Source organism: Sporomusa intestinalis (assembly GCF_055383785.1).
In genome coordinates, this window is the sequence record NZ_AP042390.1 from 517,672 (window position 1) to 573,164 (window position 55,493).

71 protein-coding genes and 5 tRNA genes (2 of these 76 only partly in view) are annotated in these 55,493 nt (G+C 50.5%); 74 read left to right on the forward strand and 2 right to left on the reverse strand.

Annotated elements, in window-relative coordinates; all coding sequences use genetic code 11:
• From ACZ481_RS02410 to ACZ481_RS02720, 63 genes are all read left to right on the forward strand, one after another.
• On the forward strand, positions 1-144 hold the 3' end of the coding sequence (locus tag ACZ481_RS02410; protein WP_464768600.1) for a chemotaxis protein CheX. The gene continues 318 nt to the left of window position 1, outside the view; only the last 144 of its 462 coding nucleotides appear in the window; the start codon falls outside the window, past its left edge; the stop codon is at positions 142-144.
• 115 nt (positions 145-259) lie between these two features.
• Positions 260-335: transfer RNA gene (locus tag ACZ481_RS02415), tRNA-Thr, on the forward strand.
• Positions 336-343: 8 nt separating this feature from the next.
• Positions 344-428, forward strand: a tRNA-Tyr gene (locus ACZ481_RS02420).
• A gap of 10 nt (positions 429-438) precedes the next feature.
• A tRNA-Met gene (locus ACZ481_RS02425) sits at positions 439-514 on the forward strand.
• A gap of 271 nt (positions 515-785) precedes the next feature.
• Positions 786-861 (forward strand) — tRNA-Thr (locus tag ACZ481_RS02430).
• A 9-nt stretch (positions 862-870) separates the two neighbouring features.
• Positions 871-947 (forward strand) — tRNA-Met (locus ACZ481_RS02435).
• A gap of 177 nt (positions 948-1,124) precedes the next feature.
• Positions 1,125-2,327: an elongation factor Tu gene (tuf, locus tag ACZ481_RS02440; RefSeq protein WP_464768601.1), complete on the forward strand. Its 1,203-nt coding sequence runs from the start codon at positions 1,125-1,127 to the stop codon at positions 2,325-2,327.
• A gap of 219 nt (positions 2,328-2,546) precedes the next feature.
• Complete coding sequence (gene rpmG / locus ACZ481_RS02445) at positions 2,547-2,696, forward strand: 50S ribosomal protein L33 (protein WP_075752794.1); 150 nt, start codon at positions 2,547-2,549, stop codon at positions 2,694-2,696.
• A 127-nt stretch (positions 2,697-2,823) separates the two neighbouring features.
• Positions 2,824-3,039, forward strand: coding sequence for a preprotein translocase subunit SecE (gene secE, locus ACZ481_RS02450; protein ID WP_464768602.1), 216 nt, complete (start codon positions 2,824-2,826; stop codon positions 3,037-3,039).
• 39 nt (positions 3,040-3,078) lie between these two features.
• The gene (nusG, locus tag ACZ481_RS02455; protein WP_464768603.1) at positions 3,079-3,621 is read left to right on the forward strand and encodes a transcription termination/antitermination protein NusG; all 543 of its coding nucleotides are present in this window, start codon (positions 3,079-3,081) and stop codon (positions 3,619-3,621) included.
• A gap of 14 nt (positions 3,622-3,635) precedes the next feature.
• Positions 3,636-4,061, forward strand: a complete 426-nt coding sequence (gene rplK, locus ACZ481_RS02460; RefSeq protein ID WP_464768604.1) for a 50S ribosomal protein L11 — start codon at positions 3,636-3,638, stop codon at positions 4,059-4,061.
• Between the two features lie 63 nt (positions 4,062-4,124).
• Positions 4,125-4,829: a 50S ribosomal protein L1 gene (rplA, locus tag ACZ481_RS02465; protein WP_464768605.1), complete on the forward strand. Its 705-nt coding sequence runs from the start codon at positions 4,125-4,127 to the stop codon at positions 4,827-4,829.
• 184 nt (positions 4,830-5,013) lie between these two features.
• Entirely contained in the window at positions 5,014-5,544 is a 531-nt protein-coding gene (gene rplJ, locus ACZ481_RS02470) for a 50S ribosomal protein L10 (RefSeq protein WP_464768606.1), read from the forward strand.
• Between the two features lie 52 nt (positions 5,545-5,596).
• Positions 5,597-5,965 carry a 50S ribosomal protein L7/L12 gene (rplL, locus tag ACZ481_RS02475; protein WP_464768607.1) on the forward strand — a complete coding sequence of 123 codons (369 nt, stop codon included), beginning with the start codon at positions 5,597-5,599 and terminating at the stop codon, positions 5,963-5,965.
• A 399-nt stretch (positions 5,966-6,364) separates the two neighbouring features.
• Positions 6,365-10,177, forward strand: coding sequence for a DNA-directed RNA polymerase subunit beta (rpoB, locus tag ACZ481_RS02480; RefSeq protein WP_464768608.1), 3,813 nt, complete (start codon positions 6,365-6,367; stop codon positions 10,175-10,177).
• Between the two features lie 21 nt (positions 10,178-10,198).
• The gene (gene rpoC, locus ACZ481_RS02485; protein WP_464768609.1) at positions 10,199-14,170 is read left to right on the forward strand and encodes a DNA-directed RNA polymerase subunit beta'; all 3,972 of its coding nucleotides are present in this window, start codon (positions 10,199-10,201) and stop codon (positions 14,168-14,170) included.
• A gap of 231 nt (positions 14,171-14,401) precedes the next feature.
• Positions 14,402-14,575 carry a hypothetical protein gene (locus tag ACZ481_RS02490; protein WP_464768610.1) on the forward strand — a complete coding sequence of 58 codons (174 nt, stop codon included), beginning with the start codon at positions 14,402-14,404 and terminating at the stop codon, positions 14,573-14,575.
• Between the two features lie 263 nt (positions 14,576-14,838).
• Positions 14,839-15,093, forward strand: a complete 255-nt coding sequence (locus ACZ481_RS02495) for a L7Ae/L30e/S12e/Gadd45 family ribosomal protein (protein ID WP_464768611.1) — start codon at positions 14,839-14,841, stop codon at positions 15,091-15,093.
• A gap of 101 nt (positions 15,094-15,194) precedes the next feature.
• A complete protein-coding gene (gene rpsL / locus ACZ481_RS02500) occupies positions 15,195-15,575 on the forward strand; it encodes a 30S ribosomal protein S12 (RefSeq protein WP_464768612.1) in 381 nt (126 codons plus the stop codon).
• 42 nt (positions 15,576-15,617) lie between these two features.
• Complete coding sequence (gene rpsG / locus ACZ481_RS02505) at positions 15,618-16,088, forward strand: 30S ribosomal protein S7 (protein ID WP_464768613.1); 471 nt, start codon at positions 15,618-15,620, stop codon at positions 16,086-16,088.
• A gap of 116 nt (positions 16,089-16,204) precedes the next feature.
• The gene (fusA, locus tag ACZ481_RS02510; RefSeq protein WP_464768614.1) at positions 16,205-18,283 is read left to right on the forward strand and encodes an elongation factor G; all 2,079 of its coding nucleotides are present in this window, start codon (positions 16,205-16,207) and stop codon (positions 18,281-18,283) included.
• Positions 18,284-18,344: 61 nt separating this feature from the next.
• Positions 18,345-19,547 (forward strand): elongation factor Tu, encoded by a 1,203-nt coding sequence (gene tuf, locus ACZ481_RS02515; protein WP_464768601.1) that lies wholly within the window; start codon positions 18,345-18,347, stop codon positions 19,545-19,547.
• A 153-nt stretch (positions 19,548-19,700) separates the two neighbouring features.
• Positions 19,701-20,012 carry a 30S ribosomal protein S10 gene (gene rpsJ, locus ACZ481_RS02520; protein WP_021168692.1) on the forward strand — a complete coding sequence of 104 codons (312 nt, stop codon included), beginning with the start codon at positions 19,701-19,703 and terminating at the stop codon, positions 20,010-20,012.
• Between the two features lie 15 nt (positions 20,013-20,027).
• Positions 20,028-20,669 carry a 50S ribosomal protein L3 gene (gene rplC / locus ACZ481_RS02525; RefSeq protein ID WP_464768615.1) on the forward strand — a complete coding sequence of 214 codons (642 nt, stop codon included), beginning with the start codon at positions 20,028-20,030 and terminating at the stop codon, positions 20,667-20,669.
• A gap of 67 nt (positions 20,670-20,736) precedes the next feature.
• Positions 20,737-21,363, forward strand: a complete 627-nt coding sequence (rplD, locus tag ACZ481_RS02530) for a 50S ribosomal protein L4 (RefSeq protein WP_464768616.1) — start codon at positions 20,737-20,739, stop codon at positions 21,361-21,363.
• Positions 21,363-21,650 (forward strand): 50S ribosomal protein L23, encoded by a 288-nt coding sequence (gene rplW, locus ACZ481_RS02535; RefSeq protein ID WP_464768617.1) that lies wholly within the window; start codon positions 21,363-21,365, stop codon positions 21,648-21,650. Before rplD ends, rplW begins: the two co-directional genes overlap by 1 nt.
• A 29-nt stretch (positions 21,651-21,679) precedes the next feature.
• A complete protein-coding gene (gene rplB / locus ACZ481_RS02540; RefSeq protein ID WP_464768618.1) occupies positions 21,680-22,504 on the forward strand; it encodes a 50S ribosomal protein L2 in 825 nt (274 codons plus the stop codon).
• 99 nt (positions 22,505-22,603) lie between these two features.
• Positions 22,604-22,885 carry a 30S ribosomal protein S19 gene (gene rpsS / locus ACZ481_RS02545; RefSeq protein ID WP_464768619.1) on the forward strand — a complete coding sequence of 94 codons (282 nt, stop codon included), beginning with the start codon at positions 22,604-22,606 and terminating at the stop codon, positions 22,883-22,885.
• 53 nt (positions 22,886-22,938) lie between these two features.
• Positions 22,939-23,271 carry a 50S ribosomal protein L22 gene (gene rplV / locus ACZ481_RS02550; protein WP_464768620.1) on the forward strand — a complete coding sequence of 111 codons (333 nt, stop codon included), beginning with the start codon at positions 22,939-22,941 and terminating at the stop codon, positions 23,269-23,271.
• Between the two features lie 24 nt (positions 23,272-23,295).
• Positions 23,296-23,973, forward strand: coding sequence for a 30S ribosomal protein S3 (rpsC, locus tag ACZ481_RS02555; protein ID WP_464768621.1), 678 nt, complete (start codon positions 23,296-23,298; stop codon positions 23,971-23,973).
• Positions 23,973-24,449, forward strand: a complete 477-nt coding sequence (gene rplP / locus ACZ481_RS02560; protein ID WP_464768622.1) for a 50S ribosomal protein L16 — start codon at positions 23,973-23,975, stop codon at positions 24,447-24,449. Before rpsC ends, rplP begins: the two co-directional genes overlap by 1 nt.
• Entirely contained in the window at positions 24,439-24,636 is a 198-nt protein-coding gene (gene rpmC, locus ACZ481_RS02565) for a 50S ribosomal protein L29 (protein ID WP_144348538.1), read from the forward strand. The genes rplP and rpmC overlap by 11 nt, the downstream gene beginning before the upstream one ends.
• 40 nt (positions 24,637-24,676) lie before the next feature.
• Positions 24,677-24,937 (forward strand): 30S ribosomal protein S17, encoded by a 261-nt coding sequence (gene rpsQ, locus ACZ481_RS02570; protein WP_464768623.1) that lies wholly within the window; start codon positions 24,677-24,679, stop codon positions 24,935-24,937.
• An 83-nt stretch (positions 24,938-25,020) separates the two neighbouring features.
• Entirely contained in the window at positions 25,021-25,389 is a 369-nt protein-coding gene (gene rplN / locus ACZ481_RS02575; protein ID WP_464768624.1) for a 50S ribosomal protein L14, read from the forward strand.
• A gap of 18 nt (positions 25,390-25,407) precedes the next feature.
• Positions 25,408-25,746, forward strand: a complete 339-nt coding sequence (gene rplX / locus ACZ481_RS02580; RefSeq protein WP_464768625.1) for a 50S ribosomal protein L24 — start codon at positions 25,408-25,410, stop codon at positions 25,744-25,746.
• 29 nt (positions 25,747-25,775) lie between these two features.
• Entirely contained in the window at positions 25,776-26,318 is a 543-nt protein-coding gene (gene rplE / locus ACZ481_RS02585; protein ID WP_464768626.1) for a 50S ribosomal protein L5, read from the forward strand.
• 125 nt (positions 26,319-26,443) lie between these two features.
• Entirely contained in the window at positions 26,444-26,629 is a 186-nt protein-coding gene (locus ACZ481_RS02590; protein ID WP_464768627.1) for a type Z 30S ribosomal protein S14, read from the forward strand.
• Positions 26,630-26,660: 31 nt separating this feature from the next.
• The gene (gene rpsH / locus ACZ481_RS02595; protein WP_464768628.1) at positions 26,661-27,059 is read left to right on the forward strand and encodes a 30S ribosomal protein S8; all 399 of its coding nucleotides are present in this window, start codon (positions 26,661-26,663) and stop codon (positions 27,057-27,059) included.
• Positions 27,060-27,190: 131 nt separating this feature from the next.
• A complete protein-coding gene (gene rplF / locus ACZ481_RS02600) occupies positions 27,191-27,742 on the forward strand; it encodes a 50S ribosomal protein L6 (protein WP_464768629.1) in 552 nt (183 codons plus the stop codon).
• 38 nt (positions 27,743-27,780) lie between these two features.
• The gene (rplR, locus tag ACZ481_RS02605; RefSeq protein WP_464768630.1) at positions 27,781-28,143 is read left to right on the forward strand and encodes a 50S ribosomal protein L18; all 363 of its coding nucleotides are present in this window, start codon (positions 27,781-27,783) and stop codon (positions 28,141-28,143) included.
• 17 nt (positions 28,144-28,160) lie between these two features.
• Positions 28,161-28,661: a 30S ribosomal protein S5 gene (gene rpsE / locus ACZ481_RS02610; protein ID WP_144348546.1), complete on the forward strand. Its 501-nt coding sequence runs from the start codon at positions 28,161-28,163 to the stop codon at positions 28,659-28,661.
• 12 nt (positions 28,662-28,673) lie between these two features.
• Entirely contained in the window at positions 28,674-28,859 is a 186-nt protein-coding gene (gene rpmD / locus ACZ481_RS02615) for a 50S ribosomal protein L30 (RefSeq protein ID WP_464768631.1), read from the forward strand.
• 45 nt (positions 28,860-28,904) lie between these two features.
• Complete coding sequence (gene rplO, locus ACZ481_RS02620; RefSeq protein ID WP_464768632.1) at positions 28,905-29,345, forward strand: 50S ribosomal protein L15; 441 nt, start codon at positions 28,905-28,907, stop codon at positions 29,343-29,345.
• Positions 29,346-30,602, forward strand: a complete 1,257-nt coding sequence (gene secY / locus ACZ481_RS02625) for a preprotein translocase subunit SecY (RefSeq protein ID WP_464768633.1) — start codon at positions 29,346-29,348, stop codon at positions 30,600-30,602. It abuts the gene before it with no gap.
• A 12-nt stretch (positions 30,603-30,614) separates the two neighbouring features.
• Entirely contained in the window at positions 30,615-31,268 is a 654-nt protein-coding gene (locus ACZ481_RS02630) for an adenylate kinase (protein WP_464768634.1), read from the forward strand.
• Positions 31,265-32,011, forward strand: a complete 747-nt coding sequence (map, locus tag ACZ481_RS02635; protein WP_464768635.1) for a type I methionyl aminopeptidase — start codon at positions 31,265-31,267, stop codon at positions 32,009-32,011. Before ACZ481_RS02630 ends, map begins: the two co-directional genes overlap by 4 nt.
• Before the next feature lie 205 nt (positions 32,012-32,216).
• Positions 32,217-32,339 carry a hypothetical protein gene (locus ACZ481_RS02640; protein ID WP_464768636.1) on the forward strand — a complete coding sequence of 41 codons (123 nt, stop codon included), beginning with the start codon at positions 32,217-32,219 and terminating at the stop codon, positions 32,337-32,339.
• Positions 32,332-32,550 (forward strand): translation initiation factor IF-1, encoded by a 219-nt coding sequence (gene infA, locus ACZ481_RS02645; RefSeq protein ID WP_084577080.1) that lies wholly within the window; start codon positions 32,332-32,334, stop codon positions 32,548-32,550. The genes ACZ481_RS02640 and infA overlap by 8 nt, the downstream gene beginning before the upstream one ends.
• A gap of 90 nt (positions 32,551-32,640) precedes the next feature.
• On the forward strand, positions 32,641-32,754 hold the full coding sequence (rpmJ, locus tag ACZ481_RS02650; RefSeq protein WP_094607412.1) for a 50S ribosomal protein L36: 114 nt from the start codon (positions 32,641-32,643) through the stop codon (positions 32,752-32,754).
• A gap of 26 nt (positions 32,755-32,780) precedes the next feature.
• Entirely contained in the window at positions 32,781-33,152 is a 372-nt protein-coding gene (gene rpsM, locus ACZ481_RS02655; protein ID WP_464768637.1) for a 30S ribosomal protein S13, read from the forward strand.
• 14 nt (positions 33,153-33,166) lie between these two features.
• Positions 33,167-33,559 carry a 30S ribosomal protein S11 gene (rpsK, locus tag ACZ481_RS02660; RefSeq protein WP_144348554.1) on the forward strand — a complete coding sequence of 131 codons (393 nt, stop codon included), beginning with the start codon at positions 33,167-33,169 and terminating at the stop codon, positions 33,557-33,559.
• Positions 33,560-33,583: 24 nt separating this feature from the next.
• Entirely contained in the window at positions 33,584-34,216 is a 633-nt protein-coding gene (gene rpsD, locus ACZ481_RS02665; protein WP_464768638.1) for a 30S ribosomal protein S4, read from the forward strand.
• A 64-nt stretch (positions 34,217-34,280) separates the two neighbouring features.
• Entirely contained in the window at positions 34,281-35,240 is a 960-nt protein-coding gene (locus ACZ481_RS02670) for a DNA-directed RNA polymerase subunit alpha (protein WP_464768639.1), read from the forward strand.
• A 15-nt stretch (positions 35,241-35,255) separates the two neighbouring features.
• Complete coding sequence (gene rplQ / locus ACZ481_RS02675) at positions 35,256-35,594, forward strand: 50S ribosomal protein L17 (RefSeq protein ID WP_144348557.1); 339 nt, start codon at positions 35,256-35,258, stop codon at positions 35,592-35,594.
• Positions 35,595-35,682: 88 nt separating this feature from the next.
• Complete coding sequence (locus ACZ481_RS02680) at positions 35,683-36,513, forward strand: energy-coupling factor transporter ATPase (RefSeq protein ID WP_464768640.1); 831 nt, start codon at positions 35,683-35,685, stop codon at positions 36,511-36,513.
• A complete protein-coding gene (locus ACZ481_RS02685; RefSeq protein WP_464768641.1) occupies positions 36,504-37,373 on the forward strand; it encodes an energy-coupling factor transporter ATPase in 870 nt (289 codons plus the stop codon). The genes ACZ481_RS02680 and ACZ481_RS02685 overlap by 10 nt, the downstream gene beginning before the upstream one ends.
• Complete coding sequence (locus ACZ481_RS02690) at positions 37,363-38,172, forward strand: energy-coupling factor transporter transmembrane component T family protein (RefSeq protein WP_464768642.1); 810 nt, start codon at positions 37,363-37,365, stop codon at positions 38,170-38,172. The genes ACZ481_RS02685 and ACZ481_RS02690 overlap by 11 nt, the downstream gene beginning before the upstream one ends.
• The gene (truA, locus tag ACZ481_RS02695) at positions 38,169-38,909 is read left to right on the forward strand and encodes a tRNA pseudouridine(38-40) synthase TruA (RefSeq protein ID WP_464768643.1); all 741 of its coding nucleotides are present in this window, start codon (positions 38,169-38,171) and stop codon (positions 38,907-38,909) included. Before ACZ481_RS02690 ends, truA begins: the two co-directional genes overlap by 4 nt.
• A 180-nt stretch (positions 38,910-39,089) precedes the next feature.
• Positions 39,090-39,527, forward strand: coding sequence for a 50S ribosomal protein L13 (rplM, locus tag ACZ481_RS02700; RefSeq protein WP_464768644.1), 438 nt, complete (start codon positions 39,090-39,092; stop codon positions 39,525-39,527).
• Between the two features lie 23 nt (positions 39,528-39,550).
• On the forward strand, positions 39,551-39,943 hold the full coding sequence (rpsI, locus tag ACZ481_RS02705; RefSeq protein ID WP_144348563.1) for a 30S ribosomal protein S9: 393 nt from the start codon (positions 39,551-39,553) through the stop codon (positions 39,941-39,943).
• A gap of 537 nt (positions 39,944-40,480) precedes the next feature.
• Complete coding sequence (locus ACZ481_RS02710; protein WP_464770565.1) at positions 40,481-41,440, forward strand: Bug family tripartite tricarboxylate transporter substrate binding protein; 960 nt, start codon at positions 40,481-40,483, stop codon at positions 41,438-41,440.
• 62 nt (positions 41,441-41,502) lie between these two features.
• On the forward strand, positions 41,503-42,087 hold the full coding sequence (locus tag ACZ481_RS02715) for a cupin domain-containing protein (protein WP_464768645.1): 585 nt from the start codon (positions 41,503-41,505) through the stop codon (positions 42,085-42,087).
• A gap of 131 nt (positions 42,088-42,218) precedes the next feature.
• The gene (locus ACZ481_RS02720; protein WP_464768646.1) at positions 42,219-42,854 is read left to right on the forward strand and encodes a hypothetical protein; all 636 of its coding nucleotides are present in this window, start codon (positions 42,219-42,221) and stop codon (positions 42,852-42,854) included.
• 242 nt (positions 42,855-43,096) lie between these two features.
• Here ACZ481_RS02720 and ACZ481_RS02725 read toward each other — a convergent pair whose 3' ends face one another.
• Entirely contained in the window at positions 43,097-43,891 is a 795-nt protein-coding gene (locus tag ACZ481_RS02725; RefSeq protein WP_464768647.1) for a transglycosylase domain-containing protein, read from the reverse strand.
• A 104-nt stretch (positions 43,892-43,995) separates the two neighbouring features.
• Between ACZ481_RS02725 and ACZ481_RS02730 the strand changes: the two genes are divergently transcribed.
• The 4 genes from ACZ481_RS02730 (at position 43,996) to amrS (ending at position 47,171) form a co-directional block, all read left to right on the forward strand.
• Entirely contained in the window at positions 43,996-44,712 is a 717-nt protein-coding gene (locus tag ACZ481_RS02730) for an N-acetylmuramoyl-L-alanine amidase family protein (RefSeq protein ID WP_464768648.1), read from the forward strand.
• Between the two features lie 90 nt (positions 44,713-44,802).
• Entirely contained in the window at positions 44,803-45,636 is an 834-nt protein-coding gene (gene amrB, locus ACZ481_RS02735) for an AmmeMemoRadiSam system protein B (RefSeq protein ID WP_464768649.1), read from the forward strand.
• Between the two features lie 10 nt (positions 45,637-45,646).
• Positions 45,647-46,162, forward strand: coding sequence for an AmmeMemoRadiSam system protein A (amrA, locus tag ACZ481_RS02740; RefSeq protein ID WP_464768650.1), 516 nt, complete (start codon positions 45,647-45,649; stop codon positions 46,160-46,162).
• Positions 46,163-46,172: 10 nt separating this feature from the next.
• The gene (amrS, locus tag ACZ481_RS02745) at positions 46,173-47,171 is read left to right on the forward strand and encodes an AmmeMemoRadiSam system radical SAM enzyme (RefSeq protein WP_464768651.1); all 999 of its coding nucleotides are present in this window, start codon (positions 46,173-46,175) and stop codon (positions 47,169-47,171) included.
• Between the two features lie 10 nt (positions 47,172-47,181).
• Here amrS and ACZ481_RS02750 read toward each other — a convergent pair whose 3' ends face one another.
• Positions 47,182-47,838, reverse strand: a complete 657-nt coding sequence (locus ACZ481_RS02750; RefSeq protein WP_464768652.1) for a DedA family protein — start codon at positions 47,836-47,838, stop codon at positions 47,182-47,184.
• Between the two features lie 68 nt (positions 47,839-47,906).
• Here ACZ481_RS02750 and argC point away from each other — a divergent pair, with 68 nt between their 5' ends.
• From argC to argH, 7 genes are all read left to right on the forward strand, one after another.
• On the forward strand, positions 47,907-48,947 hold the full coding sequence (gene argC, locus ACZ481_RS02755; protein ID WP_464768653.1) for an N-acetyl-gamma-glutamyl-phosphate reductase: 1,041 nt from the start codon (positions 47,907-47,909) through the stop codon (positions 48,945-48,947).
• A gap of 12 nt (positions 48,948-48,959) precedes the next feature.
• A complete protein-coding gene (argJ, locus tag ACZ481_RS02760) occupies positions 48,960-50,171 on the forward strand; it encodes a bifunctional glutamate N-acetyltransferase/amino-acid acetyltransferase ArgJ (protein WP_464768654.1) in 1,212 nt (403 codons plus the stop codon).
• Positions 50,172-50,280: 109 nt separating this feature from the next.
• On the forward strand, positions 50,281-51,186 hold the full coding sequence (gene argB, locus ACZ481_RS02765) for an acetylglutamate kinase (RefSeq protein WP_464768655.1): 906 nt from the start codon (positions 50,281-50,283) through the stop codon (positions 51,184-51,186).
• Positions 51,179-52,375 carry an acetylornithine transaminase gene (locus ACZ481_RS02770; protein ID WP_464768656.1) on the forward strand — a complete coding sequence of 399 codons (1,197 nt, stop codon included), beginning with the start codon at positions 51,179-51,181 and terminating at the stop codon, positions 52,373-52,375. The genes argB and ACZ481_RS02770 overlap by 8 nt, the downstream gene beginning before the upstream one ends.
• Before the next feature lie 21 nt (positions 52,376-52,396).
• On the forward strand, positions 52,397-53,329 hold the full coding sequence (gene argF / locus ACZ481_RS02775; protein WP_464768657.1) for an ornithine carbamoyltransferase: 933 nt from the start codon (positions 52,397-52,399) through the stop codon (positions 53,327-53,329).
• Positions 53,330-53,667: 338 nt separating this feature from the next.
• Positions 53,668-54,891 carry an argininosuccinate synthase gene (locus ACZ481_RS02780; protein WP_464768658.1) on the forward strand — a complete coding sequence of 408 codons (1,224 nt, stop codon included), beginning with the start codon at positions 53,668-53,670 and terminating at the stop codon, positions 54,889-54,891.
• Positions 54,884-55,493: the start of an argininosuccinate lyase gene (argH, locus tag ACZ481_RS02785; protein ID WP_464768659.1), read on the forward strand. 806 nt of this gene lie beyond the right edge of the window; only the first 610 of its 1,416 coding nucleotides appear in the window; its start codon is at positions 54,884-54,886; its stop codon lies beyond the right edge, outside the window. The genes ACZ481_RS02780 and argH overlap by 8 nt, the downstream gene beginning before the upstream one ends.

Here is a 55,493-nt window from a genome sequence, read left to right on the forward strand (position 1 = left end):
CAGGGCCTGGCTGTGGATATTTCTCCTCCCAGTATTGTTGTTGGCACTGAGTATACCGTGCGGGTAAGCAATAATAAATATTTGGTGCTTAGTTTGCTGGTCGACTCCGAACCTATTGAAGTTAATGTCGGCCTTGGCGCATAGCTAACCAAAATCGGCTCAGCAGCATGCAAAAATTACTAGTAAAAAAATATTGACACAGCAGCATGGGTATTATATAATAAGTTTTGTCACTAGACAGGGACTTCAAAAAAAAGATGCTGGCGTAGCTCAATTGGTAGAGCAGCTGACTTGTAATCAGCAGGTTGGGGGTTCAATTCCTCTCGCCAGCTCCATCTAGCCTGGAGGGATTCCCGAGTGGCTAAAGGGAGCAGACTGTAAATCTGCCGTCTTTGACTTCGGTGGTTCGAATCCACCTCCCTCCACCATTTATCACATCGCGGGGTGGAGCAGTTGGTAGCTCGTCGGGCTCATAACCCGAAGGTCACAGGTTCAAGTCCTGTCCCCGCAACCAAGTAATTTACGTGCTTTATGAATTCAAGCCTGAACCCAAGCCTGAACCCAAGCCTGAATTTATAAAGCACAGCTTTATAAAGAAACGAACTCCATTACCCCCACCATCTGCGACAAGCCAACTATCTGTCACTCAGCCGCAAACGGCTTAGTAGTGTCCAGATGCGAGGCGCACCGGAAAAGCGTGCCGCGCGGCGCACTGGGAAGTGCGTAAGCAAACGCTTTGAGGAGCAACGAAGCAGATGGGCGCTAATAAGTCGTTTGCGCTATTTGCTGGTGTAGCTCAGTCGGTAGAGCGTATCCTTGGTAAGGATAAGGCCACCGGTTCAATCCCGGTCACTAGCTCCATCTTAATATGGCGGCGTAGCTCAGTTGGCTAGAGCATTCGGTTCATACCCGAAGTGTCCGGGGTTCAAATCCCTGCGCCGCCACCAGGTAAATATAAAAACCCTGCAGATATTTGCAGGGTTTTTATATTTATTGCTGGCGGCAGCAGGAATTTCGCTTATTAAATAGAATAATCTAGTTTGGTAAAATGATGTATACCGCTGATTATTTGTGTTAATACATAATATGATAAAGTTATAATTAAGGGGAGGTAACACTCGAAAATGGCTAAGAAAAAGTTTGAAAGAAACAAACCCCACGTAAACATTGGAACAATCGGTCACGTCGACCATGGTAAAACCTCGCTGACAGCCGCCATTACCATGACACTGGCCAAACACGGCGGAGCCGAGTTCATGGCCTATGATCAAATCGATAAAGCGCCGGAAGAAAGAGAACGGGGCATTACCATCAACACAGCCCATGTGGAATATGAAACACCGGCCCGCCACTACGCCCACGTTGACTGCCCGGGCCATGCCGACTATGTTAAAAACATGATCACCGGCGCAGCCCAGATGGACGGTGCCATCCTGGTCGTATCGGCCGCTGACGGCCCGATGCCGCAAACGCGTGAACACATCCTGCTGTCCCGCCAAGTGGGCGTACCGGCCATGGTAGTATTCCTGAACAAAGCAGATCTGGTTGATGATGCCGAGCTGATGGAACTGGTAGAAATGGAAGTGCGTGAGCTGCTTTCCAGCTACGAATTCCCGGGCGACGACATTCCGGTAGTCAGCGGTTCGGCTGTAAAAGTGCTTAACTGCGGCTGCGCCAAGCGCGAATGCGAATGGTGCGGCAAAATCCATGAACTGATGGACAAAGTTGACGAATATATCCCGACGCCGGAACGGGCCACAGATAAACCGTTCCTGATGCCAGTGGAGGACGTGTTCACCATTACCGGCCGTGGTACAGTAGCCACCGGCCGTGTAGAGCGCGGTGTGGTAAAAGTAAGTGATACCATCGAAATCGTTGGTATGACGGAAAAACCGAAATCAACCGTAGTAACCGGGGTGGAAATGTTCCGGAAGCTGCTGGATTCGGCCGTGGCCGGCGACAACATCGGCGCCCTGCTGCGGGGCGTGGACCGCAAAGAAATCGAACGGGGCCAGGTACTGGCTAAACCGGGCTCGATTAAGCCGCACACCAAATTCAAATCAGAAGTATATGTCCTGTCCAAAGAAGAGGGCGGCCGTCATACCCCGTTTTTTAACGGCTACCGTCCCCAGTTCTACTTCCGGACAACCGACGTAACCGGTGTTGTTACCCTGCCGGAAGGTGTGGAAATGGTAATGCCTGGCGACAACATTCAAATGGACATTGCCCTGATTACCCCGATTGCTATTGAAGAAGGCCTGCGTTTTGCTATCCGCGAAGGCGGCCGCACGGTTGGCGCCGGCGTCGTAACTGCAGTGGTTGAATAGTTAAAATATGTTATTTCATAGAAAAACTGTATATTTAAAGATTTATATGATATAATAAATAGGCAGGGAAAATTCCCTGCCTTATTTATTGACATGCCCGAGCCTGTGGGCTATTGACATGCCGATATAATTATGATAAATTGTATTAGTGACATTTAAAGAAAAACGATAAATTATAGACACACGGTGCTATATTTACTGGTAAGAGAGGTGTACAGGATGCGCAACGCGGTAACATTGGCCTGCACAGAATGCAAACAACGCAATTATCAGACCAATAAAAACAAGAAAAATGACCCGGATAGATTGGAGTTTAACAAATACTGCAAGTTTTGCAAAAAACAAACTCCACATAAAGAAACAAAATAACAGTAACAATTGCTTAAGTTGCCACTATAAGTAGTGGTGGTCGATTGGTAGAGTAGCAATCTCTCAATCCCCTGCGGGGCTTAAGCATTGTTGCCTCTATCAAAATGCACGCACAGGATGTGAGAGAATGGCCGCCCAGGAAACAGCTGTCCAGACGAATACATCGCGCTGGAAGAAATTTTTGCGGGAAGTAAAAGCTGAATTAAAAAAGGTAACGTGGCCGGGTAAATCAGAACTTATTTCCTACACGGGAATCGTGTTTGTGACGGTTATTGTTGTTGCTGCGCTGATATGGGTAATTGATGCTGCGTTTACTCAAGTGTTAAAGGCGATCATGAAGTAGACTAGGGGGGTGGGGGACGTATTACCGTCCCTTGAGGCTATGGAATCCGAAAAACTCGAAAAACACTGGTATGTCATCCATACATATTCCGGTTATGAAAACAAAGTAAAAGCCAATTTGGAGAAAAAAGTCCATTCTATGGCAATGGAAAACGAAGTCTTCCGTGTGCTTGTGCCAATGGAAGATGAAGTGGAAATAAAAGATGGCAAGAAAAAAATTGCCAAAAAGAAAGTTTTCCCCGGATATGTTCTGGTAGAAATGATTGTGACAGACCGCTCCTGGTATGTTGTGCGCAATACGCCGGGGGTTACCGGTTTTGTCGGTTCTGGAACCAAGCCGATTCCTTTGAGCGAAAGTGAAGTCAAACATATCCTCAAGTCAATGGGGATGGAAGAGGCTAAGCCCAAAATAAATGTTGAACTCAATCAGTTAGTGCGAATTACTTCTGGTGCCTTTGAAAATTGGACAGCCACGGTAATGGATATTAATCCTGATCGGGGCAAGCTTAAAGTGCTTGTCAACATGTTTGGTCGGGAAACACCTGTGGAACTTGATTTTACTCAGGTCACGAAAGTTGATTAAGGAGGTGTAATATAATGGCTAAAAAGGTTGTAAAGCTTGTAAAACTGCAAGTTCCCGCTGGTAAAGCCACCCCGGCTCCTCCCGTAGGTCCGGCACTTGGTCAGGCTGGCGTCAATATCATGGCTTTTGTTAAGGAATTTAATGAAAGAACAGCCAAGCAAGCGGGTCTTATTATTCCGGTTGAAATTACGGTATTTGAAGATAGATCATTTACCTTTATCACCAAAACCCCACCAGCTGCTATTCTTTTGAAAAAAGCCGCCGGTATTGAAACAGCTTCCGGCGAACCTAATAAAAAGAAGGTCGCGAAAGTGAAGCGGGATAAGGTGCGGGAAATTGCCGAATCCAAAATGCAAGATCTCAATGCTGCCAGCGTAGAAGCTGCTGTGCGGATGATTGAGGGGACTGCCCGCAGCATGGGCATTGACGTCGTCGATTAACAGCGGCGCCGTAAGTGGGAGGACTAAGTACTTCCGTTACTACCACGAAGGAGGTTTATTTATATGGCGAAACATGGCAAAAAGTATATTGAAGCGGCTAAGCTTGTCGACTTTGATAAATTATATGATCCTGAAGAAGCAGTAGAGCTTGTAAAAAAGACGGCAAGTGCTAAGTTTGATCAAACTGTGGAAGTTGCCGTTAAACTGGGCGTTGACCCGAAACATGCAGATCAGCAGGTGCGTGGTGCTGTTGTGCTTCCTTATGGCACCGGTAAAACCAAGCGTGTGCTGGTATTCGCCAAAGGCGAAAAAGCCAAAGAAGCTGAAACCGCCGGGGCGGATTTTGTTGGTGCTGAAGATATAGTGGAAAAAATTCAGGGTGGCTGGGCTGATTTTGACGTCGCTGTGGCTACACCTGATATGATGGGTATGGTGGGGCGCCTGGGTAAGATTCTCGGTCCCCGGGGTTTGATGCCTAATCCTAAAGTTGGTACTGTTACTCTTGATGTAACCCGTGCCATTAATGAAATTAAAGCCGGTAAGATTGAATACCGTACCGATAAAGCCGGTAATATCCATGCTCCTATCGGCAAGATTTCTTTTGACAGCGAGAAGCTGCTTAAGAATTTTCACACTCTGATTGACACCTTGATTAAGGTTAAGCCATCTGCTGCCAAAGGCCAGTATATGCGCAACATTTCCTTAAGCTCAACCATGGGCCCTGGTGTTAAAGTGAATCCGCTCAAAGCACCCGGCAAAAAAGAGTAACATAAATATAAGTTTATCAGCATGAGGCTGTAGACCGCAGGTTAAAGTAAAAGCTTGTTAGAGCTTTCCTGCCGAGGCCGGGGATTTGCAGCGTGTAACTTAAACTGGTTATAACGCGGCCTCCGGTGTGTTTACACCGGAGGCCGCTTCTGCTTTATACTTTATTAAAGGGGGTGTAATATAAATGGCTATCACACAAGAAAAACAGCAATTAGTTGCCGAACTGAAAGAAAAGCTCAGCTCGACCAAAGGTGCCGTCCTGACCAATTATCGCGGCTTAACAGTGGCTCAGGATACCAAACTTCGCCGCAAGCTGCGTGAAGCAGGTGTTGAATACCGGGTGTTTAAAAATACCCTGACTCGCATTGCTGCCAAAGAAGCTGGTATTGAAGGGCTTGATCCTTATTTAGAAGGACCGACCGCCATTGCCTTGTCTCAGACCGATCCTGTGGCTCCGGCCAAGGTTATTTCTGAGTTTGTTAAAGAACATAAACTGCAGTCTCTGGAAGTAAAAGCCGGCTTGGTGGAAGGCAAGGTAATTGACGCCAATGGCGTTAAGGCATTGTCCAACCTGCCCGCGCGCGAAGTGCTTATTGCCCAGGTTCTGGCCGGTATGCAGGCTCCTATCGCCGGGTTTGTCAACGTGCTTTCCGGCAGTATGCGCAATCTGGTGTATGCGCTTGACGCTGTTCGTCAACAAAAAGAATCCGCGTAATCCAGTCGTTTTAGAAAATAATTTTAAATGAATTTTGTGGAGGTATTTTAACATGACTAAAGAACAAATTATGGAAGCCATTGAGCAAATGACTGTGCTCGAACTTTCCGAACTGGTAAAAGCTCTGGAAGAAAAATTCGGTGTTTCTGCTGCTGCTCCTGTTGCCGCCGCTGCTCCTGCCGCTGCTGCTGCCCCGGCTGCTGAAGAACAAACTGAGTTTGATGTAATTTTGACCAACGCTGGCGCTGGCAAAATTAATGTTATTAAAGTTGTGCGCGAAGTTACCGGTCTTGGCCTCAAAGAAGCCAAAGATCTGGTTGACGGCGCACCGAAAGCCATCAAAGAAAAGATTTCCAAAGCTGATGCCGAAGCTCTTAAAACTAAACTTGTTGAAGCCGGCGCGACTGTAGAAGTTAAGTAATTTAACTTAATAAAAGGAGCACCTTTGGGGGTGCTCCTTTTAATTTCAAATTATTTCATATTATCCCTAATTTTTCTTGACGGATTAGGTAATATATGATACCATTATATATCGCCGTACATGTTTATATTTACTAGTTGTCTGCTGGAATTTTTTTACTAAAATGCTATAAAATCCGGCGTATAAATTCCGGAATGGCAGGAAATAGTAATATAATGGAGGATGAATCGGTCTTCATTGAAAAAAAGCAAGGACCTTGTTATTAATATAGAGCCTTGCTTGTTTTGTATTTTTTATCATTCATTTTACCGGCTTAGTATTTGCGGAATATCACAATCTTATGTGTGGGATATGATGATAACGCACTATGTCTGTGTAGAATGGCTAAGGGGTGGGTTAATGTTTAATCCTGTTCCGGTGGGCAAAAGGTTCAGGTATAGTTATGCCAAAATTGAAGAAGTACTGGACATGCCCAACCTTATAGAAATTCAGAAGAATTCTTACAACTGGTTTCTTAAGGAAGGCTTACAGGAGATATTCCGCGATATCTCTCCAATTCAGGACTTCACCGGCAACCTGATTCTGTCCTTTGAAAACTTTACACTGGGCGAACCTAAATATGATGTTGAAGAGTGCAAAGAGCGTGATGTCACCTTTGCCGCTCCGCTTCGCGTCAGCGTCCGGCTGTACAACAAAGAAACACAGGAGATAAAAGAGCAGGAAGTATTTATGGGCGATTTTCCGCTCATGACTGACAATGGCACATTTATTATTAATGGCGCTGAACGGGTTATTGTCAGCCAGCTCGTACGCTCACCAGGCGTATATTATGGCGAGTCAATTGATACGACTGGCAAGAAGCTTTATAATGCTACCGTTATTCCTAATCGTGGCGCATGGCTGGAACTTGAGACTGATCCCAACGATGTTGTATCCGTCAGGGTCGACCGTACCCGCAAGCTGCCAGTCACTGTTCTTATCCGGGCATTAGGTTTTGTCTCTAACGGTGTTATTTCCGAACTGTTTAATGAAGATGTACGCATCCGGGCAACACTGGAACGGGATAATACGGACTCAAGGGAAGAAGCCCTTGTCGAAATCTATAAGCGCCTGCGTCCAGGCGAGCCGCCGACGGTCGAAAATGCCGCCCAGTTGCTGGAATCGCTGTTTTTTGACTCTAAGCGTTATGATCTGGCTACGGTTGGCCGCTACAAGCTGGGGAAAAAGTTAGGCTGGCGCCGGCGCCTGCTGGGTAAGACGCTGGGTCAACCGCTTGTAGATAAAGAAACCGGTGAGATTGTAGTGGAAGAAAACACCGTGCTGGACGAGGCTGTGCTTGACCGCATTACGGCTGCCAAGGTTTTTGCGGGTGAAGGCAAACATGAGGCCTGGATCAAGCAGAAGGACGGTACGCCTGTTAAATTGGTGTTTAACTCGGTGCTGCCATTTACGCACCGGACGATCACCAGAGAAGATATTATCGCTGCAATCAGTTATCTGCTTAACTTAATGGACGGCCATGGTACCACTGATGATATTGACCACTTAGGCAACCGGCGGCTCCGTTCGGTTGGCGAACTTCTGCAGAATCAGTTCCGCATCGGCCTGGCCAGGATGGAACGGGTCGTCAAGGAACGGATGACGATTCAGGATATTGATGTAATTACGCCGCAGGCGCTCATCAACATCAGACCGGTTGTCGCTGCAATCAAAGAGTTTTTTGGCTCCAGTCAGTTGTCACAGTTTATGGATCAGACCAACCCACTGGCCGAACTTACTCATAAACGGCGCTTGAGTGCCCTGGGGCCTGGCGGACTTAGCCGGGAAAGGGCCGGTTTTGAGGTCCGGGACGTTCACCATTCCCACTATGGCCGGATGTGCCCGATTGAAACCCCGGAAGGTCCCAACATCGGTCTTATCGGCTCCCTGTCCACTTTTGGCAGAATTAATGAATTTGGTTTTATTGAAACACCGTACCGTAAGGTCAACAAGCTGGAACACCGGGTAACTGACGATGTAGTATATCTGACGGCTGATGAAGAAGATGAGATGATTATCGCGCAGGCGAATGAGGCGATTGATGAGAATGGCTGGTTTGCAGCCCCGCGCGTTATCTGTCGCTATAAGCACGACACTTTATTAGTACCGGCTGAAAAAGTCGACTATATGGACGTTTCGCCCAAGCAGGTTGTTTCGATTGCTACCGCCATGATTCCCTTCCTGGAAAACGACGACGCCAACCGGGCTCTGATGGGGGCCAACATGCAGCGGCAGGCTGTACCGCTGCTTAAAACCCAGGCGCCGCTTATTGGCACCGGTATGGAATACAAAGCAGCCCGCGATTCGGGTGTGGTAATCCTGGCGAAAAATGCGGGCGTGGTTGAGAAAGTAACAGCTACTGAGATTCATATCCGCACGGAAAAGGGCGGGCTTGATACCTATAAGCTGCTTAAGTACCTGCGTTCTAACCAAGGTACCTGCATTAATCAACGGCCGATTGTATACAAAGGGGAACAAATCGTTAAAGGGCAAGTGCTTGCTGACGGACCGTCGACAGATAAGGGTGAACTGGCATTAGGCTATAACGTGCTGGTCGCCTTCATGCCCTGGGAAGGCTACAATTACGAGGATGCCATTCTCTTGAGCCAGGACCTGGTGAAAGAAGATGTATTCACCTCTATACATATTGAAGAATATGAATGCGATGCCCGCGACACCAAACTGGGGCCCGAAGAAATTACCCGCGATATTCCCAACGTGGCCGAAGATGTGCTGCGTGACCTTGATGACCGCGGCATTATCCGTGTTGGCGCCGAAGTGCGCCCTGGCGACATACTGGTCGGCAAAGTAACGCCCAAAGGGGAAACAGAGCTGACCGCTGAAGAACGTCTCCTCCGGGCCATTTTTGGTGAAAAGGCCAGGGAGGTCCGTGATACCTCGCTCCGCGTACCCCATGGCGAAGCCGGCAAGATTGTAGACGTAAAAGTCTTTACCCGTGAAAACGGCGACGAGCTGCCGCCTGGTGTCAACCAGTTAGTGCGTTGCTATATCGCCCAGAAGCGTAAAATATCCGAAGGCGACAAAATGGCCGGACGTCACGGGAATAAAGGGGTAGTTTCCCGGATTATGCCGAAAGAAGATATGCCCTTCCTGCCTGACGGCACGCCGGTGCAAATCGTCCTCAATCCTCTGGGCGTTCCCTCCCGTATGAATATCGGCCAGGTGCTTGAGACTCACTTGGGCCGGGCTGCCGCCGCCATTGGCATGCAGGTGAAAATGGGCGATCCGACCTTAGCCGGACGTTTGCAAGAGATCAATTATGATGTGGAAAAACACGGTATGCCGCAGCCTGACCGGGCCGGCATTCACCTGGCAACACCGGTATTTGACGGGGCAACAGAAACCGAGGTCATCCGGACGCTGAAAGCAGCCGGTTTGTCCGAGGATGGCAAAACCGACCTGTATGACGGCAGGACTGGTGAACCTTTTGACAATCGTGTTACCGTGGGCTATGTATATATGCTGAAACTGGCCCATCTGGTCGATGATAAGATTCATGCCCGTTCCACCGGGCCCTACTCGCTTGTTACCCAGCAGCCGCTTGGCGGTAAAGCCCAGTTCGGTGGGCAGCGTTTCGGCGAGATGGAGGTTTGGGCCCTGGAGGCATACGGCTCCGCCTATACCCTGCAGGAACTGTTAACAGTCAAATCCGATGATGTTGTCGGCCGGGTGAAAACCTATGAAGCCATCGTTAAAGGTGAGAATGTGCCTGAACCGGGTGTGCCGGAGTCGTTTAAAGTATTGATAAAAGAACTCCAGAGCATTGGCCTTGATGTTAAGATTCTGACAGAAGATGCCCAGGAGATCATGATTCGTGAGTCAGATGAAGACATTAATGAAACGGCTAAGGAGTTAGAACTGAATATTGGCGACGATGTGCCCAAAGCTCCTGTTGAACGCAAAAAAGCGGACTTTGAGAGTGACATGGTTGATGAACTCGAAGCCAACGACGATATTGAACCGCTAGAAGAAGAACTTGACATTATTGCCGAAATCGGTGAAATGGAACCAGATATTGCTCAGCAGGCAGAGGAAGATGAATTTGATTTCCAGTCGCCGAAGAGCAGTGCGAAGAAGCTCAAAGAAAATGCTAAAAAGTCTAATTCCCGCGACTATATGGAAGATATCATGGAAGATGAGGACTTGGACTAGTTAGAAGGGAGCGATTTGCCCTTGTTGGATGTAAATAACTTTGATTCGATGCGTATTGGTCTGGCGTCACCGGAGCAGATCCGCAAGTGGTCGCATGGCGAAGTAAAAAAACCGGAAACAATTAATTACCGCACCTTGAAGCCGGAGCGCGAAGGTCTGTTTTGTGAAAAGATTTTTGGGCCAACTAGGGACTGGGAGTGTCACTGCGGTAAATATAAGCGGATTCGTTATAAAGGCATCATCTGCGATCGCTGCGGCGTAGAAGTAACCCGCTCCAAAGTCCGGCGGGACCGGATGGGTCATATCGAACTGGCAGCACCTGTCTCCCATATCTGGTATTTTAAGGGGATCCCGAGCCGGATGGGGCTTATTCTTGATATCTCCCCGCGCTCACTGGAGAAGGTATTATATTTTGCCTCCTATATCGTGCTTGACCCCGGCGACACCCCGCTCATGAAGAAACAGCTGCTGAACGAAAACGAGTATCGTGAGCACCGGGATAAATACGGCAGTGCGTTTAAGGTAGGCATGGGTGCCGAAGCCATTAAAAAGCTGTTGGAAGAGCTTGATTTGGAAAAAATGAGCCGCGAACTCCGCCAGGAATTAAAAGAAGTAAGCGGCCAGAGAAAAATACGGGCGATTCGTCGCCTGGAGGTTGCCGAGGCATTCCGTAAATCCGGCAATAACCCGGCCTGGATGATCATGGATGTTATTCCGGTTATTCCGCCGGAATTACGGCCCATGGTACAGCTTGACGGCGGCCGTTTTGCCACATCGGACTTAAACGATCTGTACCGGCGGGTAATCAACCGCAACAACCGTTTGAAGCGCCTCCTGGACTTGGGGGCGCCGGATATCATCGTCCGCAATGAAAAGCGGATGCTGCAGGAAGCTGTGGATGCGCTCATTGATAATGGCCGCCGCGGCCGTCCTGTCACCGGTCCGGGCAACCGCCCCCTGAAGTCCTTGAGCGATATGCTGAAAGGCAAGCAGGGGCGCTTCCGGCAGAATCTGTTGGGCAAACGGGTGGACTACTCCGGCCGTTCCGTTATTGTTGTTGGTCCGGAGCTTAAACTGCACCAATGCGGGTTGCCCAAAGAGATGGCGCTCGAACTGTTTAAGCCTTTTGTCATGAAAAAGCTGGTTAATGCCGGCCATGCCCATAATATAAAAAGTGCCAAGCGGATGGTTGAGCGGGTACGGCCCGAGGTATGGGACGTTCTCGAAGAGGTTATCAAAGAGCATCCGGTACTGCTGAACCGGGCACCAACCTTGCACAGACTGGGTATTCAGGCCTTTGAACCTGTACTGTCGGAGGGCCGGGCTATTAAAATCCATCCCTTAGTATGTACTGCCTACAATGCGGATTTTGACGGCGACCAAATGGCAGTTCACGTGCCCTTGTCGGCAGAGGCGCAGGCGGAAGCCCGCATGCTCATGCTCTCAGCGCACAATATTTTATCTACCAAAGACGGCCGCCCGGTAGCTACTCCCACCCAGGATATGGTATTGGGCGCTTATTACCTGACAATTGAAAAAGACCCTGCCGATGGTCAGCCTAGGACCTTTGCCAATTTGAATGAGGCTTTGCTGGCTTATCATCATAAGACATTGGGCTTGCATGAGAAAATCAAAATGCGTATTGAAGGCTATGGACTGGTCCATACCTCAGTCGGCCGGATGATCTTTAATGAAGTATTGCCACAAGAACTCCGGCATTATGAAAAACGGGGCGACGAATGGCATCTCGGCAAGCTGATGGATAAAAAGCAGTTGGGTAAGCTTGTCGCCGATTCCTACCGGATTTTTGGCAATGCCAAAACGGCAATGGTACTGGATGCGGTTAAACGCCTGGGCTTTTCCTTTGCCTGTCGTGCCGGCATCACCATTGCTATTTCCGACATTAAGATCCCGGAGGAAAAGAAAGAGATTCTGGGAACCGCCGAGGACAAGGTTAATACTATCGATAAACAGTATCGGCGTGGCTTGATTACTGATGATGAACGCTATAAAAAGACGATTGACCTGTGGACGAAAGCCACGGATGATGTTACTGCCGCCATGATGGCCACCCTGGACCGGTTTAACCCCGTCTATATGATGGCTAACTCCGGTGCCCGCGGCAACATCCAGCAGATCCGCCAGCTGGCGGGGATGCGCGGCCTGATGGCCGACCCGTCCGGACGCATTATCGACCTGCCTATTAAAGCTAATTTCCGCGAAGGCTTAACCGTACTGGAGTACTTTATTTCGACTCATGGTGCGCGTAAAGGTTTGGCTGATACGGCGCTGCGGACTGCCGACTCGGGGTATCTTACCCGGCGTCTGGTTGACGTGGCCCAGGATGTTATTGTCCGCGAGGAAGACTGTGACATCGTCGGTCTCAACCTGGTGCGGGAGCGGGCGCGGCTGGCCCAGTCCAGTGCCGGTGCCATTGATATGCTTAAAGATACGCTCCTTTCCCGGGTGCTGGCGCAGGACGTGCTTGATCCGAAAACGGCGGATATACTATTACCGCAAGGGACTGTGCTGAATGAGGATAACCTGCGCTTAATCGGCGAGTGCGGCGTGCCTGAAATTATGATTCAGGGGCAGACCGATGAAACGGAAGAAGATGTTGGCCGGGCTGCCGCCGCCGAAACCATCGTGCTTGGGGCGCCGGAAGCAAAAGTGCGTGCCGCCCTGAAAGAAGCGATGATCCGCGAAATGCTCGGTAAAAATACGACAGAAGCGATCGTAACCAGTGACGGAGAAGTATTGGTTCCCGCCGATACACCGTTTACCGAGGAACATATTGAGGCTGTACTGGCCAGCTCGGTGAAAGAGGTTAAGGTTCGCAACAATAACATCAGAGGCATTGAGGTTGAAGCCATCAAAGAAGGCTCTGGTGTTATTGAATCGCTGAAGGACCGGATTGTCGGCCGCATGTCGGCCGAGGATATTGGAAATCCGGCCACCGGCGAACCGATCGTTAAAATTAATGAGTTAATTACTGAAGACCTTGCCGACGAGATCGTCAAAGTGCGGGAGAAAGTATCCATTCGGTCAGTGCTTACCTGCCGCTCGCGGTACGGGGTATGCATTAACTGCTACGGCCGCAACCTGGGAACAAGCCATATGGTTGACGTCGGTGAGGCGGTTGGCATTATTGCCGCGCAGTCTATCGGTGAGCCAGGGACCCAGCTGACAATGAGAACTTTCCATACCGGCGGTGTGGCTGGTGACGATATTACCCAGGGCTTGCCACGGGTAGAAGAGTTATTTGAAGCCCGCAAGCCCAAACGCCAGGCCATTATTACCGAGGTGGACGGCCGGGTCGAGGTTAAGGAAATTAAAGGTATGCGGCGGGTAACTGTTTTTCCGGCCGATGCCTCCCTGGGCGAAGAACGTGTATATCAGGTACCTTACGGTGCGAGACTTATTGTCAGTGACGGGCAAAACGTGGAAGCCGGCGACCGCCTGACTGAAGGCGCGGTAAACCCTCACGATATTCTGCGGGTCAGCGGTTTAAAAGCCACGCAGCGCTATCTCGTGTATGAGGTTCAAAAAGTATATAAATCTCAGGGCGTTGAAATCAACGACAAGCATATTGAAGTTATGGTCCGTCAGATGATGCATAAGGTCAAAGTGGAGGAAGCCGGTGATACCGACGTTCTTCCCGGTGAATATATCGACCTCAATACCTTTGAAGAAGAAAACGCCAAAGCGATTGAAGCCGGTGGCGAACCGGCTATTGCCAGGCCGATTCTGCTGGGGATTACCAAGGCATCATTGGCTACCGACTCCTTCTTATCGGCAGCGTCCTTCCAGGAAACGACACGCGTCCTGACCGAAGCCGCTATTAAAGGTAAGGTCGATCCGCTTCTGGGGCTCAAAGAGAATGTCATTATCGGCAAACTTATTCCGGCAGGCACCGGTATGAGCCGCTATCGCAACGTCCGGCTCAAACAGCCGGCAGCAATACTGGAACAAGAAGAAGTAGCCGGTGAATAGGCAGCAGCTCGGATAGTTGCAAAAGACTGGGATGGTGGATCATAACCATTCCCAGTCTTTTTGTATTATAAAGGGACTGCCGAGCAGCAACAGGGCTTTCCTCACACGACAAGTCTTTCGCACTTGCGCCGCCTGACTTTGCTTCTATATATATGAGACTATTAACCTATGTAAATAAATTGCCAGGTAGTCGATATAGAAAGTAAAAGCAATGCGAAAGAGGTGGCCCGGATGTATTTTGTCTATGAATTAGCCAAACAGCAGCTTGTCGCCAAGCGTAAGCGCCGGCCGCGCTGTAAAGCCCTGTTGATTTTGCTGCTGGTATTATGGTTGGTGCTGCAGCCATTATCAGTTACGTGCGCCCTGAATACAGCCTTGCGCCTGTATTGTTTAATAAGCCAATAGCCCCGCGCCGCGGCCTGCTATACAAATCTCCGGGCGGGAACACTTTATATTTGAACCAGACAGGCCGTTAGCGGCAAAAGGAGGTATAAACCAGGGCCATGTGGGCACTAATAATTAGTGGTAAATAGTGGGTTCGATACACCCGGTTTAGTGTGTTTAAAAATATGCAGAAACTCTAATAGTTTATTGACATTTGGATTTCCAAATGTTAATATATTAGAGTGTCTTGTGAACAGTGCTATTTTTCCAAAGGAGTTGGAGATGTGAACAGTGAGGAACTTGCCGGTTTAAAGGCCGCCAATAAAGCCATTGGTGCTAAGCAAACAGCGCGGGCTCTGGAAAAAGGTCTGGCCGCAAAGGTGTACCTTGCGGTTGATGCTGATCGTCGGGTGGTAGCGCCGCTAGCGCATCTGTGCAATCAAAAGGATGTGCCGGTTGATGAAACCGCGACGATGAGCGAACTGGGGAAGGCCTGCAGCATTGCAGTAGGAGCTGCGGCTGTAGCTGTTTTAAAATAGCGGTTGACACGGACAAGTCGTTAATAACTTTTCCTGCTGACCAGGCAGGCGAGGTTTTTAATAATAAATAACGAGATTGGGGAAGGAGGTGCGCTTAAAAAATGCCAACAATTAGTCAATTAGTGCGCAAAAGCCGGGAGCAACTGATTCAAAAATCGACTGCTCCTGCACTTAAAGAATGTCCGCAAAAACGTGGCGTATGCACGAGAGTATATACAACTACTCCGAAAAAACCGAACTCTGCTCTTCGCAAAGTAGCCCGTGTACGCTTAACCAACGGCATTGAAGTAACTGCCTATATTCCGGGGATTGGCCACAATCTGCAGGAACACTCGGTTGTACTCATCCGTGGTGGCAGGGTTAAAGATTTGCCAGGCGTACGTTATCACATTGTTCGCGGTGCTCTCGATACTGCCGGTGTTGCCAAACGCAGCCAGGGCCGTTCGAAATACGGGGCCAAAAAGGCCGCCGCCAAGAAGTAGCCACCAGAACAGCCGTAGAGTTTTGAAAAAGGAGGGATACTGATGCCAAGAAAAGGTGCTGTTCCCAAACGGGATGTATTGCCGGATCCGGTATATAGCTCCAAGCTGGTAACCAGATTTATTAATAAATTGATGTATGACGGCAAAAAAGGTGTAGCCGAAAACATTGTATATGACGCATTTGAGGCTATCCGTGCCAAAACTGGTAAAGATCCAATGGAAGTTTTTGAAACAGCGTTGAAAAATGTTATGCCGGTTCTCGAAGTCCGGGCTCGCCGCGTAGGTGGAGCCAACTATCAAGTGCCGGTAGAAGTGCGGCCTGACCGTAAAATGTCGCTTGGTATTCGCTGGCTGGTTAACTACTCGCGGCTTCGCGGCGAGAAGACCATGCACGAACGCCTGGCCTCAGAACTGATGGATGCTGCCAACAATACCGGCGCATCTGTGAAAAAGCGTGAAGACACACACAAAATGGCTGAAGCCAATAAGGCTTTTGCCCATTACCGCTGGTAAAATTCGAAGTACGGAGTTCGCGGTACGGGAATTGAACATACCGGGTTGCGCAAGCAACCCGCCTTTGACTCAACCCTGACAAATAGCGGACCCCGCAATACTAAGGAGTGAAAATAGTGGCCCGAAAGTTTCCACTTGAAAAGACGCGGAACATCGGCATCATGGCGCATATCGACGCTGGCAAGACCACTACAACTGAACGCATACTGTTTTATACCGGCAGAGTACACAAAATTGGTGAAGTGCATGATGGCGCTGCGACTATGGACTGGATGGTGCAAGAACAAGAAAGAGGTATAACCATTACTTCTGCGGCCACTACAGCCCAATGGGACGGGCATCGTATAAACATCATTGACACACCAGGACACGTGGACTTTACAGTCGAAGTAGAACGTTCGCTCAGAGTGCTTGATGGCTCGGTTGCGGTATTTTGCGCTAAAGGCGGCGTAGAGCCCCAGTCCGAGACCGTATGGCGTCAAGCTGATAAATACGGCGTTCCCCGTATGGCGTATGTTAACAAAATGGACATTACCGGTGCTGATTTCTACCGGGTTGTTGATATGATGAAAAGCCGCCTGGGCGCTAATGCGGTGCCAATTCAGCTGCCAATCGGCTTTGAAGACACCTTCAAAGGCTTTGTTGATCTCATTGAAATGAAGGCTGTAATTTACACCGATGACCTGGGCAAGGTCAGTTCGGCTACTACGATTCCGGAAGACATGATGGAAAACGCCGAGTTGTATCGCCAGAATCTGCTGGATGCCGTCGCTGAAAGCGATGACGAACTCATGATGAAATATCTTGAGGGTGAAGAACTCACCATTGAGGAAATTAAAGCAGGTATCCGCAAGGCTACCATTGCTTGCAAGATGACCCCGGTACTGTGCGGCTCATCTTATAAAAACAAAGGCGTACAGCCGCTGCTGGATGCCGTTGTCGCCTTTATGCCGGCCCCGACAGACATTCCGGCGATTAAGGGCGTCAACCCTGAGACCGGTGCTGAAGATGAGCGGGCTGCCGATGACAGCCTGCCGTTCTCCGCGCTGGCGTTCAAGATTATGGCTGACCCTTATGTCGGCAAACTGGCATTCTTCCGGGTTTATTCCGGCAAACTCGGCTCCGGTTCGTATGTATACAACTCAACCAAAGGCAAACGCGAGCGCATTGGCCGGATTCTCCAGATGCATGCCAACCACCGTGAAGAGATTGAGATTGTCTATACGGGCGATATTGCCGCCGCAGTGGGGCTGAAAGACACTACTACCGGTGATACCCTGTGCGACGACAAGAACACGATTGTTCTGGAATCAATGGTGTTCCCCGATCCGGTTATCTCCATCGCCGTTGAACCTAAAACCAAGGCTGACCAGGAAAAAATGGGCGTCGCGCTGAATCGCCTGGCTGAAGAAGATCCAACCTTTAAAATGTATACTGACCAAGAAACAGGCCAGACCATCATTTCCGGTATGGGTGAGCTTCATCTGGAAATTATCGTTGACCGGATGCTGCGGGAGTTCAAGGTTGAATGCAATGTGGGCAAACCGCAGGTTGCTTACCGCGAAACGATCCGCAAGGCGGTTAAAGCGGAAGGCAAATTTGTCCGCCAGTCCGGCGGCCGCGGTCAATACGGCCACTGCTGGCTGGAAATCGAGCCGCTTGAACCGGGCCAGGGCTTTGTTTTTGAAAATAAAGTTGTCGGCGGTGCCATACCCAAAGAATATATCAATCCGATTGAGGCCGGTGTCAAAGAGGCTATGGAAACAGGCGTATCTGCCGGTTATCCGATGGTTGACATTAAGGTTACCGTATATGATGGTTCCTACCATGATGTCGACTCCTCGGAAATGGCCTTTAAAATTGCCGGTTCAATGGGCTTTAAAGCCGGTTGCGCCAAAGCTAGTCCGGTCATCCTGGAGCCCTATATGAAAGTTGAAGTTATCGTGCCTGAAGAATATATGGGTGACGTTATCGGTGATTTGAATTCCCGCCGGGGCCGCATTGAAGGTATGGAAGCCCGTTCCGGCGCACAGTCGATAAAATCGTTTGTGCCGCTTTCGGAAATGTTCGGCTATGCAACAGACCTTCGCTCCAAGACCCAGGGCCGCGGCAACTACTCTATGGAATTCGACCATTATGAAGAGGTTCCTAAGACAATCGCCGAAGTCATCGCCGCTAAGAACAAGGGCGCTTAACTTACAGTTCAACTGCTGGTCTGAAAATATTACTAACAATACAGGGAGGTAACACTCGAAAATGGCTAAGAAAAAGTTTGAAAGAAACAAACCCCACGTAAACATTGGAACAATCGGTCACGTCGACCATGGTAAAACCTCGCTGACAGCCGCCATTACCATGACACTGGCCAAACACGGCGGAGCCGAGTTCATGGCCTATGATCAAATCGATAAAGCGCCGGAAGAAAGAGAACGGGGCATTACCATCAACACAGCCCATGTGGAATATGAAACACCGGCCCGCCACTACGCCCACGTTGACTGCCCGGGCCATGCCGACTATGTTAAAAACATGATCACCGGCGCAGCCCAGATGGACGGTGCCATCCTGGTCGTATCGGCCGCTGACGGCCCGATGCCGCAAACGCGTGAACACATCCTGCTGTCCCGCCAAGTGGGCGTACCGGCCATGGTAGTATTCCTGAACAAAGCAGATCTGGTTGATGATGCCGAGCTGATGGAACTGGTAGAAATGGAAGTGCGTGAGCTGCTTTCCAGCTACGAATTCCCGGGCGACGACATTCCGGTAGTCAGCGGTTCGGCTGTAAAAGTGCTTAACTGCGGCTGCGCCAAGCGCGAATGCGAATGGTGCGGCAAAATCCATGAACTGATGGACAAAGTTGACGAATATATCCCGACGCCGGAACGGGCCACAGATAAACCGTTCCTGATGCCAGTGGAGGACGTGTTCACCATTACCGGCCGTGGTACAGTAGCCACCGGCCGTGTAGAGCGCGGTGTGGTAAAAGTAAGTGATACCATCGAAATCGTTGGTATGACGGAAAAACCGAAATCAACCGTAGTAACCGGGGTGGAAATGTTCCGGAAGCTGCTGGATTCGGCCGTGGCCGGCGACAACATCGGCGCCCTGCTGCGGGGCGTGGACCGCAAAGAAATCGAACGGGGCCAGGTACTGGCTAAACCGGGCTCGATTAAGCCGCACACCAAATTCAAATCAGAAGTATATGTCCTGTCCAAAGAAGAGGGCGGCCGTCATACCCCGTTTTTTAACGGCTACCGTCCCCAGTTCTACTTCCGGACAACCGACGTAACCGGTGTTGTTACCCTGCCGGAAGGTGTGGAAATGGTAATGCCTGGCGACAACATTCAAATGGACATTGCCCTGATTACCCCGATTGCTATTGAAGAAGGCCTGCGTTTTGCTATCCGCGAAGGCGGCCGCACGGTTGGCGCCGGCGTCGTAACTGCGGTGGTTGAATAATAAGTAAGAACATAATATCCGGTAAGGGCGGCTACAGCCGCCTTTTGCCGGGATATTGACCGGCGATGACGTGGAAGGTGGCCCGCACGCGCGGGGAAATTTCCACCGAGAATGTCCGTTCAGAGAAACTGGGCGATAAGGAGGAATAAATATATGGCTAAACAACAAAAAATCAGAATCCGCCTTAAGGCGTATGATCACAAGGCGCTTGACCAGAGTGCGGCCAAGATTGTTGAAACCGCAAAACGTACCGGTGCCATGGTTTCCGGTCCTATTCCGCTTCCTACCGAAAAAAACATCTTTACTATTCTGCGTTCACCCCATGTCAATAAAGACTCCCGCGAGCAGTTTGAAATGCGGACCCATAAGCGTCTTATTGACATCCTGGAGCCAACCCCCAAGACGGTAGATGCCTTGATGCGTCTCGACTTGCCGGCCGGTGTGGACATAGAAATCAAGCTGTAGGAGGAGGTGCGATAAATGGCTAAAGGAATTTTAGGTAAAAAACTGGGTATGACCCAAATCTTTACGGCTGAGGGTAAGGTTATTCCGGTTACTGTTATTGAAGCCGGCCCTAATGTCGTAGTACAAAACAAAACCGTTGAAAATGATGGCTACAATGCAGTGCAGCTTGGTTTTGGCGCTGTCAAAGAAAAGAAAGTCAACAAACCTTTACAGGGTCACTTTGCAAAAGCCAACGTCAAACCGGTAAAGTTTATCCGTGAACTGCGTCTGCCTGGAGCCTCTGAATATACAGTTGGTCAAGTTCTGAGCGCTGATGTCTTCAGTGAAGGTGAATTAATTGATGTAACTGGCACGTCCAAAGGGAAAGGCTTTGCCGGCGGCATTAAAAGACATAACTTTAAACGCGGACCTATGGCCCACGGTTCCAAGTCCCATCGTGAGCCTGGTACTATTGGTTCCCGGATGAGCGGTGGCGGCGGTAAAGTATTCAAAGGCAAGAAACTCCCCGGCCGCATGGGCGGACAGAAAGTAACAGTGCAACGCCTGCAGGTAGTCCGCGTAGATGTACCCCGCAACCTGTTACTGATTAAGGGGGCTGTTCCCGGACCTAAAGGCAGTCTGGTCATTGTAAAGAATACGGTAAAACCCACTAAGTAATCGCAGCTTGCTTTCTTTACGGCAACGTAAAGAGCAGGTTGCGAGCATCGAAAGGAGGATGTGCTATATGCCGAAAGTGGCAGTATATGATATGACCGGTGCAAAGACCGGTGAAATAGAACTTAATGATAGCGTATTTGGCGTAGAAATAAATGAAGCCGTTGTCCATCAGGCTGTTGTTATGCAGCTGGCAAGCCAACGTCAGGGCACGCATGCGACCAAGACCAGATCCATGGTACGCGGTGGCGGCAGAAAACCCTGGAAACAAAAAGGTACCGGCCGGGCACGGGCCGGTAGCATCAGATCCCCATTATGGGTAGGTGGCGGTGTTGCCTTCGGGCCGCATCCACGGAGCTATAAATTCAGCATGCCCCGTAAAGTGCGCCGTTTGGCAATTAAGTCGGCCTTGACTGCCAAGGTGAATGATGGCGGCTTACTGGTTGTCGAAGATATTAATTTTGCCGCACCTAAGACCAAAGATGTCGTAAAACTTCTTGGTAATTTTGAGGCCAGCGATAATAAAGCCCTTATTATCACTGCCGGGCAAAATGACAATGTCGAAAAATCATCCCGTAATATTCCTGGTGTTAAAGCCATCAATACCATGGGCCTGAATGTATTCGACCTGCTTCACCATGACAAGGTGCTGGTAACCAAAGATGCAGTCGCCAAGATCGAGGAGGTGCTGGCATAATGGCAAACCTGCGCGATGTACTCATTAAGCCGTACATTACCGAAAAAACCACCAGTATGATGGCTGACAACAAATACACTTTTATTGTGCCCTTAACCGCCAATAAAATTGAAATTCGTCAAGCTGTTGAACAAATCTTCAAAGTCAGGGTTCTTGATGTCAATACCCTCCGGGTAATGGGCAAGACCAAACGCATGGGCAAGCATGTCGGTAAACGGCCGGACTTTAAAAAGGCGATTGTTAAACTGGCTCCCGGCGAGCGCATTGAATTCTTTGAAGGTGTATAACCACAATTTCCCAAAAAGGAGGGGCACACATGCCAGTTAAAAGTTTTAAACCATACGCTCCTGGCAGAAGATTTATGACGGTAGCCGATTTTTCGGATCTTACCACAGATCGTCCCGAGCGTTCTTTGACCGAGCGTCTGCAAAAACACGCCGGCCGCAACCAGCAAGGCCGTTTGACTGTGCGCCATCAGGGCGGCGGCCATAAGCGCCTGTACCGTGTGATTGACTTCAAACGCAATAAAGACGGTATACCTGCCAAGATTGCAACCATTGAATATGATCCTAACCGCTCAGCCCGGATTGCCCTGTTGAACTATGCTGACGGTGAGAAACGTTATATTCTCGCGCCTAACGGCCTTAAAGTGGGCGATACCATCATGAGCGGTCCTGAGGCTGATATTAAGCCGGGTAATGCTCTGGCCCTCAAAAATATTCCGGTAGGTACCCAACTGCACAATATTGAACTGAAAATCGGCAAAGGCGGCCAGATGGTTCGCTCTGCCGGCGCTTCCGCCCAGCTGATGGCGAAAGAAGGCAACTATGCGCTGCTCCGGCTGCCGTCAGGCGAACTGCGCAAGGTTCATATTAACTGCCGGGCTACTATCGGCCAGGTAGGCAACCTCGAACATGAAAATATCACCATTGGTAAAGCCGGCCGTTCGCGGTGGCTCGGTATCCGGCCTGCTAACCGCGGGGTCGCAATGAACCCGATTGATCATCCCCATGGCGGTGGTGAAGGCCGTTCACCTATCGGCCGGAAACATCCGGTTACTCCGTGGGGCAAATGCGCAATGGGTGCTAAAACCCGTAAAAGCAAAGCTTCTGACAAGCTGATTATTAAGAAACGGAAGTAAATTTCGATTGATCGGTAAGTCGCGGTTCGCGTGTTCGGGGGCTCATTTTGGGGTCGCGGGCATAGGGACTTGCGAACATAGCGAAAGGAGGCTATTTAAGTGTCAAGATCAATTAAAAAAGGACCTTATGTGCATGAAAGCCTGGTCAAGAAGATTGACGAGCTCAATGCTAAAAATGATAAAAAAGTTATTAAAACCTGGTCGCGCAGCTCGACGATACTGCCAACCTTTGTCGGCCACACCCTGGCTGTCCATGACGGCCGCAAACATGTGCCGGTATATATTACCGAAGACATGGTTGGCCATAAGCTTGGCGAATTTGCGCCGACGCGGACTTATAAAGGCCACAGCGGCTCTGAACGGTCCACTGGGGTAAGATAATAACATTACGCTTTGCAAAAATCCGGGATGATAGGCCGGAAGGGGGTTAAATAATGGAAGCTAAAGCAATTGCCAGACATATTCGCATTGCACCCCGCAAAATCCGCATCGTGATTGACTTAATTCGCGGCAAAAATGTGGGCGAGGCTTTTGCGATTTTAAAATACACTCCGAAAGTCGGAGCGGAAGTTCTGGAGAAAGTGCTTAAATCAGCTGTCGCTAATGCTGAACACAATTATGACCTGAATGTTGATGCTCTCTATGTGTCACAGGCGTTTGTTGATCAGGGGCCAACCCTGAAGCGCATTCATCCGCGCTCACGCGGGCAGGCGTTCAAAATTTTAAAGCGTACCAGCCATGTAACACTGGTTGTTAAAGAAAGATAAGCTACGACGAAGGAGGGAAATTTAGTGGGTCAAAAAGTTAATCCGCATGGTCTTCGTCTTGGCATTGTGAAAACCTGGGATGCAAAATGGTATGCCGACAAAGATTATGCAAAAAATTTGCATGAAGATATTAAAATGCGTGATATGCTGAAAGAAAAACTTTATACTTCCAATGTGTCGCAGATCATTATTGAGCGTGCGGCCAACCGGGTTAAAGTTACTATCCACACGGCTAAGCCTGGCATGGTGATCGGCCGGGGCGGCAGTGGCATTGAAAACATTAAGAAGTGGCTCAAAGAACTTACCGGCAAAAATATCGAAGTAAATATTGCTGAGATTAAACAGGCCGAATTGGATGCAACTCTGGTTGCTGAAAATATTGCCGCTCAGCTTGAGAAACGTATCGCTTTCCGCCGGGCAATGAAGCAATCGGTAACCCGTACCATCCGTATGGGCGCCAAAGGTATTAAGGTAATGGTCGGCGGTCGTTTAGGCGGCGCTGAAATTGCCCGTACTGAAAGCTACCGTGAAGGCAGTATTCCCCTGCATACGCTGCGGGCCGATATTGATTACGGTACTGCCGAAGCTCATACCACCTATGGCCGGATCGGCGTAAAAGTCTGGATTTACAAGGGTGAAATCCTGCCTGAAGCTAAAAAGACTGTTGTCGCCGCTGCCGCCGTTGAAGGGGGCGAGAAATAATGCTGATTCCTAAAAGAGTGAAACACCGCAAGCAATTCCGCGGACGGATGAAAGGCAAAGCCACGAAAGGCAATATGGTCTCTCATGGTGAGTTTGGCCTGGTTGCTCTTGAACCGGCTTGGATTACCAACCGGCAGATCGAAGCGGCCCGTATTGCCATGACCCGTTACATCAAACGTGGTGGTAAAGTCTGGATTAAAATATTCCCCGATAAACCGATTACCGCCAAGCCCGCTGAAACCCGCATGGGTAGTGGTAAAGGCTCACCGGAATACTGGGTTGCTGTCGTGAAACCTGGACGTGTCATGTTTGAAATGGATGGCGTGCCGGAAGAAACAGCGCGTGAAGCAATGCGTCTTGCCGCTCACAAACTGCCTATCAAGACCAAATTCGTTACGCGGGAGGAAACCGCGCATTTGGACATGGACGCACCTGGTGTCAATGCTAAAGCAGGTGGTGAAGTAAATGAAGGCTAAAGATATCCGCGATATGAGTGCAGCCGAACTTGAGCAAAATTTTACGAAGCTGAAAGAAGAACTGTTTAACCTGCGGTTCCAACATGCTACCGGCCAACTGGATAACCCGATGCGGATTCCGGCCGTCAAGAAAACAATTGCCCGCATTAAAACAGTTCAGCGTCAGCGTGAACTTAAAGCGCAGTAAATAGGCATATGTTAGTGAGTATGAAGGGAGGCAATGCAAAGTGACCGCTGAAAGAAATGAACGTAAAGTCCGTATCGGTAAAGTAGTTAGCGATAAAATGGACAAAACTGTAGTCATTGCGGTTGAGCGTTTGGTACGTCATCCGCTGTATCATAAATCGGTTAAACAAACGGTTAAGTTTAAAGCTCATGATGAGAATAACGAAAGCCATGTCGGTGATACCGTTAAAATCATGGAAACCCGCCCGCTGTCTAAGGAAAAACGCTGGCGCGTGGTAGAAATTCTCGAAAGAGCAAGATAGTTATTCCGCGCAGTGAAGCAGGCTTCTAAAGCTCGACGCCTCTAAGCCGGCATCGAGCCACATAAGGAAGGAGGATAAGCACTATGATTCAACAACAGAGTATACTGAATGTTGCTGATAACACCGGCGCAAAGCAAATTATGTGCATCCGCGTACTGGGCGGCTCATACCGGCGCTATGCCAACATTGGCGATGTTATCGTTGCCGCTGTTAAAGACGCTACACCCGGTGGCGTTGTCAAGAAAGGCGATGTAGTTAAAGCCGTTGTTGTTCGTTCTAGTAAGGGATTACGCCGCCCGGACGGTTCGTATATCCGGTTTGACGAGAACGCTGCAGTTGTTATAAAAGAAGATAAAAGCCCGAGAGGTACACGGATATTTGGACCTGTTGCCCGCGAACTCAGGGACAAAGATTTCATGAAAATTATCTCACTGGCGCCTGAGGTTATCTAGATTAAGGAGGTGTCCGGAGTGTCCGAAGCCCAAAAATTGCATGTAAAAAAAGGCGATAAAGTGCTTGTATTGTCTGGTAAAGACAAAGGCAAACAAGGAAAGATCGTGGAAGCGTTGCCGAAAAAGGGCAAAGTTGTGGTCGAAGGTATAAATAAAGTAAAACGCCACACAAAACCCAGTCAAAAGTCGCCGCAAGGCGGTATTCTGGTGAAAGAAGCGCCGCTTGCTTCCGCCAAAGTCATGCTGGTATGTCCGGCATGCAGCAAACCTACCCGCATTAAAAAGGCCCAGACTGCCGGCGGCGCATTTGCCCGTGCCTGCAAACACTGCGGCGAATTTATCGATAAAGAAAAGTAAAACCATCTTCCCTGAAAGGAGGTTAACTTATGGCTACAAGGCTTAAAGAAAAATATATAAACGAAGTAACGAAAGCAATGATGGAAAAGTTTGGTTACCAAAACGTCATGGAGATCCCCAAAGTCGAGAAAGTAGTTATCAATATGGGAGTCGGTGAAGCAGTAGGCAACCCCAAAGTTCTCGACGCCGCTGTGGGTGATATGACACTGATCGCCGGCCAAAAACCGGTTATTACCAGAGCCAAGAAATCCATCGCTGCCTTTAAAATCCGTGAGGGTATGCCGATCGGCGCTAAAGTAACCATGCGCGGCGAGCGGATGTACCAATTCCTTGACAAACTCTTCAACATCTCGCTGCCACGGGTTCGTGACTTCCGCGGTGTAAACCCTAAATCCTTTGACGGACGCGGCAACTACACCCTGGGCATCAAAGAACAACTGATTTTCCCGGAGATTGACTACGATAAAGTAGATAAGATACGCGGCATGGATATCATCATTGTAACCACAGCCAAGACGGATGAAGAAGCCAGAGAACTGTTAAGATTGATGGGGATGCCTTTTACGGCATAAGACCGCCGTCCATGTGACGCCCACCTGCGTCGTAAGTCTCAGCGATTGTCTGAGCCGCGGCGGGGCGGCGTCTTGCGGATGAAACCTTATTTACAGTCAACAGTTTAAAAAAAGGAGGGAATTCGGTGGCCAAGAAGGCTTTAATTGAGAAATGGAAAAACGAGCCTAAATTTAAAGTGCGTAAGCACAATCGCTGCAAAATATGTGGTCGTCCACACGGATATATGCGCAAATTTGAAATGTGCCGGATTTGTTTCCGGGAACTGAGCTACAAAGGCGCCATTCCTGGAGTAACAAAGGCAAGCTGGTAAGCAGCAACATATAGGAAGGGGGTTCTAAACCATGGTAATGACCGATCCGATTGCCGATATGCTTACTCGCATTCGCAACGCCAACTCGGTTTTTCACGATAAAGTCGAGATTCCAGCATCCAACATCAAGAAAGCCGTAGCCCAAATCCTGAAAGACGAAGGGTTTATCAAAGACTACGACACACTGCAAGATGGCAAGCAGGGAATGCTGCGGGTCAGCCTTAAATACGGGCCGAACCGCGAAAAAGTAATAACCGGCATTAAACGCATTTCCAAGCCCGGTCTTCGCGTTTACGCTAAGAAAGAACAACTGCCCCGCGTGCTGGGAGGACTCGGAATTGCGATTATCTCGACCTCAAAGGGCATAATGAGCGATAAAGCCGCCCGCAAAGAAGGGCTTGGCGGCGAAGTACTGGCATACGTTTGGTAATAATCGCGAGTTCGCTGAGTCGAGGTTCGAAGGTTCGAGAAACCATACATTTGTTTTGCATCGCCAAGACAGCGTAAGCCGAATTATCGAACATGCGAACGTAGCGAGCCCACGAAAACAGGAGGTGCAATATGTCTAGAATTGGTAGGAGTCCCATCACTGTTCCTGCTGGTGTTACCGTAACCATCGGCGACAGCAACCTGATAACAGTCAAAGGCCCGAAAGGCGAGCTGAGCCGCCAACTCCATCCCGATATGATTATCGAAAGGGAAGGCGATATCATTAACGTCAAACGGCCTACAGATAATAAGCAACACCGTTCTCTCCACGGGTTAACCCGGACCCTTGTCAACAATATGGTAACAGGCGTGACTAAAGGCTTTGCGAAGACGCTGGAAATTGCCGGTGTAGGTTACCGGGCTGCTAAATCCGGTCAGAAACTGGCCCTCACCTTAGGCTTCTCGCATCCACTGGAGGTTGAGCCGCCTGCAGGTTTGACAATTGACGTTCCGGCACCTAACCGGATTGTTGTTTCTGGTATTGACAAAGAAGCTGTCGGCGCCCTGGCGGCAAAAATCCGCGGCTATCGCGAACCCGAACCGTACAAAGGCAAAGGAGTCAAGTACGAAGGGGAAGTTGTTCGCCGCAAAGTTGGTAAAGCTGGCGGTAAAGGCAAGAAATAAACTTGTCAGAGGTAATTCAAGCGAAAGGAGTGAACACCTTGCTGCGTAAACCAAGTAAAAATATCGGGCGTCAGAAGCGTCAATTAAGAGCCCGGAAGAATCTGACCGGCAGTCTCGAACGCCCTCGTCTTAACGTATTCCGTAGTTTGAAGCATATATATGCTCAGATTATCAACGATAAAAATGGCACTACGTTAGTAGCGGCCAGCACCCTGGATAAAGACTTACAGGTTGAGTACGGTGGCAATATTGATGCGGCTAAAGCGGTAGGCGAGGCAATCGCCAAGCGGGCCCTCGAAAAAGGAATCACAAAAGTAGTATTTGACCGCGCCGGCTATATCTATCACGGCCGCGTCGCTGCCCTGGCTGCTGCTGCTCGCGAAGCCGGACTTGAATTCTAAGAAAAGGAGGGAAATAAATGGCCAGAATTGATTACACCGGTCTTGACCTTAAAGAAAAAGTTGTATTCATTAACCGGGTCGCCAAGGTAGTAAAAGGCGGCAGGCGCTTTTCTTTCAGCGCTCTGGTAGTTGTCGGCGATGGCAACGGCCATGTAGGTTTCGGTTTAGGCAAAGCTGCCGAAGTGCCGGAAGCGATTCGTAAAGGCGTGGAAGACGCTAAGAAAAGCCTGATTAAAGTTCCCATTGTCGGCACCACTATTCCTCATCAAATCTTGGGTGAGTTTGGCGCCGGCAGAGTATTATTAAAGCCTGCATCCGAAGGTACAGGCGTAATTGCCGGCGGCCCGGCCCGTGCTGTGCTTGAACTTGCCGGTATTCACGATATCCTGACTAAATCGCTTGGTTCGTCTAACGCCAACAATATGGTCCGGGCTACCATTGCCGGTCTCAGCCAGCTTAAACGGGCTGAAGAAGTTGCCAGCCTGCGGGGCAAAACCGTTCAGGAACTGTTGGGTTAAGGAGGTAACACAATGGCGAAGCTTAAAATTACGTTAACTCGCAGTCTGATTGGCAGACCTAAAGACCAACGTGCAACAGTAGCTGCATTGGGCCTCAAGAAAACCAACAGCACTGTAGTCAAAGAAGACAATGCGGCAATCAAGGGTATGGTTCGCAAAGTAGAACACCTTGTTACCGTCGAAACAGTTGCGGAATAAAGCAAACGACAATAACTAATATATTAGTTCAAGGAGGTGCTGTTAATGAAATTACATGAATTAGCTCCAGCGCCTGGTTCAAAAAAGGCTCGCACCCGTATTGGCCGCGGTCTTGGCTCCGGTCTTGGCAAAACTGCCGGTAAAGGCCATAAAGGTCAGAATGCCCGTTCCGGCGGCGGCGTGCGTCCAGGTTTTGAAGGCGGCCAAAAGCCCTTGTACTTACGACTGCCGAAACGCGGCTTTACCAATATTTTCGCTAAGCAATACAGCGAAATTAACGTGGAAGTACTCAACCGCTTTGACAACGGTGCGGTTGTGGATCTGGAAGCATTGGTAGATGCCGGTGTAGTTAAAAAAGTGCTTGATGGCCTTAAGATCCTGGGCAATGGCGAGCTTACCAAGGCTTTAACCGTTAAAGCCAATGGCTTTACTAAGTCGGCCGCTGAAAAAATTCAGGCTGCCGGCGGTACAGTCGAGGTGATTTAATTGCTGTCACAGCTCTCGAACATTTTGAGGATTACTGAACTGAGGCAGAAGATTGTTTTCACCTTGGTCATGTTCTTGATATTCAGGTTGGGTACACATATCCCGGTACCGGGAGTAAACGCCGCCGTTATCGAGCAGCTGTTTACCAGCGGTAATCTGTTTGGGCTGCTAGATCTGTTTTCCGGCGGTGCTTTGAGCAAATTCTCCATATTTGCCATGAGTATTACCCCCTACATCAATGCCTCGATTATTATGCAGCTGCTCACCGTAGTTGTGCCGAAATTCGAGCAGTGGGCCAAAGAAGGCGATGAGGGCCGCAAGAAAATTACCCAAATTACCCGCTATGGTACTGTTGTTCTTGGGTTTATCCAGGCAATAGGCATGGCCTTCGGTCTGAAAGCAGCAATTATTAACCCCGGTATTGGCTCCATCTTGCTTGTAGCGCTAACGCTGACTGCAGGTACAACTTTCCTTATGTGGTTGGGTGAGCAAATCACTGAAAAAGGGATTGGTAACGGCATATCACTGATTATCTTTGCCGGTATCGTTTCCAGTCTTCCGGGCGGCCTGTATACAATGTATGAATATGTCAGCGCCGGAACCATTAATATCTTCAATGTATTTCTGTTCCTAATCATTGCTCTTGCTATGATTGTTTTCGTAATCGCGATACAGCAAGGTCAGCGCCGTATCCCCGTGCAGTACGCCAAACGGGTCGTTGGCCGGAAAATGTATGGCGGTCATTCCACGCATATACCGCTTAAAGTGAACCAAGCGGGTGTTATTCCGATAATCTTTGCGTCATCTGTGCTGATGTTCCCGGCAACTATTGCCCAGTTTATTGATGTACCCTGGGTAAAAACAGTGGCAGGGTGGTTTGCGTGGGGCACGCCGGTGCAAACAATATTGTATGCGCTGCTAATCGTGTTCTTCACGTACTTCTATACTGCGGTTACCATGAACATATCAGATATGGCAGAGAACATGAAAAAACACGGCGGGTTTATTCCGGGTATCAGGCCGGGTAAACCTACCGCCGATTATTTAGACCGGGTTATGACCAGAATTACTCTGGCCGGATCAATCTTCCTGGCCATAATCGCAATCCTGCCGAATTTTGTTGGCGCAGTAACCAACGTCCAAGGGGTATACTTTGGCGGCACTGCCCTCTTAATCGTAGTAGGTGTGGCTCTGGATACCATGAAGCAAATAGAGGCGCTGGTGCTCATGCGTCACTACCAAGGCTTCATGAAGTAGGAGGTAGTGGTCATGTTTATTCTGTTAATGGGTCCGCCTGGTGCCGGTAAAGGCACGCAGGCGGCCAAACTGGTAGAAAACTTTAAAATCCCCCACATCTCAACCGGTGATATGTTCCGGGCGGCAGTCAAAGAAGGCACTGCGCTTGGCAAACAGGCGAAAGCCTGCATGGATGGCGGACAGCTGGTGCCTGACAGTGTGACCATTGGCATAGTAAAAGAGCGGTTGGCAAAAGACGATTGCAAGCAGGGCTTTATCCTGGACGGTTTTCCCCGCACCCTTGCCCAGGCCGAGGCTCTGGACCGTACTCTGACTGAACTTATCATCAAACTTGACCGGGTTATCAATATTACTGCCCCGGGGTCTGAACTGGTCGGCCGTATGACCGGGCGGCGGATTTGCCGAAGCTGCGGCGCTACCTACCATATCGCCTTTAATGCCCCGAAAGCAAGCGGCGTGTGTGATAAGTGCGGTGGCGAACTGTATCAGCGTGATGACGACCGGGAAGATACAGTGATTAACCGTCTGGCGGTATATCAGACCCAAACCCAGCCGCTGATTGAGTATTATCAGGACAAGGGCCTGTACACCGAAATCAACGGTCTGCAGCCGATCGATGATGTCCTGCAAGACATTGTCAGTAGCCTGAGAGGCGGGCAAGTATGATCATATTAAAATCACAAAGGGAATTAAACTACCTGCGTGATGCCGGGCGGATAGTGGCAGAGACGCTTGCTGAAGTCAAAAAAGCGGTAAAACCTGATGTCACTACGCTGGAGCTTGACAGGATTGCCGAACAATATATCAAAAGCAAGAGCGCGGTGCCGGCCTTTAAAGGCTATCATGGCTTTCCCGGCAACATTTGCGCCTCGGTCAATGATGAGGTAGTTCATGGCATTCCTGGATTAAAAAGGTTAAAAAATGGAGATAATGTAAGTATTGACATCGGCGCCATCATCAACGGCTATTGCGGCGATGCTGCGATTACCGTGCCGGTAGGCGAGGTGGATGCCGAGGTCGGAAAGCTTATCGAAGTTACCGAACAGTCGCTATATAAAGGGATTGAGAAAGCTATTGCCGGCAGCCGTTTAGGCGACGTTTCGCATAGCATTCAAGCCTACGCTGAAGAACATGGTTATGGGGTAGTGCGGGACTTTGTCGGGCATGGCATCGGCAGAAATATGCACGAAGATCCGCAAATACCTAATTATGGGCTACCTGGACGCGGCCCGCGCTTAAAATCTGGTATGACATTAGCCATAGAGCCTATGATTAACGCAGGGACTCATGAGGTTAAGACCTTGAGCGACAACTGGACAGTAGTGACTGCTGACGGCAAGCGTTCGGCTCATTTTGAACACACCATTGCCATCACGGCCGATGGTCCGGAAATATTAACAAAACTATAGGAGGAGACGGCTTGTGCCGGATGGAACTATAAACCCAGGGCACATTGTGATATCATCCGCAGGACGTGATGCAGGTCACGCCTATGTGGTACTAGGGTGGTATAAGCCACAAACTCTTCTGGTAGCTGACGGACGCGTACGTAAGGTCGCAAGCCCTAAGAAAAAGAACGTTAAGCACGTAAAAAGGCATTCTATCGCTAACGATGTGGCGGAAGCTTTAACCGGCGGTTTAAAACCCACTGATGAAGAACTCCGTCAGGCCCTCGCCCACATCGGGGTGCCAGATAAGCTCTTAAAAGCGGACGAGGAGGGGATAGCTCATGTCTAAACAAGATGTAATTGAAGTAGAAGGTACGGTCATTGAGGCGCTGCCTAATGCCATGTTTCAGGTAAAACTGGAAAACGGTCATATTGTACTGGCGCATGTATCAGGTAAAATCCGTATGAATTTTATCCGGATTCTGCCAGGTGATAAAGTTACGATTGAACTTACACCATATGATTTAAAACGCGGCCGTATTACCTATAGGTTTAAATAGCAGGTGTTTGTGGGTTCGTAAGTTCGTTGGTCAATTCGATGTGCGAACACGGACTGACGGGCGACGGACACACGATAAGGAGGTTTAATTATGAAAGTAAGGCCATCGGTTAAGCCTATATGTGAAAAATGCAAAGTCATTAAACGACATGGCAGAGTAATGGTGATTTGCGAAAATCCCAAACATAAACAAAAACAAGGCTAATAAATAGACAGGGGGTGGATTAAACCATGGCACGTATTGCCGGTGTAGACTTACCGCGTGACAAACGCATTGAAATTGCTTTAACATATATATTTGGAATTGGTCTTACGCTATCCAAAGAAATTCTCGCCAAGACCGGGATCAATCCTGATACCCGTACCAGGGATTTAACTGAGGAAGAAGTTGCCAAACTGCGTGAAAGCATTGATAAAAACTATCGCGTCGAAGGTGACCTTCGCCGTGAAGAAGCTCTTAACATTAAGCGGCTCATTGAGATCGGCTCTTACCGGGGCAAACGGCACCGCATGGGTCTGCCGGTGCGCGGTCAGCGTACCAAGACCAATGCCCGTACCCGTAAAGGCCCGAAAAAGACTGTTGGCGCGAAGAAGAAGAAGTAAAGGAGGGATAACCATTGGTTGCTAAAAAAGTTGCCAGACCCAAACGCAAAGAGCGTAAAAATATAGAACATGGTGTTGCTCATATCCGTTCCACTTTCAACAACACGATCGTAACCATCACTGACACCAGAGGCAATGCGATCTCCTGGGCCAGCGCCGGTGGCCTCGGCTTCAGAGGCTCGCGTAAAAGCACCCCGTTTGCTGCGCAAATGGCTGCCGAAACGGCTGCCAAAGCGGCTATGGAACATGGTCTTAAACAAATCGAAGTATTCGTTAAAGGCCCTGGCGCCGGCCGCGAGGCTGCTATCCGTTCACTGCAGGCTGCCGGCCTGGAAGTGAATATGATTAAAGACGTAACACCCATTCCGCATAATGGATGCCGTCCGCCGAAAAGAAGAAGAGTGTAGGGAATTGGGAGGTGTTTGGTAAGAATGGCTAAATATACAGGTCCTGTTTGTAGATTATGCCGCCGGGAAGGTGCAAAACTGTACCTTAAAGGCGATAGATGCTATAGTGATAAATGCTCCTTTACAGAGCGCGGTTTTGCTCCCGGCCAGCATGGCGCCGGTCAAACCCGGAAAAAAGTTTCCGAATACGGCATTCAGCTCCGGGAAAAACAAAAAACCCGCCGTATCTACGGCGTGCTTGAGCGTCAATTCCGGAACTACTTTGAAAAAGCGGAACGCCAAAAAGGCATTACCGGCGTAAACCTGCTGGTTATGCTGGAAAGAAGACTCGATAATGTTGTTTACCGTATGGGGCTGGCTGAAAGCCGCAACCAGGCAAGACAACTGGTGCGTCATGGCTTAATCAATGTCAATGGCCGCCGGGTGGATATTCCTTCTTTCCTGGTCAAAGCCGACAGCGTTGTTGCCGTACGGGAAGAAAGCAAAGAATCACCAATTATGAAGAAAATCGCTGAATCTCTTGGTCATAAGCAAGCTCCAGCTTGGATCGAACTTACGGCTGCCGATATGAGTGGTAAAGTTACGCGCTACCCAACCCGGGAGGAAATTGATATTCCTATCCAGGAACATCTAATTGTAGAATTGTACTCGAGATAATCTGCCCTCAACCGTGGCGAAGGCGTAACTAAGAGTTTGCGCAAATGAGGAGGGTTTTTTCCGGATGATTGAAATCGAAAAACCGAAGATCGAAATAGTGGAAGTAAGTGAAGACAACCGTTACGGTAAATTCGTATGGGAACCGCTTGACAGGGGCTTTGGCATCACGCTGGGCAACAGTTTAAGAAGAGTGCTTTTATCGTCATTGCCTGGTGCGGCTGTAACTTCAGTGAAAATTGACGGTGTTCTTCACGAATTTGCTACTATTCCCGGGGTTCGGGAGGACGTCACCGACATTATTCTAAATCTAAAAGAACTGTGTCTGAAAATGCATAGTGACGAGCCCAAGGTTTTACTGGTTGAAGCGTTTGAAGAAGGCGAAGTCACTGCAGGCGATATCAGAGCCGACGCCGATATTGACATCTTGAACGAAGACCTTCACCTGGCAACAGTTGGTGCAGGCGGCAAGCTCCGCATGGAAATCATGGTGGAAAAAGGCAAAGGTTATGTACCGGCTGATAAAAACAAAAAACCCGACCATGTAATCGGGATCATTCCTATTGACTCCATCTTCTCGCCCATTGTGCGTGTCAACTATAACGTAACCGACACCCGTGTCGGCAACGTTACCAACTATGACAAGCTGACACTGGAAGTATGGACAGATGGCAGTATGCGTCCTGAAGAAGCGGTCAGTAAGGCTGCTGGCATAATGGTGTCGCACCTGAAATTGTTTCAAAATATTGCCGGAGAACCTCCTGAAGAGGATGAGGGTCAGGGTTTAGTCTCAGAAGAACCTGCAGAAGGTAAAAACAGGACCATGGAAATGACCATTGAGGACCTGGATCTTTCCGTGCGTTCCTACAATTGTTTAAAACGGGCTGGAATTAACACCGTTTCCGAGCTTGTCCAAAAAAGCGAGGAAGATATGATGAAGGTTCGCAACCTAGGCCGCAAGTCACTGGAAGAAGTGAAGAAAAAGATTGTTGAAATGGGTCTGTCACTTGCGGAACACGAAGAATAAAGGGAGGGAAGAGTTGTGGCCTACAGAAAGTTAGGACGGGATACCAGCGCTCGCAAAGCGCTGTTTCGCAGTATGTTGACTTCCTTCTTTGCCTATGAGCGTATTGAAACAACAGAAGCTAAGGCGAAAGAAATCAGCGGCCTGGCCGATAAAATGATTACTTTGGCTAAGCGGGGCGACCTGCATGCCCGCCGCCAAGTGTTATCAAGCCTCTACGACGAAGAAGTTGTAACAAAATTATTTGACGTCATTGCGCCGAAATATGCCGAACGTCAAGGCGGTTATACCCGGGTGCTAAAATTGGGACCTCGCCGGGGCGATGCTGCGCCGATGGCGATTATCGAATTAGTGTAACAGGCTCAGAGACAAGGGCGACCCGGCGGGTCGCCTTTATTCTTACCTAGTTTTGTTGTATTATTGGTAAAGGGGTGTGCAGCCTCATATGGGAGAAATTATTAAACTTGAAAACTTGCGTCATACCTACCAGGGCTATGAAGGTCAGGAGGTTAGTGCGCTTACTGATATTAGCCTGACAGTAAGTCAGGGAGAATTTGTTGCCGTGATTGGTACCAACGGCTCCGGTAAATCGACCTTGGCCAAACACCTCAATGCCCTCATCCTGCCGACCGGCGGCAAGTGTCTGGTTGGGGGGCTGGATACGGCTGATCCGGCTAAGGTTTGGGAGATACGGCAGCAAGTCGGGATGGTGTTTCAAAATCCCGACAACCAGATTGTCGCCGCAATTGTCGAAGAAGACGTAGCCTTTGGCCCGGAAAACCTGGGGGTAGCTCCGGCCGAAATCTCCCGGCGGGTAACTGAAGCCCTGGCCCTTGTCAACATGGCCGATTACCGGCACCATGGACCACACCTTTTGTCCGGCGGCCAAAAACAGCGGGTCGCTATTGCCGGTGTCCTGGCAATGCGCCCCAGGTGCCTGGTTTTGGACGAGCCCACAGCCATGCTTGATCCCCGGGGCCGCAAAGAAGTGCTTGATACCGTTTGCCGGCTGAACCGGGAAGGCATTACCGTTGTCTATATTACCCATTTCATGGAGGAAGCGGTTGCTGCCCACCGGGTAGTGGTTATGGAACAGGGCCGTATTGTCATGCAGGGAACCCCGGTTGAGATATTCAGCCAGGTGGACAGGCTGAAGTCCATGGGACTTGATGTCCCGGCGGCGGCTGAGGTGGCTGCCTGCCTGCGCCGGCAAGGCCTGGAACTGTCAACAAATATAATAAGTGATGAACAACTGGTGGTGGCTTTATGTCCATAATCTTTGATGATGTTACCTACACCTATATGCCGGATACTCCTTACCGGCGGACAGCCATACAAAATATCAGCCTGACCATCAATAAAGGTGAATTTATCGGCATTATCGGCCATACCGGTTCAGGGAAATCAACCCTTGTCCAGCATATGAACGGCCTGATTGCGCCGACCACCGGTCAGGTCACCGTAGATGGGGTCGATATCAAGGCCAAGACCGAGGCCGCCCGAAACGCCCGTCGGCGGGTAGGGATGGTTTTTCAGTATCCTGAGCATCAATTATTTGAAGAAAGCATTTATGAGGATATTGCTTTTGGTCCTAAGAATCTAGGCGTGCCGGCAGACGAAATGGAGGAGCGCGTACGGCGGGCTATGGCTTTTGTCGGACTGGATTACCAGCAGTTTAAGGATCGCTCCCCGTTTAACCTTAGCGGCGGTCAGATGCGGCGGGTGGCCATTGCCGGGGTGATTGCCCTGGAACCGGATTATCTGGCCTTGGATGAGCCTGCCGCCGGTCTGGACCCCCGGGGGCGGGATGAAATCTTTGGCCAGATTGATAAACTGCATCAGACAACCGGGACTACGGTGATCCTGGTATCTCATAATATGGAGGATATCGCCCGCTTTGCCAGCCGGGTGCTGGTCATGAACGGCGGTCAAATCAGCCTTGACGGTACACCGCGGGATATTTTCGGCAGCGGCCGTCAGGAACTGAGGGCCGCCGGTGTTGATGTACCGCCTTTGACGGCACTGATCGACAGCCTCCAGGCTAAAGGCTTACAGATTAGCAATCACGCGCTGTCGGCCGAGGCGGCGGCGGCGGACATACTGGCAGCCGTGAGGGGGCGCAAACATGTTAACTGATATCACTCTCGGTCAGTATTTTCCGGGCCGTTCCCCCATACACCTGCTCGATCCCCGCACCAAAATTTTAAGTGTTATTACCTATATTTGCACCATCTTTTTAGCCGAGAACTACCTGGCCTATGGCATACTGGCCGCTTTTGCGGCGATGATTGTCGGTATATCAGGCATTCCTGCCAAGATGGTGGTCAGGTCCCTCAAACCCTTATGGATTATTATTCTGCTGACACTTGCCATTCATATCTTTAGTACCCCGGGAACTGTCATCTATAACCTGGGTCCCTTGACTGTCACCCAAGAAGGCCTGCGTATGGGTATACTCATGTCCCTGCGGCTGGCACTCTTAATTGCGGTATCCTCCTTATTAACCTTTACTACCTCCCCTATCGCTTTGACCGATGGGATCGAACGCCTGCTTAATCCCTTCCGCCGGCTGGGAGTTCCGGCCCATGAACTGGCGATGATGATGACAATTGCCCTGCGCTTTATTCCTACCCTGCTGGAAGAAGCCGACCGGATTATGAAAGCCCAGATGGCCCGGGGGGCCGATTTTACCTCAGGCAATATTCTGCGCCGGGCCAAAAACATGGTGCCGCTGCTGGTGCCGCTCTTTATCAGTGCCTTTCGCCGGGCTGACGAACTGGCTGTCGCCATGGAGGCCAGGTGCTACCGGGGCGGGGAAAACCGCACCCGGATGAAAGAACTGCGGCTGGGCAGCCGGGACCTGGCGGCAGCGGCCGCCCTGGCCGGTTTGATTGTGGTGTTAGTGCTGGTCAGGGTATATAAGCTGGCCATATGAGAAATATTAAACTGATACTGGCTTATGACGGAACTGCCTACCATGGTTACCAGCGCCAGGCCAATACCGCAAGGACCATTCAGCAGGTGGTGGAAGAACGGCTGAGTCCGATATTTTGCCAGCCCATTAAACTTAACGGCGCCGCCCGTACCGATGCCGGAGTCCATGCCTATGGTCAGGTTGTAAACTTTACGACTACCGGGACAATACCGGCAGACCGTATTGCTATGGCGGCCAAAGCCGTGCTGCCGCCGGATATTGTTGTTATTGGCGCCAGTGAAGAGCCTAGGGACTTTCATGCCCGGCGTTCAGCCCAGAGCAAGATCTACCGGTACCGGATTTGGAATACCCGTCCCCCGAATCCATTTGAGCGCAACTATACATGGCATTGTATTGCCAAACTTGACACCGCCCTGATGCACCAGGCGGCGCAGGCTGTTGTCGGCACCCATGACTTTTCTGCTTTCCGTGCCACCGGCGGGGCGCCGGTAAGTCCTGTACGGACACTGCTAGCGGTTTCTTGCCGGGAAATGGGCAATGCCATCATTGAGTTTGAGTTTTGGGGAACAGGCTTCTTATACCATATGGTGCGCAACCTGGTGGGGACGCTGGTCAAAGTCGGGCAGCACCGGCTGACACCGGCCGGCTTTGCCGGCATACTGGCGGGCCGCGACCGCCGGGCCGCGGGAATGACCGCCCCGCCGCAAGGCTTGTTTCTGGTTGAGGTAAAATACTGATGCCAAACAAAATAATTTTACGATGACAAGGGATAACGCTTGACATCCTTTAACTAATTTATTACAATAGTTTTATGAGTTTTTTGCCATGCATTCCATTAGCCCCGGAATTCAAGGTTAAACGATCATAACTTGTCTCTCAGAATTTTATTCCTTTTAGCTTGTATGAGGAGGATAGACATGAAAACTTTTATGGCAAACCCGGCCGACATAAAGCGCAAATGGTATGTCGTGGATGCTGAGGGTCAAACCCTTGGTAGATTGGCCGTTGAAGTCGCGAAAGTGCTTCGCGGCAAAAATAAACCGATTTTTACCCCCCATGTTGATACCGGCGACCATGTAATTGTGGTTAATGCCGATAAAATTGTATTAACTGGCAAGAAGCTGGAGCAAAAGACTTATTTCCGTCATTCCGGCTATCCCGGTGGCACGACCTTTACCCCTGCCGGCAAAATGCTCGCTGACAAACCGCAGCGTGTTATTGAACTGGCTGTTAAAGGCATGCTTCCCAAAAACAGCCTTGGCCGTCAGATGTACCGTAAACTGAATGTTTACGCTGGCGCTAACCATCCGCATTCCGCGCAGCAGCCGGAAGTGCTGGAACTTAATATTAGGTAATACCGGAAAGGAGGAACATATATATGGCATTGGTTACTTACTACGGCACAGGCCGCAGAAAAACCTCGGTTGCCAGAGTTCGTCTGGTTCCGGGAGAAGGCAAGATCATCGTTAACAATCGTCAGCTTAACGAGTATTTCGGATTGAAAACCCTTGAGCTGATTGTGACTCAGCCGCTTAACATTACCGACACTGTCGGCAAATACGATGTTCTGGCAAAGGTTGAGGGCGGCGGCGTTTCCGGCCAGGCCGGCGCAGTCCGTCATGGCATTTCCCGCGCGCTCTTAAAAGTTGACGGTGAATTCCGTCCGGCGCTTAAGAAAGCAGGTCTCTTAACCCGTGACCCGCGCGAAAAAGAGCGCCGTAAATACGGCCTCAAAAAAGCCCGTAAAGCTTCCCAATTTTCAAAGCGTTAATTCCGGAAAAATTGAAACCCTTGCAAACTCTGTGTTTGCAGGGGTTTTGCTTTTTAAGAACATGTAAGTTTTACCTTTTTCTCCCTTTACGGCAACACTGTGTCTAACTTTATTGCCCGGCTGTCCGGCTCGCAACCGGAATTTACCTATGCGAAGGATTACATTGCCAGCATCACTCCCTATCAGCGGGAGTGCTAACCGTCCTGAACAACCCAAATATATTATACCAGTAAAAACCAAGCCCCACAATTCCAGATTGCTATGCTGACCGCTCTTTAAGAGCGGTTTTTCTATGCCTGAAATGAGGTGGTGATGAAATGCCTATAGAACAGTTAATGATTCATAGACTGTCTGCTATTGAGCAGGCATTTTTTTATTTCCATGCCCTAAATGACAATATATTACATGGAAATTATCATATAATTTAGTTAATTATTGTCTGAATTGTAATATTTTGCAGAACGAGGAGGTAAGCGTGTAGTGAGGAGAAGAGTAAGTGTCTTACTAGCAGTAGCAGCATTGGTTATTTCGATCATAATAGGGGGTTGTGGTGAAGAGGAAGAAGTAGCAATACCTGTTCAAAAATATCCCGAGAAGCCTATTACTGTAATTGTTCCATACAATGCTGGGGGCGGTCTGGATCTGACAGCAAGGTCGTTGGAAAAATTATCCATCAAGCATTTGGGACAACCATTGACCATTATTAATAAGCCCGGGAGTGCTGGTGCCATTGGCTGGAATGAGGTAGCGGCCGCTCCGGCTGATGGCTACACTATTGGCGCAACAGCGAGTGAATTGTTATTACTATCGCTATATGAGTCAGGTAAATATAATTATATAACCGCATTAAGCCCGCTGGCGCAGGTAACCGCCGTACCGATGCTGCTGGCGGTACAAGCCGATCAACCCTGGCAAACACTGAGCGACCTGGTTGCGTATGCCAAAAAACACCCTGGGAAGCTAAAGTTTGGGAACAATGGTAGTGGATCATTTCCGCATATACTGTGCGAGATGCTTAATCATGATGCCGGAATTCAAATTGAGCAGGTTCCCTTCTCCGGTGCGGGTGAGACAATACCCGCATTGTTAGGTGGCCACATTCAGCTTGCTTTTGTTAGTCCTGTGCCAATCAAAGAGCATGTAAAAAGTGGCAAGATAAAAATTCTGGCCGTGACTGGCAAGCAGCGTATGGATGATCCATTATTTGCGCATGTACCAACCTTAAAAGAGCTAGGCATTGACATTACTATAGACAATTGGCACGGAATCGCGGTTCCCAAAGAAACACCGGTTGCAGTTAAAAATAAGCTGGCAGAGAGGTTAAAAGCTATTATAAATGACCCGGAGTTTAAGGCGAATATGGAGAGGATCGGAAACAAGGTAGAATATTTGGGTCCCCAAGAATCAACAGATAAATGGATCGATGATAGCCAAAAGCTCCAAAAAACATTGCAAGCAAGCGGTATATTGGAGCAGATTAAATCCCAGAAAAAATAATAACTTATTGACGCTAGTCAAAAGTGCCGCCCTCTTCCTACGGATGAATAGGGCGGCTTTTAATGTCTCTGTTAATTTTTAATCCGCCAGCCGTCATGCACGAGCCGGATAGAGACATAATGAATACACATCACCTAACTTGCGTAGCATCATATAATGGTAACAAACGACTGGAAAAGGAGGATACTATGAATCGCCCCAAATATCCCGTGAACAAGGCGCCAAACGCTTATCCGGCAATCGACTATGGTCCAAAACCCTTGCTCATAAAAATTGCGCAGGCAACAAAAAAAAATAAGGCATTCCGTACCACCGTATGGACGGGCGAATACATGCAGCTAACCCTGATGTGTATCCCCGTTGGCGGTGAAATCGGGCTGGAGCTTCATCCCGATCTTGACCAGTTCATTCACATTGAAAAAGGGGTGGGGATTGTTAAAATGGGAAATCGCAAGAATGATTTATACTTCCAAAGATATGTCGGTGATGATTATGCCTTTTTTATTCCGGCAGGAACCTGGCATAACCTAATCAATACAGGGAGAAGCCCGTTGAAACTGTATTCAATCTATGCCCCGCCTCAACATCCGAAAGGAACCGTGCATCTAACCAAGGCAGAAGCCGAAGCAGATGAGCACAGCCATTGAGAAATAGCTCCGGCCTGCGATTAGTCCGTCCTGCAGGAAATAGGGAAGGGATTTTACCGCCGGCAGGGAATTATTCTGTTATCAGCCGGTTGCTAATTTACATCGCGGTAAATTTGAAGGAGTCATTGCCAATGCAGAACAAATACCTATTTTCCCGGAAGTTATTCCCCACAACCTGGATATCCTTATTTTTATCGGCCCTGCTATTTCCGCTGGGGGTATCCCTGCCCGCCTGGTGGGGGTGGGAAAACGGACCGATAGAAAACACGCAGGTAGTTATTCTTAGTGCCGGCGCGTTTTTATCCTGGCTGGCGGCACGGCGGAAGGATGAGGACAGGAAAGTTCATAACCTGTGGTTATGGATGATCCCGGTCTGGCTGGTCCTGGCCGGCCGCGAACTGAGCTGGGGACGGGTATTTTTTGACCCGGTGGCCATTGGGGCAAAGGGCCCTGCCTTTCCGGCTATTCAGGATATCTGGTATGGGCCCTATTGCTATCCGGTCCTTACTGTCATCATTATTAGCACACTCCTTGGCCTGTGGCGCAATTTTGACTGGGAGCATATCAAGCCCGGCCTGCGGGTAGCGGTGGTTGATGTCAGCCTGTTAATCCTGGCTGCCCTGGCCTCGCAGCTTGTTTTTGAAAAAAATCTGGTTGCCGCCCTCAGCGCTCATTCGCAAATGCTGGAAGAATTGTCCGAGCTGCTCGTTTACTGGTGCATGGTGAGCCTTATCGCCGTTAATGTCCCCGGCAGTCCGGGAAGGTAAGCCGCTGCTGGCACCCGAGGCTTTCCCGGTAAGAAAAGACTTGGCTTGTGCCAAGGCCGTTGGCGGATACCCTTTAAGAACTGCCTGTTCTTATGTTCACAGCGTTTATGTATATTGTGGTAGACGAAAAAAGATCTGGCCGAGCGCCAGATCTTTTTATTATGATATAGTATAGTTTCCCTGAATAAAGGCACCAGCGGCCGGCGCTTTTGCCCAAGGCTCGGCGCAAGCCGTGGTTGTCTTTATTTAGCTAACAGTATGGGGGTTAACTTGGCTTCCTGCGCCTGGGCAGGGCCGATATAGCTGTTGCGGGCCATAGCCGCAAGCACAACCGCCTGACGCTGTTTAGCGGCCGAAAAGTCAACATAGGGAGAGGTAAGAGAGGGTGCATTCGGCAATCCTGCCAGCAGGGCGCACTCGGCCAGATTCAGATGAAAAGGCGGTTTGCCGAAATAAATGGCCGCGGCCTCGCCAATCCCATAGGCGCCGGAACCGAAATAAATAGAATTAAGATACATCTCCAGAATCTCCTCTTTGGAATAACAAAGCTCGATATCAATGGCCAGGACAAACTCTTCCAGCTTGCGGCTCAGGGTGCGTTCCTGGGACAGGAATAAGTTTTTAACAAGCTGCTGGGTGATTGTGCTGCCGCCTTCAGAATAAGAGCCTGTCTGGACATTGACAAGGGTTGCCCTGACAATTCCCTCAATATCAAACCCCATATGCTGATAAAAGCGACTATCCTCAACCGCAATAATAGCCTGTTGCAAGGCCAGCGGCGTATCGTTCAGGCTGACATAGCTTTTTTTGTCCAAAGCGGCTTCAACCGCTTCTTTAAGAAATATAATCCGGTGGACCCGCTCCCACACACTGGCGGCCTCGGAAATTACAGTCCCAGCCTCTGCCGGCAGGCCCGGATTTTTAGGAATTACCGACCGCAGCATCAAATCGCCGCCGGCCCACCAAAACGTAAGGGCAAATATAATGAGCAATAGGGCTAATAACCGACCAATCCGCACACGTCTGCCGTTCACCATTTTACCTCCTGCAGCATAACCTTTACCTATATTTTAGCATTTAATCAGGCAATAGAGAATACAGTGTAAATAGCAAAGGTCATGAAAGAGGGGCAGGGGATAACATGCGTATATTGGTGGTACCACGGCGGCGATTAGTGAGTGCGGTGGTTTTCAGCATTGCCATAGTAGTGTTAAACCTCCTGACACTGCATTATCTGGTATTTGACGACATTGAAAATGCCAATATGTCCGTGCTTACAGGCAAGATCGTGGCGATTGATGCCGGCCACGGCGGCATTGATGACGGGGCCAAATGGAATGGCATTGACGAAAAAAACATAAATCTGGCGATTGCCGTGAAATTAGCCGATGTCCTGGCCGCCAACGGGGTAACGCCGGTTCTTACCCGGGACGGTGATGTTGATTATTATACAAAAGGCAAAGGCGGCAAACGCAATGATCTGCTAAAACGGGCTGAAATTATTGAAAGCTCCGGCGCCCATGTGTTTATCAGCATTCATTGCAATGCCATCCGGGGCGCCAACTGGTCCGGGGCCCAGGTCTTTTACCATCCCCAACTGGCGGAGAACAAACAACTGGCAGAGATAATGCAGCAGGCATTAAAAAATTTTCCTCCAGGCAACAAACGTCAAATCAAGCAGGATTCTGATATTATGATATTGAAATCTGTAAATATACCGGGTGTACTTGTTGAAACCGGCTTTATCAGCAATCCGGACGAGGCAGTGCGCCTTAACAGCGATGCTTATCAACAAAAACTGGCCGAGTATATGGCCAAAGCCCTGGCGTATCATTTTAGCCAAAATGTGGGAAGATAAGATCAGACTTGCTTCTACCGAGCCTGCGGGCAAGGCAGAAGCTTTAGTCGTTCTTACAAAAATGTACCACTAATTCAAGGGAGCGATTATATGGACAACCTGATTGGCTGTGCGCTCATGCCGCATCCGCCGCTCATGATCCCGGAAGTGGGAAAAGACGAATTACAGGGAATTAAAAATACTGTCGAGACAGCTAACCAGGTGGCTGAGCTGCTAAAAGAAAGCAACCCGCAGACCGTTGTCATCATCAGCCCCCATGGGCCTGTCTTTGAAGATGCGGTTACAGTCAGTATCCATCCCCGCCTGCGGGGCAATATGGCCAATTTTGGTGCTGCCGATGTAACCCTCGGCTTTGAGACCGATAATCTATTAATTAAGCATATTATCCGCAACTGTCAGCGGCTGGGTATTAACCTGCTGGAACTGACTGACGATATGGCGAAAAATTACCGCACCTCATTAGCCCTGGATCATGGCGCATTTGTGCCGCTGTACTATCTGGCCAAAGCGGGATTTAAGGGGCAGATAGTACACCTGTCGATCGGGCTGCTGGCTTATGAAGAGATGTATACCTTCGGGAAAGCAGTGCAGGCAGCGATCGGCAATATGGACAAACGGGTTGCTGTCATTGCCTCCGGTGATTTGTCTCATCGCCTGACACCGGCCGCGCCGGCCGGTTATAACCCGCGCGGGGCCGAGTTTGACCACCAGGTAGTGGCTGCTCTCAAAAATGCGGATGTCAAAGCCTTGCTCAATATGGACAGGCAGCTGATTGAAGCGGCCGGGGAATGCGGGCTCAGACCCATCTTTTTTCTGCTGGGCGTGATGGGCGGGTTTGACGTGGAAGCAACCAATCTCTCCTATGAAGGGCCGTTTGGTGTCGGTTATGCTGTTGTTCTTTATAAAATAAAAGGGAAGAAATAGAGGTGTCACTATGGTTGGCGAACATAAAGTGCCCGCTCTGGCCCGGGAAAGTCTTGCCTATTATCTGCGCACCGGCCGGCTAATGGAGAAACCGGCTGTCCTGCCCGCTGTTTTGGCAGGGCGCGCCGGAGTTTTTGTTTCCTTTAAAAAAGGCGGACAGCTGCGGGGCTGTATCGGCACCTTCGCTCCCACCCGGCCGACAATAGCGGAAGAAATTATTCAAAATGCCGTAAGCGCCGGGACGGAGGACCCCCGTTTTCCGCCCATTGACTTGTCAGAAGTGCCGGCGCTTGAGATTTCAGTCGATATCCTGGCGGCGCCGGAGCCGATTGCCGGTATCGATGCGCTTGACCCCAGGCAGTATGGGGTGATTGTGCGCCAAGGACAGCGTTCCGGTCTGCTGCTGCCTGATTTGGCCGGCGTGGATACGGCGGCCGGGCAGGTGGCGATTGCCAGGGAAAAAGCGGGGATTGGCCCGGAGGAAAAGGTCGATTTATATCGTTTTACCGTAACCAGATATAAGTAAGGCGAAGCAGGTGAAACAGGTGCGCGAGGCGCTCTACTACAGGCGGCACAACAAGGAGATTGCCTGCGGCTTGTGCCCCAAAGGCTGCATCATACCCGAGGGGCAGACCGGCTTTTGCCGGGTACGCCAAAATACGGGCGGTACTTTATACAGCCTCAATTATGCCCAGGCGACAGCCCAGGCCCTTGACCCTATCGAAAAAAAACCTCTCTATCACTTTTATCCTGGCAGCCGCATCCTGTCTCTCGGGACCTGGGGCTGTAATTTTGCCTGCCGCTTTTGCCAAAACTGGCCGATCGCCCATGGCCAGCCGCCGGTAGCCAGCCTGCCGCCCGCCGCCGCCGCGGCCCTGGCCGGCCAACTGACAGGCAGGGGGAACATCGGGGTAGCCTATACCTATTCGGAACCCAGTGTCTGGTACGAGTATATCCTGGACACCGCCGGTCTGGTACAAGCCGCCGGGCTTAACAATGTACTGGTCACCAACGGTTTTATCAACCTGCAGCCCCTACAGCAATTGCTGCCCTATATTGCGGCCATGAATATCGACGTTAAGGCCTTTAACGATCAGTTTTACCGGCAAATATGCGCCGGCCGGCTGGAGCAGGTCAAACAGACCGTCGAACTGGCGGCCCGGCACTGCCATGTAGAGGTTACCACCCTGATTGTGCCGGGGCTCAATGACGCCGCCGCCGAGATAAATGCCCTGGCCGAATGGCTGGCAGGCATTAATCCCGATATACCGCTGCATCTCTCCCGCTATTTCCCCAATTACAAGCTGGCTGCCCCGCCGACCCCTGTCAGCACCGTAGAGCAGGCCTGCACCATCGCCCGCCAGGCCCTTAATTATGTTTATCCCGGCAATACGGGCAGCCAGGGAGCGGTCACCTATTGCCCGGACTGCGGCTGTCAGGTGCTTGACCGTCTGCAGGGGCTTAGCCGGTTAAACGCAAAAAACTGCCCCCGGTGCGGGCGCAGCATACCGATTACCGGCGAAGTCAGGTTTTGAAGGCACGAGGCTACCGGCGAATATCTGGGGCCTCTTTTTTTCTTTTATAGGCAATACGCCAAGAGATCGTAATGACAGCAACCACCGCGAACAGGGTGATGGCCAGGTAGGCGGGCTCAGCGCCTAGCGACAGCAGTGCCGGCCAGTGGGGGCCCAGGAATACGCCTAACCCCACTGCCAGCGTGCACCAGACCGCAATCCCGGCGGCTGTATGCAGGGCGAAGGGAAGGAACCTCATATTCAGCAGGCCGGCGGCAATACTGATTTTGGTGCGGACAACAGGCAACTGGCGCCAGGGGACAATGAGCCGGGGGCCATAACGGACAAAAGACGCCCCGATCTTATCAATATAAACCGGTGAGAGGCGGAAAAGCCGGCAGAAGCGGTAGAGAAACGGGCGTCCGCCCTGCCTGGCCACCGCATAGATGAACAAGGAACCCAGCATACTGCCAAGCCAGCCGGAAAACACAGCCGCCGGAAAACTGAAAATACCCTGATAGACCATAAAGCCGGCAAAGCCCAGTACCAGTTCACTGGGGACAGGCAGGCACATGCCTTCCAGCAGCATGGCCACACCTACCGCTCCATAACTGTATTGTTCAATAAATCCCAGCAGGGGGCTGAAATCAATCGTCATAAATACCTCAAAAAAAATTAATGTATACAAAACACGAAAATGCTTGCATTAATATTCATTCATAATGTATTATTATAACATGCGAAGGAGTGAAAACAATGAAAATAAGCATTATAGGCGCAACCGGCTACACCGGTGCGGAGCTGTTGCGAATTCTGGCATCCCATCCGGCGGCTGAAGTACTCTATATTACCTCCGAAAGCCAGCCCGGTACTGCCATTAATGAAATATATCCCCATTTTACACGATTTTACGACAAAAAACTAGCAAGCCTGGCTGACCTGGAGCAGATAGCAAAGCAGAGCGAGGTTTTATTTATCGGTTTGCCTCATGGTCATGCCATGGAGGTTGGCCGTAAGGCTACAGCCGCCAATCAAGACATCAAGATTATTGACCTTGGCGCCGATTACCGGTTTAAGGATCATGCCGTATATGAACAATGGTATAAGGTTCCCCACACCCATAAGGAAGCGCAAGCCGTGTACGGGTTGACGGAATTAAACCGCAGCCAGGTCCGGGAAGCGTCAATTATCGGTAACCCCGGCTGCTACACAACCGCCAGTATACTGGCCCTGGCACCGCTGGTGCAGCACCGGCTGATCGACCTGACCAGCATCATTGTCGATGCCAAATCCGGGGTTTCCGGTGCCGGCCGCAGTTTGAACCTGGGATCCCATTTTACCGAAGTCTTTGAAAACGTTAAGGCGTACAATGTCGCCGGACACCGGCACACGCCGGAAATTGAGGCGGTGCTGGGCGAACTGGCAGGCGAAGCCCTTGTCATTAGCTTTACGCCTCACCTGATCCCGGTGGCCAGAGGCATTCTCAGCACTTGTTATGCTACCCTGAAACAGGGGGTTACGGCGGAGGCCGTTGACGGGGCCTACCACTCGCTGTATGGTGACGAATATTTTATCAGGCTGTTAGGCCGGGGAGGCTATCCTGCCACCAAAAATACCCGGGGCACTAATTTCTGCGACCTGGGCTGGCATATTGACAAACGAACCGGCCGGGTAGTTGCTGTTGCCGCTATCGATAACCTGGTTAAGGGGGCCGCCGGCCAGGCTGTGCAAAATATGAATGTACTGTTTAAGCTTGAGGAACGGACCGGGCTCGACAATGCGCCCCTGTATCCGTAGGAGGGAACTGTAATGTTAACGAAAATCACCGGTGGTATTACCGCGCCGCAAGGGTTTACCGCAGCGGGCGTCCACGCCGGTATAAAGAAGAATGACAAAGAAGATGTGGGCATTATCTATAGCACCGTCCCTGCCGCTGCCGCCGCCCAGTTTACCACCAACAAGATGGCCGCAGCGCCGGTGCTTGTCTCCCGCCAGGCGATTACCCGGGGCAAAGCCCGCGCCATTGTTATCAATTCCGGCTGTGCCAATGCCTGTACCGGCGATCAGGGACTGGCTGATGCCCGGGCCATGGTTCATACAACCGCCACAGCGCTCAAGCTGGACGACTGTGAGGTCTTGGTGGCTTCCACCGGGGTCATTGGTGTTAACCTGCCAATGGCGAAAGTCGCTGCCGGCATCAACCGGGCTGCCGGCAGTTTAAGTGAGGCCGGCCATGAAGCGCTGCTGGCCGCAATTATGACTACCGACACCTTTGCCAAGTCCTGTGCCTATCAGTTCACCCTTAACGGCAAAGCCTGCAAAATTGCGGGCATTGCCAAAGGGGCGGGCATGATCCATCCCAATATGGCAACAATGCTGAGCTTTATTACCACCGATGCCGCCATTGATTCCGTAATCCTGAAACAGGCGCTCAGCCAGGCGGTTGAGCTGTCCTTCAACATGATCTCGGTAGATGGCGACACCAGCACCAATGATATGGTGGCGGTAATCGCCAACGGCGAGGCCGGCAATACGCCAATTACCACAACCGACAGCCAAAGCTACCAGGATTTCTATACTGCCCTTAAAACCGTGTGTACCGAGCTGGCCCAGCTGGTCGTGCGGGACGGGGAAGGGGCGACTAAGTTTCTGGAGATTAACGTTACCGGGGCGGTGTCTTTTGCGGAAGCAAAATGTGCCGCCATGGCGATTGCCAAGTCCCCGCTGGTCAAGACCGCTTTTTTCGGCCAGGATCCCAACTGGGGGCGTATCCTGTGCGCAGCGGGTTATTCCGGCGCCCAGAGCCAGCCGGATAAAACCTCGCTGGTCATCGGCGGCTTAACCATTGTTGTCAATGGCCAGGGAGCTGCCGGCTTTGATACGGAGAAACTCAAAGCCGTTATGGCGGCCAGGGATATTGCCGTGACTCTCGACCTGGGGCTGGGGACGGCGTCGGCGACCGTATGGACCTGTGATTTTTCCTACGAATATGTCAAAATTAACGGGGAATACACCACCTGATAGTATTTGGGAGCGGTTCTTCCGCCACACAGTCTGGCTTTGAGCTGGGCCGGAGGAACCGTCCCCGTGACAACGACAGCAAGGTTAAAATGGGGAAGGGATGATGAATATGATTAATTCAGTAGAAAAAGCGGCTGTACTTATTGAAGCGCTGCCTTATCTGCAGCGGTTTGCCGGCAATACTATTGTGATTAAATACGGCGGCAACGCCATGCTCAACGAGGAACTCAAGAAAAATGTCATGCAGGACATTATCTTTCTTAAATACGCCGGTATCCGGCCGGTGGTTGTCCACGGCGGGGGACCGGAGATTACCGGCATGCTGAAAAAGCTTGGCAAGGAATCGAGCTTTGTCAGCGGCCTGCGGGTTACCGACGCCGAGACCGTAGAGATTGCGGAGATGGTGCTTGTTGGTAAAATCAACAGCGAAATCGTTAAGCTGCTGAACTTCCTTGGGGCCAAAGCAGTTGGCCTGAGCGGCAAGGACGCCGATCTGATTATTGCGTCCAAGCACCTGGCCAAGGTGCGTGACAATGGTCAAACCAAAGAAGTGGATATCGGTTTTGTCGGTGATGTACTCAAACTTAATACCGGTATTGTCGAGAAACTGCTGGACCAGGGCTATATCCCGGTTATTTCCCCGATTGGCGTCGGCAAAGACGGGGCTACCTACAATATCAACGCCGACTATGTGGCCGGTGAGCTGGCGGCGGCCCTGGGGGCGGAGAAGCTGGCCCTGATAACCGATGTGGAAGGCATCTATCGCGATTACAGTGATAAGAGCACTTTTGTTTCCACCCTGTCGCTGGCTGAAGCGCAGGAAATGATTAAAGCCGGCAGCATTGAGGGCGGGATGATCCCCAAAGTGGAGGCGTGCGTAAAAGCGCTGGCTGCCGGGGTGGCCAAAACCCATATTATCGACGGCCGCAAACCGCACTCGCTGCTGCTGGAAATCTTCACCACCGAGGGGATTGGGACCGAAGTGGTTAAATACAGGAGGTATATCAGTGGATAAGCAAACAGTAATTGAACTTGACAATGCCTGCTATATGCCGGTATTCGCCCGCTATCCCATTGTCCTCAGCCACGGCGAGGGTCCTTATGTTTATGACAACGAAGGCCATAAATACATAGATTTTCTGGCCGGCATTGCCGTCAATGTTCTGGGCCATGCCCATCCTAAGCTGGTGGCGGCGGTGGCGGAACAGGCCGGCAAACTGATTCACTGCTCTAATCTTTACTATACAGAGGCGCAGGCCACCCTGGCCCGGACACTGGTAACCGCCAGCGGTCTCGGCAAGGTATTTATCGGCAACAGCGGCGCCGAAGCCAACGAAGGGGCCATTAAGCTGGCCCGCAAATACGGCAAGAAAATTCAGTCCGATAAGGTGCAGATCATCACCGCCGAGCAATCCTTTCACGGGCGGACGCTGGCGACCCTGACCGCTACGGCTCAGCCTAAATACCAGCATGGCTACGAGCCATTGCCAGGTGGTTTTATCCATGTGCCGTTTAATGATATTGCCGCCCTGGAAGCCCTGATATCTGACAAGACCTGTGCCGTAATGCTGGAACCCATCCAGGGGGAGGGCGGGGTTAACCTGCCGGACCCGGATTACTTTAAAAAAGTGCGGACCCTGTGCGACAAGTACGGCGCGCTCCTAATCCTGGACGAAATTCAGACCGGGGTTGGCCGTACCGGCAAAATGTTTGCGTATGAGCATTTAGGTATTATTCCTGATATTGTCACCCTGGCCAAGGGATTAGCCGGCGGTGTGCCGATCGGCGCCTTTATCGCCACCGATAAGGTTGCCGCCGCTTTTGGGCCCGGCGACCATGGCTCCACCTTTGGCGGCAACCCGCTGGCCTGCGCCGCTGCCAATGCGGTTCTTGATACCATTCAGGCCGAGCAGCTGCTGGCAAATGCCCGGGCGGTAGGGGAATACCTGATGGCCCGTCTTAACCTGCTCAGGGAAAAGTATCCGGCCCTGATCAGCGAGGTCCGCGGCCAGGGGCTGATCGTTGCGGCCCAACTCACCCGGCCGGGGCGGGATATTGTTAACAGCTGCATGCAGCAGGGGGCCATTATCAACTGCACCGCCGGCGATGTACTCCGGTTTGTACCGCCGCTGATTATCAACAAAGGTCATGTGGACGAATTGACCGCCATATTAGATAAAACACTGGCGGCTGTACAACTTTAATCATGGGGGAGTGTATGAGGTATGAGCCTTAAAGGAAAAGACTTTCTGTCAGTTCATCATTTATCGGTTGATGAGATATATCAAATTTTTGATTTTACCAGGATCTTAAAAGCCAAACAAAAGGCCGGTGAACCACACCCGCTGCTAAAAGGCAAAACCCTGGGCATGATATTCCAAAAAGCATCGACCCGTACCCGGGTATCGTTTGAGGTCGGCATGTGGCAGCTTGGCGGTGCGGCGCTGTTTCTTTCCTCCAACGATATGCAGATTGGCCGGGGCGAGCCGGTCAAGGACACGGCCCGCGTATTATCCCGTTATGTTGACGGCATTATGATCAGGACCTTTTCTCACCTGGAGGTGGAAGAGCTGGCTGAATATGCCACTGTGCCTGTCATTAATGCCCTGACCGACCTGCTGCATCCCTGCCAGGCCATGGCGGATATCTTCACCGCCCTGGAACACAAAGGTGAGCTGAAGGGCCGCAAGCTGTGCTACATTGGCGACGGCAACAATATGGTCAACTCGCTGCTCCACATCTGTGCCAAGGTCGGTATGGACATCAGCGTAGCTACCCCGGCCAACTATGCCCCTGATGCCACCATTGTCGAACAGGCCGCGTTGGATGCCAAGCTGTCAGGCAGTAAAATAACCATTCTCGATGACCCGTTCGCGGCGGCCAAAGATGCGGATGTGCTCTATACCGATGTGTGGGCCAGTATGGGCAAAGAGGGCGAGCAGGCCATCCGCAAGCAGGCTTTTGCCGGCTTCCAGATCAACAGTGCCATTCTGCAGGCTGCCAAAAAGGATACCATCGTTATGCACTGCCTGCCGGCCCACCGCGGCGAGGAAATTACCGAGGATGTCATTGAAGGGCCAAACTCGGTGGTGTTTGATGAGGCGGAAAACCGCTTACACGTGCAAAAAGCCATAATGGCCCTTCTTATGGCTGATTAGCTTTAGAACTTGTGCCAAATATTTTAGAACTTGTTATAAACGCCCATCTGCTTCGTTGCTCCTCAAAACGATTGCTTGCGTACGCCAGTACGCGGCGCTGCCCGTTTTTCCGGTGCGCCTCGCATCTGGACATTTCTAACAAGTTCCGGCAGCTCGTGACTTTTTGGTTACGGGGGGAACACGAGAATGGGCGGGTGTGTTGCGGAGACGTCCCCGTGGCACATACGGTAACAACGCACTTTTCATTTCCTTTAGCATATAGACAATTTCCCCCGGTTCCTGTAAACTTTACCATAGGAAAACCCGGGAAACCATATCGACATAGGAGGCAATTTATAATGAGCGAAATCAAAAAGGTGGTTCTGGCCTACTCCGGCGGCCTGGATACCTCGGTTATTATCCCCTGGCTGAAAGAGAACTATAATTGTGAGGTCATTGCAATGTGCGCTGATGTCGGACAGGGCGATGAACTCGCCCCGGTCCGGGAAAAGGCGATTACATCCGGGGCCAGCAAGGTATATATCGAAGATCTGACGGCTGAGTTTGTGGAAGGCTATGTCTGGCCGACCCTGAAGGCCGGTGCCGTATATGAAGGCAAATACCTGCTGGGAACCTCGTTTGCCCGGCCGATTATTGCCAAGGCCCTTGTGGACATTGCCCTGAAGGAAGGCGCTGACGCCATCTGCCACGGGGCGACAGGCAAAGGCAATGACCAGGTCCGCTTCGAGTTGACCGTCAAAGCCCGGGCTCCTCATCTTAAAATTATTGCTCCCTGGCGGTTGTGGGACATCCGTTCCCGCGAAGATGCGATCGATTATGCGGAAAAGCATGGTATCCCCGTGCCGGTTTCCAAAGCCCGCCCCTACAGCATGGACCGCAACATCTGGCATCTGAGCCATGAAGGCGCTGATCTGGAAAACCCGGCCAATGAGCCGACCGATGATGTGTATCTGATTACCACCCCGCCGGAGAAAGCACCGGATAAACCCCTGTATGTGGAAGTGGGCTTTGAAAAAGGCATCCCCGTAGCGGTGGACGGCGTCAAGCTGGAGGCGGTGGCCCTCCTGACCAAACTCAATGAACTCGGTGCCGCCAACGGCATCGGCATTGCCGATATTGTGGAAAACCGGCTTGTGGGCATGAAATCCCGGGGCGTATACGAAAACCCCGGCGGAGCCATCCTATACTATGCTCACCGGGAATTAGAGTATCTGACGTTAGACCGGGCCACCATGCATTATAAGGAGCAGATTGCCATAAAATATGCCGAACTGGTCTATGACGGCATGTGGTTTGCGCCGCTCCGGGAAGCGCTTGACGCCTTTGTGGATTCGACGCAGCAGACCGTTACCGGCACTGTCCGCCTGAAACTGTACAAGGGCAACATGATGAGCGCCGGCGCCACCTCGCCTTATTCGCTTTATAACGAAAAGATCGTAACCTTTGGCGACAGCGAACAATTATACAACCATGGTGACGCCGAGGGCTTTATTAACCTTTTCGGCTTGCCGCTTAAGGTCCGGGCGATGATGAAAGCTGAGGCTAAGAAAACCAATGAGTAAATTATGGGGCGGACGTTTCGCCAAAAGCACGGATGTGATGGTGGAGGAGTTTACCTCCTCCATTTCTTTTGACAGCCGCATGTACCGGCAGGATATTGCCGGCAGTATTGCCCATGCCAGGATGCTGGCGCAATGCGGCATTATCAGCCAGGACGATGCCAAACTGATTATTGATGGTTTGCACAGTATCCTGGCCGATATTGAAGCAGGCAACTTCAGTTTTGAAGTGTCCCTTGAAGATATTCATATGAATATTGAAAAACGCCTGACCGAACGCATCGGCCCGGCCGGCGGGCGCCTGCATACCGCCCGCAGCCGCAATGACCAGGTGGCCCTTGATACCCATATGTATGTGCGGGAGCAGGTGGCCGAGATCGGCGGGCTGTTATTTGACCTGGAGCAGGCGGTTCTCGACCTTGTCCATGCATACCCGGAGACAATCATGCCCGGCTATACCCATCTGCAGCGGGCCCAGCCCATCCTGTTCGCTCATCACATGCTGGCTTATTTCTTTATGTTTGAGCGTGATTTCCGACGCCTGGGCGGCGTGTGGGAGTCGGCCGATATTATGCCCCTTGGCGCCGGCGCGCTGGCCGGCACCA

What these genes read in the sequence shown, in the direction of transcription:
- tuf (WP_464768601.1), top strand. Translation starts at nt 1,125, where the DNA reads ATGGCTAAGAAAAAGTTTGAAAGAAACAAACCCCACGTAAACATTGGA.
- rpmG (WP_075752794.1), top strand. Translation starts at nt 2,547, where the DNA reads ATGCGCAACGCGGTAACATTGGCCTGCACAGAATGCAAACAACGCAAT.
- secE (WP_464768602.1), top strand. Translation starts at nt 2,824, where the DNA reads ATGGCCGCCCAGGAAACAGCTGTCCAGACGAATACATCGCGCTGGAAG.
- nusG (WP_464768603.1), top strand. Translation starts at nt 3,079, where the DNA reads ATGGAATCCGAAAAACTCGAAAAACACTGGTATGTCATCCATACATAT.
- rplK (WP_464768604.1), top strand. Translation starts at nt 3,636, where the DNA reads ATGGCTAAAAAGGTTGTAAAGCTTGTAAAACTGCAAGTTCCCGCTGGT.
- rplA (WP_464768605.1), top strand. Translation starts at nt 4,125, where the DNA reads ATGGCGAAACATGGCAAAAAGTATATTGAAGCGGCTAAGCTTGTCGAC.
- rplJ (WP_464768606.1), top strand. Translation starts at nt 5,014, where the DNA reads ATGGCTATCACACAAGAAAAACAGCAATTAGTTGCCGAACTGAAAGAA.
- rplL (WP_464768607.1), top strand. Translation starts at nt 5,597, where the DNA reads ATGACTAAAGAACAAATTATGGAAGCCATTGAGCAAATGACTGTGCTC.
- rpoB (WP_464768608.1), top strand. Translation starts at nt 6,365, where the DNA reads ATGTTTAATCCTGTTCCGGTGGGCAAAAGGTTCAGGTATAGTTATGCC.
- ACZ481_RS02490 (WP_464768610.1), top strand. Translation starts at nt 14,402, where the DNA reads ATGTATTTTGTCTATGAATTAGCCAAACAGCAGCTTGTCGCCAAGCGT.
- rpsL (WP_464768612.1), top strand. Translation starts at nt 15,195, where the DNA reads ATGCCAACAATTAGTCAATTAGTGCGCAAAAGCCGGGAGCAACTGATT.
- rpsG (WP_464768613.1), top strand. Translation starts at nt 15,618, where the DNA reads ATGCCAAGAAAAGGTGCTGTTCCCAAACGGGATGTATTGCCGGATCCG.
- tuf (WP_464768601.1), top strand. Translation starts at nt 18,345, where the DNA reads ATGGCTAAGAAAAAGTTTGAAAGAAACAAACCCCACGTAAACATTGGA.
- rpsJ (WP_021168692.1), top strand. Translation starts at nt 19,701, where the DNA reads ATGGCTAAACAACAAAAAATCAGAATCCGCCTTAAGGCGTATGATCAC.
- rplC (WP_464768615.1), top strand. Translation starts at nt 20,028, where the DNA reads ATGGCTAAAGGAATTTTAGGTAAAAAACTGGGTATGACCCAAATCTTT.
- rplD (WP_464768616.1), top strand. Translation starts at nt 20,737, where the DNA reads ATGCCGAAAGTGGCAGTATATGATATGACCGGTGCAAAGACCGGTGAA.
- rplW (WP_464768617.1), top strand. Translation starts at nt 21,363, where the DNA reads ATGGCAAACCTGCGCGATGTACTCATTAAGCCGTACATTACCGAAAAA.
- rplB (WP_464768618.1), top strand. Translation starts at nt 21,680, where the DNA reads ATGCCAGTTAAAAGTTTTAAACCATACGCTCCTGGCAGAAGATTTATG.
- rplV (WP_464768620.1), top strand. Translation starts at nt 22,939, where the DNA reads ATGGAAGCTAAAGCAATTGCCAGACATATTCGCATTGCACCCCGCAAA.
- rplP (WP_464768622.1), top strand. Translation starts at nt 23,973, where the DNA reads ATGCTGATTCCTAAAAGAGTGAAACACCGCAAGCAATTCCGCGGACGG.
- rpmC (WP_144348538.1), top strand. Translation starts at nt 24,439, where the DNA reads ATGAAGGCTAAAGATATCCGCGATATGAGTGCAGCCGAACTTGAGCAA.
- rplN (WP_464768624.1), top strand. Translation starts at nt 25,021, where the DNA reads ATGATTCAACAACAGAGTATACTGAATGTTGCTGATAACACCGGCGCA.
- rplE (WP_464768626.1), top strand. Translation starts at nt 25,776, where the DNA reads ATGGCTACAAGGCTTAAAGAAAAATATATAAACGAAGTAACGAAAGCA.
- rpsH (WP_464768628.1), top strand. Translation starts at nt 26,661, where the DNA reads ATGGTAATGACCGATCCGATTGCCGATATGCTTACTCGCATTCGCAAC.
- rplF (WP_464768629.1), top strand. Translation starts at nt 27,191, where the DNA reads ATGTCTAGAATTGGTAGGAGTCCCATCACTGTTCCTGCTGGTGTTACC.
- rpsE (WP_144348546.1), top strand. Translation starts at nt 28,161, where the DNA reads ATGGCCAGAATTGATTACACCGGTCTTGACCTTAAAGAAAAAGTTGTA.
- rpmD (WP_464768631.1), top strand. Translation starts at nt 28,674, where the DNA reads ATGGCGAAGCTTAAAATTACGTTAACTCGCAGTCTGATTGGCAGACCT.
- rplO (WP_464768632.1), top strand. Translation starts at nt 28,905, where the DNA reads ATGAAATTACATGAATTAGCTCCAGCGCCTGGTTCAAAAAAGGCTCGC.
- ACZ481_RS02630 (WP_464768634.1), top strand. Translation starts at nt 30,615, where the DNA reads ATGTTTATTCTGTTAATGGGTCCGCCTGGTGCCGGTAAAGGCACGCAG.
- map (WP_464768635.1), top strand. Translation starts at nt 31,265, where the DNA reads ATGATCATATTAAAATCACAAAGGGAATTAAACTACCTGCGTGATGCC.
- infA (WP_084577080.1), top strand. Translation starts at nt 32,332, where the DNA reads ATGTCTAAACAAGATGTAATTGAAGTAGAAGGTACGGTCATTGAGGCG.
- rpmJ (WP_094607412.1), top strand. Translation starts at nt 32,641, where the DNA reads ATGAAAGTAAGGCCATCGGTTAAGCCTATATGTGAAAAATGCAAAGTC.
- rpsM (WP_464768637.1), top strand. Translation starts at nt 32,781, where the DNA reads ATGGCACGTATTGCCGGTGTAGACTTACCGCGTGACAAACGCATTGAA.
- rpsD (WP_464768638.1), top strand. Translation starts at nt 33,584, where the DNA reads ATGGCTAAATATACAGGTCCTGTTTGTAGATTATGCCGCCGGGAAGGT.
- ACZ481_RS02670 (WP_464768639.1), top strand. Translation starts at nt 34,281, where the DNA reads ATGATTGAAATCGAAAAACCGAAGATCGAAATAGTGGAAGTAAGTGAA.
- ACZ481_RS02680 (WP_464768640.1), top strand. Translation starts at nt 35,683, where the DNA reads ATGGGAGAAATTATTAAACTTGAAAACTTGCGTCATACCTACCAGGGC.
- ACZ481_RS02685 (WP_464768641.1), top strand. Translation starts at nt 36,504, where the DNA reads ATGTCCATAATCTTTGATGATGTTACCTACACCTATATGCCGGATACT.
- ACZ481_RS02690 (WP_464768642.1), top strand. Translation starts at nt 37,363, where the DNA reads ATGTTAACTGATATCACTCTCGGTCAGTATTTTCCGGGCCGTTCCCCC.
- truA (WP_464768643.1), top strand. Translation starts at nt 38,169, where the DNA reads ATGAGAAATATTAAACTGATACTGGCTTATGACGGAACTGCCTACCAT.
- rplM (WP_464768644.1), top strand. Translation starts at nt 39,090, where the DNA reads ATGAAAACTTTTATGGCAAACCCGGCCGACATAAAGCGCAAATGGTAT.
- rpsI (WP_144348563.1), top strand. Translation starts at nt 39,551, where the DNA reads ATGGCATTGGTTACTTACTACGGCACAGGCCGCAGAAAAACCTCGGTT.
- ACZ481_RS02715 (WP_464768645.1), top strand. Translation starts at nt 41,503, where the DNA reads ATGTCTCTGTTAATTTTTAATCCGCCAGCCGTCATGCACGAGCCGGAT.
- ACZ481_RS02720 (WP_464768646.1), top strand. Translation starts at nt 42,219, where the DNA reads ATGCAGAACAAATACCTATTTTCCCGGAAGTTATTCCCCACAACCTGG.
- ACZ481_RS02725 (WP_464768647.1), bottom strand. Translation starts at nt 43,891, where the DNA reads ATGGTGAACGGCAGACGTGTGCGGATTGGTCGGTTATTAGCCCTATTG.
- ACZ481_RS02730 (WP_464768648.1), top strand. Translation starts at nt 43,996, where the DNA reads ATGCGTATATTGGTGGTACCACGGCGGCGATTAGTGAGTGCGGTGGTT.
- amrB (WP_464768649.1), top strand. Translation starts at nt 44,803, where the DNA reads ATGGACAACCTGATTGGCTGTGCGCTCATGCCGCATCCGCCGCTCATG.
- amrA (WP_464768650.1), top strand. Translation starts at nt 45,647, where the DNA reads ATGGTTGGCGAACATAAAGTGCCCGCTCTGGCCCGGGAAAGTCTTGCC.
- argC (WP_464768653.1), top strand. Translation starts at nt 47,907, where the DNA reads ATGAAAATAAGCATTATAGGCGCAACCGGCTACACCGGTGCGGAGCTG.
- argJ (WP_464768654.1), top strand. Translation starts at nt 48,960, where the DNA reads ATGTTAACGAAAATCACCGGTGGTATTACCGCGCCGCAAGGGTTTACC.
- argB (WP_464768655.1), top strand. Translation starts at nt 50,281, where the DNA reads ATGATTAATTCAGTAGAAAAAGCGGCTGTACTTATTGAAGCGCTGCCT.
- argF (WP_464768657.1), top strand. Translation starts at nt 52,397, where the DNA reads ATGAGCCTTAAAGGAAAAGACTTTCTGTCAGTTCATCATTTATCGGTT.
- ACZ481_RS02780 (WP_464768658.1), top strand. Translation starts at nt 53,668, where the DNA reads ATGAGCGAAATCAAAAAGGTGGTTCTGGCCTACTCCGGCGGCCTGGAT.